51 protein-coding genes and 1 riboswitch (2 of these 52 cut by a window edge) are annotated in these 57,671 nt (G+C 56.1%); of the genes, 31 read left to right on the forward strand and 20 right to left on the reverse strand.

Annotated elements, in window-relative coordinates; all coding sequences use genetic code 11:
- The 5 genes in view from GG681_RS06255 to GG681_RS06275 are tightly spaced (at most 1 nt apart) and all read left to right on the forward strand, a layout consistent with a single transcriptional unit that may run on beyond the window.
- Window positions 1-2,193: the 3' portion of a MupA/Atu3671 family FMN-dependent luciferase-like monooxygenase gene (locus tag GG681_RS06255; protein ID WP_153546244.1), read on the forward strand. It extends 2,361 nt beyond the left edge of the window; 2,193 of the gene's 4,554 nt are visible here — the last part of the coding sequence; its start codon lies beyond the left edge, outside the window; it ends in the stop codon at window positions 2,191-2,193.
- On the forward strand, window positions 2,193-2,891 hold the full coding sequence (locus GG681_RS06260; protein ID WP_328593288.1) for a 4'-phosphopantetheinyl transferase family protein: 699 nt from the start codon (window positions 2,193-2,195) through the stop codon (window positions 2,889-2,891). The genes GG681_RS06255 and GG681_RS06260 overlap by 1 nt, the downstream gene beginning before the upstream one ends.
- Before the next feature lies 1 nt (window position 2,892).
- Window positions 2,893-3,786: a hypothetical protein gene (locus tag GG681_RS06265; protein ID WP_153546248.1), complete on the forward strand. Its 894-nt coding sequence runs from the start codon at window positions 2,893-2,895 to the stop codon at window positions 3,784-3,786.
- Window positions 3,787-6,291: a hypothetical protein gene (locus tag GG681_RS06270; RefSeq protein ID WP_153546250.1), complete on the forward strand. Its 2,505-nt coding sequence runs from the start codon at window positions 3,787-3,789 to the stop codon at window positions 6,289-6,291. It begins immediately after the preceding gene.
- Window positions 6,288-7,118 (forward strand): glycosyltransferase family 2 protein, encoded by an 831-nt coding sequence (locus GG681_RS06275; RefSeq protein WP_153546252.1) that lies wholly within the window; start codon window positions 6,288-6,290, stop codon window positions 7,116-7,118. The genes GG681_RS06270 and GG681_RS06275 overlap by 4 nt, the downstream gene beginning before the upstream one ends.
- A 6-nt stretch (window positions 7,119-7,124) precedes the next feature.
- On the opposite strand, the gene GG681_RS06280 is transcribed toward GG681_RS06275, so the two are convergent.
- Window positions 7,125-8,330: a glycosyltransferase family 4 protein gene (locus GG681_RS06280; protein WP_328593289.1), complete on the reverse strand. Its 1,206-nt coding sequence runs from the start codon at window positions 8,328-8,330 to the stop codon at window positions 7,125-7,127.
- 223 nt (window positions 8,331-8,553) lie between these two features.
- Here GG681_RS06280 and GG681_RS06285 point away from each other — a divergent pair, with 223 nt between their 5' ends.
- Complete coding sequence (locus tag GG681_RS06285) at window positions 8,554-9,921, forward strand: oligosaccharide flippase family protein (RefSeq protein ID WP_235899766.1); 1,368 nt, start codon at window positions 8,554-8,556, stop codon at window positions 9,919-9,921.
- Between the two features lie 5 nt (window positions 9,922-9,926).
- Here the strand turns inward: GG681_RS06285 and GG681_RS06290 are convergent, their stop codons facing one another.
- From GG681_RS06290 to GG681_RS06305, 4 genes are all read right to left on the reverse strand, one after another.
- Window positions 9,927-11,210 carry a GumC family protein gene (locus GG681_RS06290; protein ID WP_194287144.1) on the reverse strand — a complete coding sequence of 428 codons (1,284 nt, stop codon included), beginning with the start codon at window positions 11,208-11,210 and terminating at the stop codon, window positions 9,927-9,929.
- A 112-nt stretch (window positions 11,211-11,322) separates the two neighbouring features.
- Window positions 11,323-12,330, reverse strand: coding sequence for a CpsD/CapB family tyrosine-protein kinase (locus tag GG681_RS06295; protein WP_153546256.1), 1,008 nt, complete (start codon window positions 12,328-12,330; stop codon window positions 11,323-11,325).
- 74 nt (window positions 12,331-12,404) lie between these two features.
- Window positions 12,405-13,187 (reverse strand): sugar transferase, encoded by a 783-nt coding sequence (locus tag GG681_RS06300; protein ID WP_235899768.1) that lies wholly within the window; start codon window positions 13,185-13,187, stop codon window positions 12,405-12,407.
- A 313-nt stretch (window positions 13,188-13,500) separates the two neighbouring features.
- The gene (locus GG681_RS06305; protein ID WP_153546258.1) at window positions 13,501-14,565 is read right to left on the reverse strand and encodes a helix-turn-helix domain-containing protein; all 1,065 of its coding nucleotides are present in this window, start codon (window positions 14,563-14,565) and stop codon (window positions 13,501-13,503) included.
- Between the two features lie 305 nt (window positions 14,566-14,870).
- On the opposite strand from GG681_RS06305, the gene GG681_RS06310 reads away from it, so the two are divergent.
- Window positions 14,871-15,692: a 2-dehydro-3-deoxygalactonokinase gene (locus GG681_RS06310; protein WP_153546260.1), complete on the forward strand. Its 822-nt coding sequence runs from the start codon at window positions 14,871-14,873 to the stop codon at window positions 15,690-15,692.
- On the opposite strand, the gene GG681_RS06315 is transcribed toward GG681_RS06310, so the two are convergent.
- The 10 genes from GG681_RS06315 to miaB form a co-directional block, all read right to left on the reverse strand.
- Window positions 15,689-16,618: a hypothetical protein gene (locus GG681_RS06315; RefSeq protein ID WP_153546262.1), complete on the reverse strand. Its 930-nt coding sequence runs from the start codon at window positions 16,616-16,618 to the stop codon at window positions 15,689-15,691. The genes GG681_RS06310 and GG681_RS06315 overlap by 4 nt on opposite strands.
- 228 nt (window positions 16,619-16,846) lie before the next feature.
- Entirely contained in the window at window positions 16,847-17,965 is a 1,119-nt protein-coding gene (locus GG681_RS06320) for a THUMP domain-containing class I SAM-dependent RNA methyltransferase (RefSeq protein WP_153546264.1), read from the reverse strand.
- Between the two features lie 112 nt (window positions 17,966-18,077).
- The gene (metK, locus tag GG681_RS06325) at window positions 18,078-19,259 is read right to left on the reverse strand and encodes a methionine adenosyltransferase (protein WP_153546266.1); all 1,182 of its coding nucleotides are present in this window, start codon (window positions 19,257-19,259) and stop codon (window positions 18,078-18,080) included.
- 7 nt (window positions 19,260-19,266) lie between these two features.
- Window positions 19,267-19,314, reverse strand: a riboswitch (SAM-SAH riboswitch).
- Window positions 19,315-19,366: 52 nt separating this feature from the next.
- On the reverse strand, window positions 19,367-20,860 hold the full coding sequence (gene lnt, locus GG681_RS06330) for an apolipoprotein N-acyltransferase (protein WP_328593290.1): 1,494 nt from the start codon (window positions 20,858-20,860) through the stop codon (window positions 19,367-19,369).
- An 11-nt stretch (window positions 20,861-20,871) separates the two neighbouring features.
- The gene (locus GG681_RS06335; protein WP_153546268.1) at window positions 20,872-21,777 is read right to left on the reverse strand and encodes a hemolysin family protein; all 906 of its coding nucleotides are present in this window, start codon (window positions 21,775-21,777) and stop codon (window positions 20,872-20,874) included.
- Between the two features lie 44 nt (window positions 21,778-21,821).
- Window positions 21,822-22,328: an rRNA maturation RNase YbeY gene (gene ybeY / locus GG681_RS06340; protein ID WP_328593291.1), complete on the reverse strand. Its 507-nt coding sequence runs from the start codon at window positions 22,326-22,328 to the stop codon at window positions 21,822-21,824.
- A gap of 30 nt (window positions 22,329-22,358) precedes the next feature.
- A complete protein-coding gene (locus GG681_RS06345; protein WP_153546996.1) occupies window positions 22,359-23,390 on the reverse strand; it encodes a PhoH family protein in 1,032 nt (343 codons plus the stop codon).
- Window positions 23,391-23,524: 134 nt separating this feature from the next.
- On the reverse strand, window positions 23,525-23,836 hold the full coding sequence (locus GG681_RS06350; protein ID WP_153546270.1) for a hypothetical protein: 312 nt from the start codon (window positions 23,834-23,836) through the stop codon (window positions 23,525-23,527).
- Window positions 23,837-23,846: 10 nt separating this feature from the next.
- The gene (locus tag GG681_RS06355; RefSeq protein ID WP_408057659.1) at window positions 23,847-24,410 is read right to left on the reverse strand and encodes an OmpA family protein; all 564 of its coding nucleotides are present in this window, start codon (window positions 24,408-24,410) and stop codon (window positions 23,847-23,849) included.
- 262 nt (window positions 24,411-24,672) lie between these two features.
- Window positions 24,673-26,004, reverse strand: a complete 1,332-nt coding sequence (gene miaB / locus GG681_RS06360) for a tRNA (N6-isopentenyl adenosine(37)-C2)-methylthiotransferase MiaB (RefSeq protein WP_153546272.1) — start codon at window positions 26,002-26,004, stop codon at window positions 24,673-24,675.
- A gap of 115 nt (window positions 26,005-26,119) precedes the next feature.
- Between miaB and GG681_RS06365 the strand changes: the two genes are divergently transcribed.
- On the forward strand, window positions 26,120-27,007 hold the full coding sequence (locus tag GG681_RS06365; RefSeq protein ID WP_153546274.1) for a glycosyltransferase family 2 protein: 888 nt from the start codon (window positions 26,120-26,122) through the stop codon (window positions 27,005-27,007).
- A 94-nt stretch (window positions 27,008-27,101) separates the two neighbouring features.
- Here GG681_RS06365 and irrA read toward each other — a convergent pair whose 3' ends face one another.
- Window positions 27,102-27,524, reverse strand: a complete 423-nt coding sequence (gene irrA, locus GG681_RS06370; protein ID WP_153546276.1) for an iron response transcriptional regulator IrrA — start codon at window positions 27,522-27,524, stop codon at window positions 27,102-27,104.
- Window positions 27,525-27,710: 186 nt separating this feature from the next.
- On the opposite strand from irrA, the gene fabA reads away from it, so the two are divergent.
- The 10 genes from fabA to GG681_RS06420 all read left to right on the forward strand — a co-directional run bounded on the left by fabA (window position 27,711) and on the right by GG681_RS06420 (window position 37,036).
- Window positions 27,711-28,220 (forward strand): bifunctional 3-hydroxydecanoyl-ACP dehydratase/trans-2-decenoyl-ACP isomerase, encoded by a 510-nt coding sequence (gene fabA, locus GG681_RS06375; RefSeq protein ID WP_153546278.1) that lies wholly within the window; start codon window positions 27,711-27,713, stop codon window positions 28,218-28,220.
- Window positions 28,221-28,263: 43 nt separating this feature from the next.
- On the forward strand, window positions 28,264-29,493 hold the full coding sequence (gene fabB, locus GG681_RS06380) for a beta-ketoacyl-ACP synthase I (protein WP_153546280.1): 1,230 nt from the start codon (window positions 28,264-28,266) through the stop codon (window positions 29,491-29,493).
- 5 nt (window positions 29,494-29,498) lie between these two features.
- Entirely contained in the window at window positions 29,499-30,290 is a 792-nt protein-coding gene (locus tag GG681_RS06385; protein ID WP_153546282.1) for an enoyl-ACP reductase FabI, read from the forward strand.
- A 151-nt stretch (window positions 30,291-30,441) separates the two neighbouring features.
- Window positions 30,442-31,128, forward strand: coding sequence for a haloacid dehalogenase type II (locus GG681_RS06390; RefSeq protein WP_153546284.1), 687 nt, complete (start codon window positions 30,442-30,444; stop codon window positions 31,126-31,128).
- A complete protein-coding gene (locus tag GG681_RS06395) occupies window positions 31,129-31,956 on the forward strand; it encodes an alpha/beta fold hydrolase (RefSeq protein ID WP_153546287.1) in 828 nt (275 codons plus the stop codon).
- A 1-nt stretch (window position 31,957) separates the two neighbouring features.
- Complete coding sequence (locus tag GG681_RS06400; protein ID WP_153546289.1) at window positions 31,958-32,938, forward strand: threonine ammonia-lyase; 981 nt, start codon at window positions 31,958-31,960, stop codon at window positions 32,936-32,938.
- A gap of 14 nt (window positions 32,939-32,952) precedes the next feature.
- A complete protein-coding gene (locus tag GG681_RS06405; protein ID WP_153546291.1) occupies window positions 32,953-34,170 on the forward strand; it encodes an endonuclease/exonuclease/phosphatase family protein in 1,218 nt (405 codons plus the stop codon).
- A 24-nt stretch (window positions 34,171-34,194) separates the two neighbouring features.
- On the forward strand, window positions 34,195-34,989 hold the full coding sequence (pcaD, locus tag GG681_RS06410) for a 3-oxoadipate enol-lactonase (RefSeq protein WP_153546293.1): 795 nt from the start codon (window positions 34,195-34,197) through the stop codon (window positions 34,987-34,989).
- 24 nt (window positions 34,990-35,013) lie between these two features.
- Window positions 35,014-36,372: a lyase family protein gene (locus GG681_RS06415; protein ID WP_153546295.1), complete on the forward strand. Its 1,359-nt coding sequence runs from the start codon at window positions 35,014-35,016 to the stop codon at window positions 36,370-36,372.
- Between the two features lie 307 nt (window positions 36,373-36,679).
- Window positions 36,680-37,036 (forward strand): ArsR/SmtB family transcription factor, encoded by a 357-nt coding sequence (locus GG681_RS06420; protein WP_235899770.1) that lies wholly within the window; start codon window positions 36,680-36,682, stop codon window positions 37,034-37,036.
- 10 nt (window positions 37,037-37,046) lie between these two features.
- Here the strand turns inward: GG681_RS06420 and GG681_RS06425 are convergent, their stop codons facing one another.
- Both GG681_RS06425 and GG681_RS17675 read right to left on the reverse strand, forming a co-directional pair.
- Entirely contained in the window at window positions 37,047-40,031 is a 2,985-nt protein-coding gene (locus GG681_RS06425) for an ABC transporter transmembrane domain-containing protein (protein ID WP_408057660.1), read from the reverse strand.
- On the reverse strand, window positions 39,928-40,209 hold the full coding sequence (locus GG681_RS17675) for a hypothetical protein (protein ID WP_194287163.1): 282 nt from the start codon (window positions 40,207-40,209) through the stop codon (window positions 39,928-39,930). The genes GG681_RS06425 and GG681_RS17675 overlap by 104 nt, the downstream gene beginning before the upstream one ends.
- A 47-nt stretch (window positions 40,210-40,256) precedes the next feature.
- Between GG681_RS17675 and GG681_RS06430 the strand changes: the two genes are divergently transcribed.
- From GG681_RS06430 to GG681_RS06455, 6 genes are all read left to right on the forward strand, one after another.
- A complete protein-coding gene (locus GG681_RS06430) occupies window positions 40,257-40,634 on the forward strand; it encodes a DUF3307 domain-containing protein (RefSeq protein ID WP_194287147.1) in 378 nt (125 codons plus the stop codon).
- A gap of 349 nt (window positions 40,635-40,983) precedes the next feature.
- Entirely contained in the window at window positions 40,984-42,756 is a 1,773-nt protein-coding gene (locus GG681_RS06435; RefSeq protein ID WP_153546299.1) for an ABC transporter ATP-binding protein, read from the forward strand.
- Complete coding sequence (locus tag GG681_RS06440; RefSeq protein ID WP_153546302.1) at window positions 42,749-44,668, forward strand: ABC transporter substrate-binding protein; 1,920 nt, start codon at window positions 42,749-42,751, stop codon at window positions 44,666-44,668. The genes GG681_RS06435 and GG681_RS06440 overlap by 8 nt, the downstream gene beginning before the upstream one ends.
- A complete protein-coding gene (locus GG681_RS06445; RefSeq protein WP_153546304.1) occupies window positions 44,668-45,696 on the forward strand; it encodes an ABC transporter permease in 1,029 nt (342 codons plus the stop codon). The genes GG681_RS06440 and GG681_RS06445 overlap by 1 nt, the downstream gene beginning before the upstream one ends.
- On the forward strand, window positions 45,693-46,856 hold the full coding sequence (locus tag GG681_RS06450; protein WP_153546306.1) for an ABC transporter permease: 1,164 nt from the start codon (window positions 45,693-45,695) through the stop codon (window positions 46,854-46,856). Before GG681_RS06445 ends, GG681_RS06450 begins: the two co-directional genes overlap by 4 nt.
- Window positions 46,853-48,202: a CoA transferase gene (locus GG681_RS06455; RefSeq protein WP_153546309.1), complete on the forward strand. Its 1,350-nt coding sequence runs from the start codon at window positions 46,853-46,855 to the stop codon at window positions 48,200-48,202. Before GG681_RS06450 ends, GG681_RS06455 begins: the two co-directional genes overlap by 4 nt.
- A gap of 62 nt (window positions 48,203-48,264) precedes the next feature.
- On the opposite strand, the gene GG681_RS06460 is transcribed toward GG681_RS06455, so the two are convergent.
- On the reverse strand, window positions 48,265-50,574 hold the full coding sequence (locus tag GG681_RS06460; protein WP_153546311.1) for a mechanosensitive ion channel family protein: 2,310 nt from the start codon (window positions 50,572-50,574) through the stop codon (window positions 48,265-48,267).
- A gap of 390 nt (window positions 50,575-50,964) precedes the next feature.
- Here GG681_RS06460 and GG681_RS06465 point away from each other — a divergent pair, with 390 nt between their 5' ends.
- From GG681_RS06465 to GG681_RS06495, 7 genes are read left to right on the forward strand one after another with little or no spacing between them, the layout of a single operon-like run.
- The gene (locus tag GG681_RS06465) at window positions 50,965-52,188 is read left to right on the forward strand and encodes a glycosyltransferase family protein (protein ID WP_235899774.1); all 1,224 of its coding nucleotides are present in this window, start codon (window positions 50,965-50,967) and stop codon (window positions 52,186-52,188) included.
- Window positions 52,189-53,427, forward strand: coding sequence for a glycosyltransferase (locus tag GG681_RS06470; RefSeq protein ID WP_153546313.1), 1,239 nt, complete (start codon window positions 52,189-52,191; stop codon window positions 53,425-53,427).
- A gap of 3 nt (window positions 53,428-53,430) precedes the next feature.
- Window positions 53,431-54,516 carry a glycosyltransferase family 4 protein gene (locus GG681_RS06475; RefSeq protein ID WP_153546315.1) on the forward strand — a complete coding sequence of 362 codons (1,086 nt, stop codon included), beginning with the start codon at window positions 53,431-53,433 and terminating at the stop codon, window positions 54,514-54,516.
- The gene (locus tag GG681_RS06480; RefSeq protein ID WP_153546317.1) at window positions 54,513-55,103 is read left to right on the forward strand and encodes a histidine phosphatase family protein; all 591 of its coding nucleotides are present in this window, start codon (window positions 54,513-54,515) and stop codon (window positions 55,101-55,103) included. Before GG681_RS06475 ends, GG681_RS06480 begins: the two co-directional genes overlap by 4 nt.
- A complete protein-coding gene (locus GG681_RS06485) occupies window positions 55,100-56,233 on the forward strand; it encodes a glycosyltransferase family protein (protein ID WP_153546319.1) in 1,134 nt (377 codons plus the stop codon). The genes GG681_RS06480 and GG681_RS06485 overlap by 4 nt, the downstream gene beginning before the upstream one ends.
- On the forward strand, window positions 56,223-56,969 hold the full coding sequence (locus GG681_RS06490; protein WP_153546321.1) for a polysaccharide deacetylase family protein: 747 nt from the start codon (window positions 56,223-56,225) through the stop codon (window positions 56,967-56,969). Before GG681_RS06485 ends, GG681_RS06490 begins: the two co-directional genes overlap by 11 nt.
- Window positions 56,959-57,462 carry a class I SAM-dependent methyltransferase gene (locus tag GG681_RS06495; protein WP_153546323.1) on the forward strand — a complete coding sequence of 168 codons (504 nt, stop codon included), beginning with the start codon at window positions 56,959-56,961 and terminating at the stop codon, window positions 57,460-57,462. Before GG681_RS06490 ends, GG681_RS06495 begins: the two co-directional genes overlap by 11 nt.
- 124 nt (window positions 57,463-57,586) lie before the next feature.
- On the opposite strand, the gene GG681_RS06500 is transcribed toward GG681_RS06495, so the two are convergent.
- A protein-coding gene (locus GG681_RS06500) for an alpha-D-ribose 1-methylphosphonate 5-triphosphate diphosphatase (RefSeq protein ID WP_153546325.1) crosses the window boundary here: on the reverse strand, window positions 57,587-57,671 show its end. It continues 1,058 nt past the right edge of the window; 85 of the gene's 1,143 nt are visible here — the last part of the coding sequence; the start codon falls outside the window, past its right edge; the stop codon is at window positions 57,587-57,589.

A 57,671-nucleotide genomic window follows, 5' to 3' on the forward strand; every position in this document is an offset into this window, starting at 1 on the left:
GACCAGCATGGGTTTAACGCGGTCTGGACGCCGGAACGCCACTTCCACGCCTTTGGCGGCCCCTACCCCAACCCGTCGGTAACCGGCGCGGCCGTGGCAGCGGTCACCCAAAACATCGGTGTGCGCGCGGGATCCTGCGTAGCACCGCTGCATCATCCGGCCCGTATTGCCGAAGAATGGGCGGTCATCGACAATCTCACCAATGGGCGCGCGGGGCTAGGTTTTGCCTCGGGCTGGCAGCCGGATGACTTCATCCTGCGCCCAGAAAACACCCCACCGGCAAATAAGCCCGCGCTGTTTGAAAGCATCGAAACCGTGCGCAAACTGTGGCGCGGTGAAGAAGTGGCCTTTGCGCGCAAAGATGGCAGCAGTCACAACGTGCTGTCGCAACCCCGCCCGGTTTCCAAAGAACTGCCGGTTTGGGTTACAACCGCGGGCAATCCAGACACGTGGCGTGAAGCAGGCAAGATCGGCGCCAATGTGCTGACCCACCTTCTGGGGCAAAGCATCAGCGAGGTCGCCGACAAGATCCGCATCTATCATGATGCACTGCGCGAGGCGGGCCATGATCCGGCGGATTTCAAAGTCACTTTGATGCTGCACACCTATCTTTCTGATACCCGTGAACACGCCCGTGATGTGGCACGTGAGCCGATGAAAGACTACCTGCGCTCTGCCGCCGGGCTGATCAAACAATATGCCTGGGCATTTCCGGCCTTCAAACGCCCGCAAGGGGTCAATAATCCGTTTGAAATGGATCTGGAGAGCCTGTCTGGCGAAGAGCTCGAAGCCATCCTTGATTTTGCGTTTGAACGGTACTTTGAGGACTCGGGCCTTTTCGGCACCATCTCTGATGCCTGTCAGCGTGTGGACGAATTAAAACGCATCGGCGTTGATGAAGTTGCCTGCCTCATTGATTACGGCATCACGCCTGAGGTGGTTTTGGAAGGGTTGAAACCCCTTGCCGAAGTGCTGCGCCTGTCAAATGCGCCGCAGGAACTGACGGCAGATGACTTCTCGCTCGCAGCGCAGATGATCCGTCATGACGTTTCGCATATGCAGTGCACCCCATCCATGGCGCGGATGATCACCATGAACGATGAGGCGCGCATGGCGCTGGGGCGTCTGTCCCATCTTCTGGTGGGTGGTGAGGCATTGCCCGGTGATCTGGTCTCAGTGCTGCGCAACAGCAGCCGCGCGCAGATCCACAATATGTATGGGCCAACAGAAACTACAATCTGGTCAACCGTTCAGACAGTAGATGAAATCCCGGCAGGCGTCGCCGACATCGGCACGCCCATCGCAAATACGGATATTTTGGTGGTGAACGACGCGGGTGATCTGCAACCTATAGGCGCGCCCGGCGAACTTCTGATTGGCGGCGCTGGCGTCACCAATGGCTATTGGCAGCGCAAAGAGCTCACGGCTGAGCGCTTTGTCTCAGTTCCTCAAATTCCTGGCACGTTTTACCGTACCGGCGATCTGGTGCGCTGGCGCAAAGATGGTCGTATCGATTTCCTTGGCCGCACGGACCATCAGGTCAAAATTCGCGGACAACGCATTGAACTTGGTGAGATCGAAGCCGCGCTCGCTGCCTTCCCCGGTGTGGATGCTGCCGTGGTCATGCCGCGCAAGATCGGCGAAGGCGAACGGCTCGTCGGCTATGTCACCGCATCCGCGCCGGTTTCAGAAGCCAAGGTCAAACAGGCGCTGGCCAGCAAACTGGCAGAAGTCATGGTGCCAGCCCATATCGTGACGCTTGATCGTTTCCCGCTGACCCCAAACAAAAAAATCGACCGCAAAGCACTGCCTGATCCCAAACCTGAACGGGCTGTCGCAGCAGATCCGGTCGCCCCAACCGAAGGCGCACAAAGCCAGATTGCTTTGATCTGGTCCAAGATCCTTGGCGTGAACGGTATTGGCGCGCAGGACAACTTCTTTGCGCTTGGCGGCCACTCGCTATTGGCGGTTCAGGCGCACCGCGAAATTCGCGAAAACCTCAGTGCAACAAAACTGTCGATCACCGATATCTTCCGCTTCCCGACATTGATTGGACTTGCAGATCACATTGAAGGTCTGAGCGGCGCAAAACCTGTAGCTGAACCCGTTGTCGACGAAGCAGCAGAAGCCGCGCGGGCGGATACGATGTCGAAACGACGTGCCATGCGTGCAAATCGCCGTACGCGCGCATGATGGCAACAGATCAAAACAATCAGGAGGCGCGGCAATCCCTGCTTGCGCCTCTTTTTGCGGATGATGTTGCGCTCGCGGCAACCGATCCCGCAGTGGATCAGCCCAGCCCATTGCCCGAAGAGCTGAACGGGCTGTCACCGCGCGCAGTGGAAAAACGCCGTCGCGAGTTTGCCGCCGGACGCGCCGTTGCGCGCGCGGCAATGGCACAGCTGGATCATTCCCCTGCCCCGATACTGGTTGGCAAAGACCGTGCACCCGTCTGGCCCAAAGGGCTCATCGGCAGCATCACCCACTGCAAAACCTGTGCAATGGCTGCGGTGTCCACATCAGACAGATATGCGGGGCTTGGACTAGACGTGGAAGAAGACACTCCGCTGAAATCAGAGCTTTGGGATGCGATCTGTTCAAAACGCGAACAGGATTGGATGCGCGCGCACCACAATCCCGCACAAATGGGCAAGCTTATCTTCTCAGCCAAAGAAGCGGCCTATAAATGCCAATATAATGTCAGCCGCCGCTATTTTGGTTTTGAAGGGATGGAATTGGAGTTTGACATGGCAAACCACAGTTTCCGCGCAGAATTCACCGCTGATCAGGTGCCTTTTGTACAAGGAACCTCCCTGTTCGGGCGGTTTGCAATTGGTGCTGGTCTTATCATCACGGCTGTCAGCCTTTCTACGAACTGGCAGGAGGTTTGACATGATGGCGCGACGACATTTTCTAGCGCTTTTGGCGGCATGGCCCTTTGCAGCCAGCGCCAGCCCCTTTGCCGTGCCTGATCTTTCCCCACCTACTGAGCCTTTGCGCGTGTACCATCTGGGGCATTCGCTGGTTGGGCCGATCATGCCACATATGCTGGCGCAGCTCGCACCAGAAGGCCACGGCTGGAACAGCCAGCTTGGCTCGGGCACCTCATTGAAAGAACACTGGGAACCAGATCTGGAAATCCGCGACTTTGAGATTTCCAACACCGCCCCAATGCACCGCCCCGCGCGCGAAGCGATTGGATCCGGCGACTATGACGCGGTTGTGCTGACCGAGATGGTAGAGCTGCGCGATGCCATCAAATATTTTGGATCCGCAAAATACATGCGTCGCTGGGCTACACTGGCTCGCGGTGCCTCTCCCGCTCCGCGGCTCTATCTGTATGAAACTTGGCACAATCTTGATGATCCTGCGGGCTGGCTCGAACGCATTGATCGCGATCTCGACCCATTGTGGCTTGGCCGCGTGCTAGGATCTGACACCCGCCGTAATCCTGACCACCCCGTCTATCTGATCCCTGCAGGCCAAACGATGGCCGCGGTTGTGCGCGCCGCCGAAGCAGGTGAGATTGATGGGATCACGACGCGTCAGGATCTTTTTTCCGATACGATCCATCTCAATGATCTCGGCGCTTATGTGGTGGCTTTGGTGCATTTTTCGACGCTGTATCAGCGCTCGCCACTTGGCTTGCCCCATCAGCTGGCACTGCCTGACGGCACCCCGGCCCAACACCTGAGCGAGGCAGCTGCCGCCCAGATCCAGCAGATCGTCTGGGACATTGTGCAAACCGCGCCACGCACCGGCCTGGCAACAAAAGGCAGCCAATAGATGATCCTGTCAGAGGTTTTGAGCAGCGTTGTATTTGTGGGGCATTCGCTCTTTGGCCATGACAATCCGCAGATGCTGGATCAGCTATTGGATCAAGGCACGCCAGCACGGGTCGAAGCCCAGATCATCAACGGGGCCCCGCTACAATATCATTGGCAACACGCAGCTGAGGCCGAGGGGATCAATGCCCGCAAGCGGCTGATTGACGGTGTCGGTGCGGTCATTGTGACCGAGGCCATCCCGCTTGCGAACCATCTGAAATGGAGCAACACCGCAACGGCTGTCACCCAGTTTTATGAACTGGCGCGCAACGCCAATCCTGATGTTGATTTCTACCTTCAGGAAACCTGGCACAGCCTGAACAGCGGCACAGGGGTTGCTATTGATTTTGACGATGGCATGTCGATCCCCTGGCGCACCCGGCTAAAGCAGGACAAAGCATCCTGGCAAAGCATCGTGGACACCGTGAATGCGCAAACCGGCGGCACGGTTAAATTGCTTGAAGCAGGTCAGGCGCTGGCGCGGCTCGATGATGCCATTCAGGCAGGAACCGTTCCGGGACTAAGTAAGATCCAGGATGTCTTTGCCGATGATATCCACCCGAATTCTATTGGGTTTTATTATCTCAGCCTGTTTCAATATGCTGTTTTAACTGGGGAATCCCCCCAAGGCTTACCGCATCAACTCAAATCGCAATGGGGGGCAGCCTTTGATGCGCCCTCACCCGAACTCGCACAACGGCTACAGGAAATTGCCGAAGGCGCTGCACAAAGCGACAGTGAAACAGCCGCGTTGCCTGCAGATCCAGCCCCGCTGCCAATAGAACCGATTGTTGTGCGTCTCAATCAAAAAGACACGGCATTTTCGACACGCGATGCAGATTTAAGCCAGCCCATGGCCATGAACCTTGCACCCGTTGCGGATTGGTCACCGCAGGCACCGTTTCTTGATCATTTTAAAACCGCGCGCAGCTGGATCGGACATCTTCCCGGTCAATGGGGCGGCGCAACTGAGGCCGATCTGCGCGCCGCAGGCTATCTTGATGAAAACGGCTGGCCCACCGCAATTCCAACAGAGCTGAGCTCAATCGGCACCGTGCTTCTGGCGGATCTGCCACCTGAAGCGCGTTCGCTTGCGGGGCGTTATCGCCTGACGTTTGATGGTGACGGAATTATCGAAGTGTCAGGACGCGTGGAAAACGTGCGTTATGATGAAGGTGAAGTCTGGTTTGATTTCACCCCCGGCCCCGGCATTGTTGACATTCGCATCCAGCGCAATGACCGCCAGAACACCGGAAACTACATCCGCAATATCCAAATCGTGAAGCAGGAACATCTTGAGGCCCATGCTGCGGGTAAGATGTTCAATCCACGCTGGCTTGATCTGCTGGAGGGATTTAAGGCGCTCCGTTTCATGGACTGGATGGAGACCAATGATTCAAAACAGATCGGCTGGGAAGATCGCCCCTTGGCCACCGACTACACCTGGGCGCGCAAAGGCGTTCCAGCCGAAGTTATGCTGCGCCTTGCCAATGAGCTTGGAACAGCGCCGTGGTTCACGCTGCCGCATCAAGCCGATGACAGCTATCTGAGAAATTTTGCCCGGCTGACCCATCAGCAGCTGGACGCAGATCTGCAGCTGTATGTGGAATTCTCAAACGAAGTGTGGAACTGGCAGTTTGAACAGGCCCATTGGGCCGAAGCCCAAGCCCAGGCGCGCTGGGGCAAAGAAAACCTATGGATGCAATTTTACGGCGGGCGCGCTGCTGAGATGGCCGAGATCTGGACAGACGTTTTTGCCGAAGCCCCCGAGGATCGTCTGACAACAGTGATTGCAACCCAAACCGGGTGGCTCGGGCTGGAAGAGCAGCTGCTTGACGCCCCATTGTGGACGGCGGAACACAGCCATGGCAAACCTCCGGCCGCCCATTTTGATGCCTACGCCATCACGGGGTATTTTGGCGGTGTGCTTGGGCGGCAAGACTATGTTGATGTTGTCAGAGCTTGGATCGCTGACAGTCGCGCCCATGCACAAGAACGCGGGCTTGCCAAAGGTCTGCGTGGCATCGCGCTGCGCGATTTCATCGCGCAACATCAATTTGATATCGCAACTGCACAAGCCAACATAGAGCTGCGCGACGGGCTGATTTCTGGCCTCGAAGCAGACACGCTGGCGGATTTCAGCAACCGTATCTTACCCTATCACGCCAAGGTGGCAGAAAAGCATGGTCTTGATCTCATCATGTATGAGGGCGGCAGCCATGTCGTGGGCGTTGGTCCATATGTGGACGATGAAGAACTCACGGCCTTTTTCACCCATTTCAACTACACAGCAGAAATGGGCGAACTGTATCGCCAACTGCTGAAAGACTGGCACGCGGCTGGCGGCGTCTTGTTTGGTGCTTATGCAGATGTATCAGCGCCTGGGAAATGGGGCAGCTGGGGCAGCTTGCGCACGCTCACAGATAAAAACCCGCGCTGGGATGCATTGGAGGCTGCAAAATGAAAACGATGAGCATCCTAATCCCCGCCCACAACGAAGCAGATGAAATCGCACAATGTTTAGACGCGGTGTATCGGTCGAACTTGCCACAAGATTTGCGAGCAGAAGTGCTTGTGCTGGCAAATGGGTGCAGCGATCAAACCGCAAAAATTGCGCGAGAAATTCCGTGCCCTGCGGGCTGGGATCTCAATGTTCTTGAGATAGAAACCGGCGGCAAGCTGAATGCTCTCAACCAAGGGGACCGCGCGGCAGGTGGTGATATCTTGATCTATCTGGATGCAGATGTGCGCATTTCGCCTGACTTACTGGCAGAGCTCGCCACACTTTTGGACCATACCGATCCGCGTTATGCCTCAGGCCGACCAGAGGTATTTTGCAACACTTCCGCCTTTAGCCGAGCTTATGGGCGGCTTTGGGTAAATCTGCCTTTTGTCACCAAAGGCGTGCCGGGCTTTGGCGTCTTTGCCATGAACCGTACTGGACGTGCGCGTTGGGGGGATTGGCCCAGCATCATCGCAGATGATACATTCGCCCGCCTGATGTTTAGCCCCCATGAGCGCCATCTGGCACAGGCAGGCTATCGCTGGCCTCTGGTGTCAGGGCTTGGCAATCTGATCCGTGTTCGCCGCAGGCAAAACGCTGGCGTGGCAGAGATTGAGCAAAAATACCCAGAACTTCTGCAAAACGACGACAAATCTGCGCCGTCTCGTGCTGAGATTGTCTCGCTCGCCGTTAAAAAGCCGCTGGCCTTTCTCGCCTATGCGGCTGTGTCATTGGGTGTAAAAACCCCGCTTTTTCGCAAAGGCGGCTATTGGGCACGCGGGCGCTAAGGCCCGCTAGTTTGCGCAAGCCGACTGGAAATGCTGCAATAGTTTTGCGGCTTCTTGCTCGCTGTCATGGCGCTGAAGGACGCGTGCGCGCCCCGCATCACCCATTTTCTTCAGCTCAGACAACGGCATATCCGCAGCTTTCAAAATCGCGCGCGCAAATTCACTTGGGGAACCCGCAGGCACCATCCAACCGGTTTTCCCCGGAAGCACCAGTTCAGGTGTGCCCGCAATATAGGTCGCAATCACTGGGCGCGCGGCGGCCATGGCCTCCATCACCACCATCGGCAAGCCTTCGGCAAAGGATGGCATCACCAATGCATGGCTGTTGTTCAGCTCGGCGCGCACCCCCGCCTCATCCAACCAACCGGTGAGCGTGACGTTTGCCTCAAGACCATGTTGCTTGATCGCAGCCTCCAAGGCCGGGCGCATTTCCCCATCACCAATCAAGGTGAGATGGACATCAGATCGCACCTGAACCACCTCAGCCAGCGCATGGATCAGATCCATCTGGCCCTTTTGCTCAACAAATCGACCAATCGCCGCGAGCCTCAGCGGGCCATTGGGCAACTCTGCAACCTCGGCAAAGCGCGCGGTTTCAATGCCGCAGTGCACCACATTGATTTTGGACCAGCTGTCAAATTCCGCCCAGCGGCACAGCTGGCTACGGCCAAAACGGCTGATCGCAACGGTAAAGGCGGATTGGTCGACCTTTTCCCCCAATGACAGCTGCTGTGGGCCGTCAAATTCCTCAGGCCCATGCACGGTGAAACTGTAGCTGGGTCCCCCCAAAGCACGGGCGAGCATGGCCACAGCTGTAGCGTTCGTGCCAAAATGCGCATGCATATGATCAATGTCTGCCTGCTGACAGCGCTGTTTAACCCAGGCAGCTTCTGCCAAGTAGATCAGATGTTTGGCCACCCCCACCGATGATCGCCGCCCCATCTTGATCGCCTTCACAAGCGCACGGGCAAATCGTGCTGGTGTCTTCAATTCACGCAAAAGCGCAGCACCCAAAGCTTTGCCACCAGCCGCAAGCACATATTCGGTGTGCTCCTGCTCTTTTAGATCACCTGCATCAACCAATGGAGAAGGGCTTGCGCGCATTGCCAAACGCAGGACCTCACATCCCTGTCGCTCCAGCGCGTGCAGCTCACGGCGGATAAAACTATGAGAGGGCTGCGGATAAGTGTTCAAAACATATGCAATTTTCACAAGGCAAAGCCTTCTATTTATCGTGTTGGCCAGACCCTAAAGTAGCCCCGTTAACAAGGCAAAAGCCTGAAAGCAAAAATGCCAATATGCGTTGATTTTACAGCACTTCCGACACGGATGTGCCCCAATATCCAATTGCAGCGGTGTTGCCGCAGGGCGGAACAGGGTATGAGTTGAAAAACACACGCACATTACGCGGCACTTCGGTAAAAGGGATAGATTGATGGCAGGAGTAACGTCACGGTTACGAAGCGGTGGCCTTATGGCGCGTGCATTGCGATCTGCCTCTTGGATGGTGGTCGGATACGGTGGCAGCCAGGCTTTGCGGCTTGCGTCCAACCTGTTGCTGACACGGATCCTCTTTCCCGAAGCCTTTGGCATGATGGCATTGGTAACAGTTGTAACCACGGGATTGATGCTGTTTTCAGACGTCGGGATCGGCCCGGCCATTTTGCAAAATAAACGCGGCGACGACCCTGAATTTTTGGACACGGCCTGGACCATTCAGGTGATCCGAGGCGGCATCTTATGGGGTATCACTGCGATTCTCGCCTGGCCGGTGGCGCAGTTTTATCAAACCCCCGAGCTGATTTATATTCTGCCGATTGCCGGGATCGCGCTTGCGGTAGAGGGGTTCAAACCAACCCGCATTGAAACAGCCCACCGCCATCTAATGGTCGGTCGCGTCACAATTCTGGAGCTGATTAGCCAGCTCGTGAGCCTGGTAGCTATGGCAATCTTGGCAATCGTGACACAATCGGTGATCGCATTGGTGATCGGCAGCGTATTGCAATCGGTCGTCTACGTTATTGTCACACATATAAATCTGCCCGGACATCGTAACAAATTTCACTGGGACAAAACCGCAGCCCAAGAGTTGATCCGCTTTGGCAAATGGATTTTCCTTTCAACCGCGTTCTGGTTCATCACATCACAGGGCGATCGGGCCATTCTTGGCAAATTCATCCCACTTGAAACACTGGGCATCTACAATATCGCGTTTTTCCTGGCGAGCTTTCCAATGGCGCTTGGCTATGCGGTGAACCAACGCCTGATGATCCCGGTGTATCGAGATGGCGCTGAAAGCGAAGGCCCTGGTTTCAAACGTAAGCAACGCTTGCTGCGTTTGGGCCTTTCCACCGGTCTGCTGCTGCTTTTGTGGACAATGGCTTTGGCCGGCCCTTGGCTGGTGGATCTTCTATACGACGCGCGCTACCAGCTGGCCGGTGCAATCATTGTGCCGCTTTCGCTGAGTTTGGCCCCTGCTGTGATTGCGATGACATATGATCAAGCGGCGCTTGCAGCTGGAGACAGTAAGTTGTTTTTTGCGGTGAGCGCGGTGCGTGCCATCTCTCAAACGGCATTCTTTTTGATCGGTGTACTAAACTGGGGCTTGCCCGGCGGCATCTTGGCCATGGGGGCTGCAATGCTGTTTACCTACCCGTTGATCGTCGCACTGGCGCTCAAACACAAGGTTTGGGATCCGCTGCACGATGTGGCGATGACACTGTGCTGCGTGGCGATCGGCGCCGTCGCGCTGAAACTTCACTGGGTCGCAATCGCCAATATGATCACCGAGTTACAGAACTAAACGATTTAGCTGCGCAGCAAGACCCAGCGGGCGAAGAACCCTCTTTTGCTGTTTTTACGCTTCATCCGTCGAAGGCTGCGCGCATCAGTTTTTAGTTCTGGGATTGAGACAACCGGCATCAAACCTGTTTCCCGTTCCATCTGTTCGGCTGTACGCAGCGTGGGCCGTGCAATTTCGAGCAAGAACGCCACGCCAATAGCGCCGAAAAAGCTCGCAACGGCCCCCATTATGGCAAGCTTCTTGCGCCCGCCATTTACGGGATAATCAGACAGCGCCGCTGCCTCAATAATTGTCAGGCGTTCCGACTGGCTGGAGCTTTCGAGGCGAAAGCCAACCTCAGCTTCACTGCGTCGGTCGATAATGGTGGCAAGTTGCCCCTGTAGCTGTTGCAATTGCCGATCAAGCCCACCGAGCCTGCGTTCCACCTCTGGTGTGGTTGGCAGCGAAAGCTCAAGCTCCTGTTTACGATTGGACAGCAAAAGCACCTGCTCATCCAGGGTGGCCATTTCTTCCTGCAGCTCGGCCAAGCGACGGCGGGCAGTTGCAGGGCGCTCTGTCAGGCCAACCTGATCGGCCGCGCGGCGCAGCGCAATCTCTTCGCGCGCAATTTCAAGCAAGCCTTCGTTGATTTGCGCCAGCTCATCACGGCGCAGTTCAATCACTCCAGGCAGCGACAGGTCGTGTTCAAACCGGTAGGCGCTGACCTCATCTTCCAGGCGGTTCAGCTCTTCTTTGAGCGCGGCTTCTTTTTCGACAAAAAACGCCAGCGTCTCACGCGCCTGATCGATCCGGGATTGCGTGCTCAACTCAATGATGCGTTCAGCAAATTCATTGGCAACCTGCTGCGCAAGTTCAGGCGTGGCCATAGTTGCAGTAATGGTCAAAACCGAAATGGTACCATCATCAGCGAACCCTTCACGCGCAGCAGCCACCCCGGTGATGGAAATGGATTGCCGCATCAAAGATACGATCTCAGTCGGCCGCAACAACGGCGCATCCGCAAACACATCGAATTTCTCAGCAATCTCGAGCAGAGTGTTACGCGCCATCAAGCGCTGCTCAATCAGCTGAATACGCCGCGCAGATGAACCGTCTACAGTTGATTTTGCCAGATCATCGGCGATGGTTGGCTGCGTGACCTGAATGACAACAGAAGAGTCGTAGAAATGTTCTTTCTGCAGCGCGATCCAAACTGCGAAGATACTTCCCAAGATAGTCAGCACAAAGATAAGCCGCAGACGGCGCTGCAACATATCAAAGAAGTCCCGCAGTGAATAAATTGGACCCATTAGGACACTCTAAACTGGAAATTGAAACGACATACGCAATGTACGTGTCGTTCTATAAATTACATTAAACTGGCGAAACTATGACAAATCTGCGTTGGGCGGTAAAAAAGCCTTAACTGATCCGAGCGCGGTTCAAAACAACGCCCAAAAGCTGCGTGTGCCCTGCGAGTACTTTTTCACAAGCAGCAAGGTCTTTTGCTGTGCTTTTTGTTCCATCGGACACCAGCAAAACCCCATCAACCTGCGGCAAGAAGGCCGTCAGATCGTCAAACTCCAACACTGGCGGCAAATCAAACAATGCAACATCCGCACGGGTATCTTCCATCAGATCATCAATGACCTGGGCCGAAGTGGGGTTATGCAACAGCTCTGCAGCGCCGCTTTCAACGTCACTGTTGAAACCAACCGCCAAACCATCGGCAAGACGCACCATCTGGCGCCGTGCAGGGTGGCGCCCAGTAAGAAACCCCTTCATGTCCCCCTGCTCAGGCAGGCCAAACGCCTTGGCGATACCGGGCTTGCGGAAATTCAGATCCATCAACAGCGTTCTGGAATTAGGAATCCGTGCAAGGCTTTGGGCGAGGTTCACCGCTGTCCATGTCGATCCGCAACCGGAGGTCGGTGACGCAACCGCAACCCGGCGCCAGCCCTGCGCACGCAACGTATGCAGCAAACGTGTGCGCAATAGGTCGGTGGCTCTTGCACTCTCACTTTGGCGAAAGCGATCCACAAGCGGCAGACGGCTACGCTTTACAACATCAGGATCAATGCGTTGAACCTGCAGCTGGCTCCACAGCGGTAACGGATGCGCTGGAAGCTGCACATCGCTATCAACGATCAGCTTCGATTGCGGCGCATCAAGCGGCTCCACAATATCATCATCTGCGTCATCATCGACCCAATGCTCCATTGGATCAACCTCGCAGGCGCTTTCAACAGGGGGTTCCTGATCAACAGGAGTGTCCTGATCCACGCTGACATCTTCCGCGCGATTTCGGCGGTGAAAACTCTTTATCTTAGGTGCGTTTGACACAGCTGTGTTCTCCGCGGTCGATTGCGCGCCATGTGGCTTGACGCCAGTTGTCGGTTCAAAGCTGAGCGGATCAGATAGATCTTTCATTTCAAACCTCAGCCTCGTTACCAATTAATTCAAATGGACACAGGGTCGCCATCCGCAAAACCATCCACTTCGCCTCAACAGCCGGTGCCACGCAACACTACACCAATGGTACGGCGCAGTATGGACACATCCTCTTTCAAACTCAGGCGCGCAAGATAGTCGCGATCCATAACCTGACGGGTACAAAACGCGCTTTCGTTGCGCGACGAAACTTGCCACTTTCCGGTTATTCCGGGACGCAACGCAAAATAGGCCTCTGGCTCGCCATACATGTCCAATTGATCCAACATCATTGGACGTGGTCCCACCAAACTCATATCACCGATCAGCACATTCCATAGCTGTGGCAATTCATCAAGCGATGTCACCCGTAAAATCTTCCCAATCTTCGTAATGCGAGGATCGTTTTTTAGCTTTTGTTTCGCTTCCCATTCCGCCCGCATCTCAGGATCTGCATCCAAATAATACTCCAGCAACGTATCAGCATCACGCACCATCGTGCGCAGCTTTAGGATGGAAAACACCTTCCCATCTTGGCCCAAACGCTTCTGGCGATAAAATGGACGCCCGCCTTCGAGCCACAGAGCAGCAGCACAAAGGAGCAAAACCGGAAGCGTGATCGGCAACGCGGCTAAAACCAGCAACACATCAAGAACACGCTTGCCAATCCGCTTGTAAAAACGGGACGTTTCGGCCTGCCCTGCAAGGAGGCCAGCTTCATTAAGGTCGATTGCAACCGCAACCGGCTTTGAGGGCTGGGGCTCGACGTGATCTTTTGGTTGTCCAGCACGCGTGCTGGATGTGCCACTCTCAAACGCGTCCTTCATATCACCCCTACTGACCCCTCGGACAATCATCGCTATGCGTGTGTGATTGCCACATTCCGACTTTTTATGACCTGGCGATGTCTCACAGACCTAAGGTCTGAAACAATGATATTGTTACAACCCAGCCGTGACCAACTCCAACCGCCGATATCTACGATGGCCTTGTTATCTTAAATTTGAGCCGCTTTTTCGCAAAATGACCATAACAGTGAGATTAGCTTAATTAATGGTTAAAGGAACCCACTAAGAGGTTAACAAACCTATCCTAAAGGATAGATTGTTTCCTCACTTTGCGTGATGGTGGTACATGAAGGCGCTCATTCGCACGGAACATTTCCCCGAATTAATCCGGTGAATCGGTCAAAAGATACATTTGACGAAAGGCACCGGGCGTCTGTTGCGTCCACCGTTTGAAGGCATCTAAAAAGCTACTCACGCTTGCATATCCCAAAGCTGCAGCAATGGATTTCAGCTCCAGAGTGCTATCACGCAAGTACCAACGGGCCCATCGGCATCGCATTTCGTCAAGGATCTCAAAAAATCTCAGATCGTTTTTTCCCAACTCCCGCGCCAAGGTACGGCTGCTCATATCAAGTTCTGCGGCAATAAACGCCTGCGACAGATCACTGCGGGTCAGATGGCGATGTATGAGGTGTTCCACCCGGCGTGGAAGGGTGGTGGCTTCGGCGATCAATTCTTTGTGTTTAACGGCAGCAAATTCCGCAATAAGCCGCGCCAAATAAGGATCAGCACTCCGCAATGGGCGATTCAAATCTGATTTGCGAAACTCGATCTCTACAAAAGACGGGGCACTTTCGGATAATTTAACACCCCAGAAAGCCTCCCGCTCTCCGCTTTGTCCATCAAATGATGCCGAAATGCTGTGCGGCAGTAATAGGCCACCACCGTCGAGACTGTTTCGCGCGGCTTTAAAAACCAGCGTAACCAGAAACTCCAAATACTGATGATGCCCAAGCGAAGCGGGCTCCAAGATCTGCCAGCGCATTCGCCCATCCTGCGTCAGCGCAATGTCGATGGCTTCTGAATACAAAGGCATGTTGCGTGTAAATGAGTGCAAAAATGCAGACAGGGTCTCGCTGGATTGCGCCGCATAGGCAACAAGCCCCATGGACCGAAAATCGCGTCTCTGCCCCATATGAAACCCAAACAAAGGATCGCTGCACAGATGAGACGCGCGTTCAAATACTGCTGCAGTATCGCGAAAGCTCAGCTCGAACTGCGCTGCTTCTGGCAGCTCATCATAAAACGGCAGCAACGGATTAATCGCAACGCCCTTGTCTCGGAGTGCGATCAAGACATCATATGTCAGCCAGGCCGGGTTCTTGCGCGGCATGCTGTGTGCTTGAAAATAGTCGGCCTTTCCAGAATTTCGCTGATCCGGTGCCATTGGCAGCCCTCCACATCTAAACGAAAATTACGAAACAAATGTCAGACGTTCTGTTTCCATGTCTGGCCAGTTCATGTGACCTGCGCATGTGCACCCGTTCTGGATGTGCTGCCAGCTTAGAAGAGAGGGCGTTGAAACCACGCGACGCATCGGGCTAGCTTGTGACCCACTCGGTGAAAGTCCTAACCCTAGGTATGTAGGAACTAGTCACACTTGGTCTGGTATGGAGTGGGTTCAAAGACAGTTTACCACACACCACCGTAAATGTATGAGCTGCAGAACGGATCGAACACAGGTCGAAACAGATGAATGACTCAACCAGCACTTGGATCGCAGCACTTGCGCAGGAAGATCAGATGATCCTCTGGCACCAGCAAGGTGATCTCACTCTGGAAAAATGCAGCCTGCCGCTGCAAAGCCCGGCATCTGCACAAGACCTCGACGTGGCCCTGCAGCAAACGGGCTGGTCTCCCGCTCCGGTCTATGGCTGTGGTTTCAGTGGCGTCAGCAATAATGCAGCGCCTCTGTCTGTACAAAAGCTCGCATTTCAGGAATTCAGCGGGCGTTTTGCCCCGCTCAAACTTATGCAAGACGTCAGACAGGCGCAGCCATTGGGCTATGTAAATGCCGCGGCGGTGCAAGTGTCTGGATTTCTGTCAAAATTCCCCGATTGGGATGGCGTGATCTGCGTGGCGCAAGACTTCAGCGCTTGGCTGCAAATCAGCGCTTCTGAAATCGTGAGCTTTCAAAGCAGCTTGACGCCGCAGCTGGCACGGCAGCAAGGCTATGGTGATGCCATAGCACCCGAGGAGATCGCAGTTAGCGTTGGTGACAGCCTGTCTCGCCCCGAGGCACTGGCCACTCAACTCAGCACGCTCCGATGGGGACATCGCGACGGCAGCGTTTTGACACCAAATGCCGCCGGGCGGTGTTGGGGACATCTGATCGGGGCAGAACTTGCCGCGACACGCCCGTATTGGTTGGGCCAGAACGTTGCACTAATATGCGAGCCTCATCTGCGCCCGGTCTACCAAACCGCTTTTGAAAGCCAGTATTTGCCTGCGGTGTTTGAAAACAGCGACGACATGACGCTTGCGGGCCTGAACAGTCTGCGTGCGACCAGCTAGAGCTCAATTGCTGCAATAACCCGTGCGGTCTGCTCAAAATTAGGCACCAAAGCGCGGGTTAGCTTGTTTCGCTCCGCAAAAAACGCACCAACGGCGCAGAGCTGCTTTGCATATGCCGGCGAAATCCCCGGATGCTCCTTGCGCCGCCCTTCATTTTCGCAGTCCCAACCATTTTCCTGTGCTTCCCGGATAATGAGATTAAACCGCAATGCGCAATGCATCGTGGTGTAGACAGATAGGAAGTCCAGAAAATCGGGCAAAGCGAGGCCATATGATTTGTCGAAGGTCTCTTTGGTCACTGCAATCATATGTCGTGGATCCAGAACCCAGCTCTCGTCACCAAAGAGCCAGGCAAAATCTTCTGCCCCGTGACGTGCGCCCGAAAGCTCAAACCCGTGCCAGCGCAGAAAACCATCGTCGCAAACAACCGCATATTGTGGACGGCAGTTCCATTTAACAAAGTTGTGGCCCACGCCCTGCAAAAACTCTGCCACCGCATGGTAGTTAAAGGAATCCGGTATGCCGAGGGAAAACAATTGGAGCGTATCCACTGAGGAAACAAGATTGTTCAACCAATCCTGGGATTGCCCGATCACCGGCACAAGATTGACCAACCCCGACTGTCGCGCCGCAGATTGATACCTGAAGATCGCCGCGCAAGCCTCTGCCGTTAGTTCGACCTGATCTTCAAGGCAGTGGTCACCAATTAGCCCATGCAGCCGATTAGCCCCAAGATCAGATTGAAACAGCACACCGTCCAACACACCAAGATACTGCGGAACATCATCGCAGATCGGTGAAAGATGCTGCAAAATCATGGCTTCCAGGTTGGTCCGCCGAAAGCTCTTGCGCTGGGTGGCAATCACCGTCTCGCCGTCAAAGCAAATACGATAAGAAGAAAAGGCCGTCCCTTCCAGCTGGATCACCTCCCTGGGCTCCCTGCCAAAATGAGAGACAGCAGCACCCACAATCAGCCTTTCACGGCTCGCCTGATCTCCGTCCATTGCGCACTTGCCCCCTGCGTTTCATAGAAAACCTCAGCTGTCGCTGGAGGATCTTTTTACAGGTGAATTCTGAATATATTGACAGCGCAACATTCCATTCGCACGAGTGCGTTTGATTTTACGTAGATTTATTGTGGCGTATTGCTGCAGCTAGCTAAGCGGGGCTGTCTTATACAGACGCACCTTCAGCCCGCCATGCGCAACAGGCGCACCAAGCGGCAAAAACGGCAGTTTGGTTGCCTTCGCAAGGCCAGCGTCACTGGTCACGATACCAACCCGCCAACCTTTGAACCGAGTTCTGAGCACATCACCCAGGCTTTGATGCAAAGCAAACAATAGCTTCTTATTGCCGATCCGCGCACCATAAGGGGGGTTAATAATCACAAGCCCGGGCTGGCCTTCGGGACGTTCAAGGTCGCTCACGGCGCGCTGCTGAAAGCTGCAAAGCGCTGCGACCCCTGCCCGTTCAGCATTTTGGGACGACATTTCAACCGCGCCTGTATTTCTGTCCGAACCATAAAACATCAGTTCTGGCGTTTTATGATCGCTTTGCGCGCGCAGCTCGTCCCAAGCCACAGCGTCAAAATTGGCTAGCTGCTCAAACGCAAAACTGCGGCTGCGCCCCGGCAAAACACCAGAGGCGATTTCAGCCGCTTCCAACACAAAGGTGCCAGAGCCGCACATCGGATCAAGCACGGGCTCTTCGCCGCGGTAGCCACAATCGCGCAGAAACATTGCCGCCATGCTTTCACGCATTGGGGCCTTGCCCACCGCGGCTTTGTGGCCACGTTTGTGCAGCGCCTCTCCCGACGTATCGATACTAAACATGCAATTGTTGTCGTCGATACGCAGCTTCAGCGTGATAGGCGCATCCTCAGAAATGATGATGCCGTGGCTTTCGCTCAGGGCGCGTTCAATACGCTGGCTGGCTGCGCCCGCATGGTAGATCTTTGATTTTTTGTTGGTGCTGGTTTCGACCTTCACCGGCACATCCGGCCGCAGAATCTCGGCCCAGGGAAACTTGCGCGCGCGCTTGTCCAGCTGCGCCAGATGAAACGCACGAAAGCCGCCGATACGGGCAAGCACTCTGGTGGCACCGCGCAGTTGCAAATTCGCGCGCCACACCTCTTGCCAGCCACCGCGCAGGCTCACCCCGCCGGGGATGGTCTGCTCCACCATAAATCCGCGCTCTTTCGCCTCTGCGGCCAAAAGATGTTCAAGCCCTGGTGGGACGGTGAGGAAAATTTCAAAGTCTGCTGTCGAATCCATGTGCCGTGCTTACCTGCAATGGCGCAGATCCGCGACGAGAAAGTCGCGCGCGCCCTGCAACAAAAAAAGGCGGGCCTATGCAGCCCGCCCTTCGACATTGATCAATCTGCGATCAGACGGCTTTTTTCAAAACCTCAACCAGATCGGTTTTTTCCCAGCTGAAGCCGCCATCCGCATCCGGGGTGCGGCCAAAGTGGCCATAGGCCGCAGTGCGCTGGTAAATTGGCTTGTTGAGCTGCAGATGGGTGCGAATGCCGCGCGGTGTCAGATCAATCACCTGCGGGATTGCCGCTTCAATTGCAGCGGCATCCACAGAACCGGTGCCATGCAGATCCGCGTAGATTGACAGCGGTGCGGCCACACCAATTGCATAAGAAAGCTGAATGGTGCAGCGCTCTGCCATACCTGCAGCGACCACGTTTTTCGCCAGATAGCGCGCAACATAAGCGGCAGAACGGTCAACCTTGGTTGGGTCTTTGCCTGAGAATGCACCGCCACCGTGCGGCGCAGCCCCACCATAGGTATCCACAATGATCTTACGCCCGGTGAGGCCAGCATCGCCATCAGGGCCACCAATGACAAACTTGCCGGTTGGGTTCACGTGCCAGATGGTTTCATCTGTCAGCCAACCCTCGGGCAGGACTTCGTGGAAGTAAGGCTCAACAATGGCACGGATGTCACCAGAGCTGAGTGTTTCATCCAAGTGCTGGGTCGACAGAACCAGCGAACTGACACCAACAGGTTTTCCATCACGATAGCTCACGGAGAGCTGGGATTTCGCATCTGGCCCCAGCGTAGGTTCGGTGCCGTTTTTACGCACTTCGGCAAGGCGACGCAGGATCGCGTGCGAATACTGAATCGGTGCGGGCATCAGCGCTTCGGTCTCATTGGTGGCATAGCCAAACATGATACCCTGATCACCTGCGCCCTCATCCTTGTCGGCAGAGGCATCTACACCCTGCGCAATATGAGCAGATTGCTCATGCAGCAGATTGGTGATTTCAACAGTCTCGTGGTGGAATTTATCCTGCTCATAGCCGATGTCTTTGATGCAGGAGCGGGCAATCTCGTCGATTTTGCCCATATAGTCGTGCAGCTTATCCTGGTCGGACAGGCCCACCTCCCCCCCGATCACCACACGATTGGTGGTGGCAAAGGTCTCTGCAGCAACGCGCGCTTCTGGCTCTTCTGCAAGAAAGGCATCGAGGACCGCATCGGAAATCCGGTCACAGACCTTATCCGGGTGGCCTTCGGAAACCGATTCCGAGGTGAATGTGTAATTCTTACGTGTCATTGGGAGGTGCTCCATTGTGATTGCCTGCCACGCCAGGAAGCCGTTGTGGTAGGATGTCCTTCGCATAGGCCGTGTGCCATTTCAGGTCAATCTCTAAGGCATGGAGATTAACCAACTGTGTTCAGCAACTGTTTTTTTCTTTGCCGTAACGCGGGCACCAGCACCATGACCAAACTGAGCAAAAACCACGGCAGATCACCCGTTTTGCTGTAAAAGGTAGCAGCAAGCGGCGCGGGCAGATCCACATCGAGATACCCCGCCTGCCCCAAAGGGATACTGCCACCCGGGACAATGCGACCGTAGGGATCAATCATTGCCGACACACCGGTGTTTGCCACGCGGACCATTGGCAGCCCCTGCTCAGCTGCACGCATCTGCGCCTGAATGAGATGCTGCTGCGGCCCGGAATATGTGCCAAACCAAGCATCGTTGGTGACCAGCACCAGAAAATCGGGTCGCTCAGCTCGGGTATTGATATCGTGCGGGAATACGCCTTCGTAACAAATCAGCGGCAAAAACCGTCCAACCGGCGACGGCAAAATTTCCTGCGACGGCCCGGCCGTGTAGCCCGTTCCTGCCCGCGACGCGAGGCCGTAAATGCCCAGACGCGCAACCAGATCCGGAAACGGCATATATTCACCAAAAGGAACCAGATGCACCTTATCGTATATCTGGTTTGGCTGCCCCTGCGCATCGAGCAGCACTGCGGAGTTGAAATACTCCCCCGCTTCTTCGCGCTGGATCCCCAGCAGGATCGGCACCCCATTGGCGGCTTGCGAGATCACACCCAATGTCGCCGCTGCATCGTTCAAAAGCTGAGGCACGGCGGTTTCTGGCCAAACGATCAGATCTGGCGCGGGCTCACTCGCAGAATATTCAACCTGCCTGCGCACAAAATCCCAGCGTTTATCTGGGTCCCATTTCTCGTCCTGCGGCGCATTTGGTTGCACCAAACGCACGCTGTGCTTGGTATAGGCAACAGCGTGATCTTCCGGTAATGGCTCCAATGCCGCGTAGATCGCGACCAAGTAAGCCACCAGCGGAGCGGCAGGCCAGACCCTGCGAAGCCGCAACAGCGCCAGAGGAACAAACATCACCAGCTTGAGCATGGCAAACCCCTGTGGCCCAAGCCACGGCAGCACAGAAAATGTCCAAGGTCCAACGCCAAGCTGCGCCAGCGCCGCCCAAGGAAACCCCGTCAAGGCATAGGCGCGCAGAAATTCCATCACAGACCAAAAGCCAATCAGCGCAAGAAGGCGCCAATTGCCTGCTGAAAACCGTTGCGCCAGCGCAAATGCAGCCCCCCAAAACAGCGCCAGCCCGCCGGACAGCAAAACAAGCGCAAAGGGAGCCATCCAGCCATAGAGTTCTGCATCAACCTGAAAAGGTTCAACAATCCACGAAAGCCCAAAGGCAAAATAGGCCGCACCAAATCCCCAACCCAGCCACCAAGCCTGTTTGACAGACTGCACACGCAGGAAAATCGCGGAGATCCCGGTCAATGCAATGGGAGTGACAAGCTGCCAGCTATGAGGCGCAAGCCCCCGCGACATCAGCGCGCCAAAACACAGCGCGAGCAGGACCAGCCCAAAGCGTTGCACAACAGGCCACCCTATTCCGCAGCCGAGGGCAAACGTACCCGTAGCCGTTTGATGCGACGGGGGTCGGCGTCCATGACCTCAAACTCGATGCCTTCGGGATGCACGATCACCTCGCCACGGGCAGGAACCCGCCCCGAGAGCATAAAGACCAATCCACCCAAAGTATCGATTTCTTCCTCATCCACATCTTCATGCGCGGTCAATGAGCGCCCGAGTTCAGTTTCAAATTCTGGCAGTGGCGTGCGCGCCTGGGCGACATAGCAGCCGCTTTTCTCCTGGAACCAGGTCTGCAGCTCATCGCTGTCGTGTTCATCTTCGATCTCACCAACAACCTGTTCGATGAGATCTTCGATGGTTACTAGGCCGTCCACACCGCCATATTCATCAATCACCAGCGCCATATGACGCCGCTCGGCCTGCATTTTGGAAAGCAAAATACCAATGGGCATCGATGGCGGTACAAACAGCAAAGGCCGCAGCATAGCCGCAAGATCAAACTCAGCCTCACCGCCGTTAAAGCCGTGGGTCAGGGCAAAATCCTTAAGGTGGGCCATGCCAACCGGCGTATCCAACGTGCCCTCATAGACGGGAATGCGGGTCAACCCGCTGTCCCGAAACACCTGCACCAATTCATCTTTGGAAATCTGCGCAGAGACGGCTACGATTTCGGCAGCTGGGGTGGCAACATCTTCAACCCGCAGGCGACGCAGGTTGATCATGCCATGGGCTTTGGGGGTTGGGGCCTGATCAACCCCATTCAGCTCTGGTGTTTTTGTTGCATCTGGATTCGCAAATGCCCCAAGAAAACGGCTCAGTAGCCCAGAGTTAGACGGCATCTCCAAATCGGAACTGCCTTCTTTGTTCATGTTCTGCAGCGCGCTTTGCGCCGCGTTAGAACTGCCTTCGATATCGCCCATCTATCCTATCCGTTAAAATCCCAACCCTGATCGCGGGTCGGAGATCATTCCTCGTCGATTACATATGGGTTGGAGATACCCAGTTTGCCAAGTATCTCGGCCTCCAAAGTTTCCATCAAAGTGGCATCTGCATCACGGATGTGATCATAGCCCAAAAGATGCAACGTTCCATGAACAACCAAATGCCTGACATGATCAGCCATAGGTTTGCCTGCCGCAAGCGCCTCTTTTTGGCAGGTATCAAAAGAAATCGCGATATCACCCAGGGCGATCTCCCCGGTAAAATCAGCTTCTGGCAGCAAAGGCTCACCACCCGCTTCTTCGGCGGCAAGGTCCTCATTCGGCCAGCTCAAGACATTGGTTGCTTTGTCTTTTTCACGAAACTCAGCGTTCAATTCAGCAATACGTGCATCATTGCAGGCCAGCAGCGCCATCTCGCAATCTTCCACTTCTAATGAGAAATGTGAAAGCGCGGCGCTTACCGCTTCATCCGCGAGCTCTTGCAAATGGACCTCAGCCCAGCGTTCGTCTTCGATTTCTATGTCCAGCACGCGGAACTCCTCATTCACCAAAGAAAGGGCTCACCCTTTTTTCTGTTCTTCGGCTTCATAGGCTTCGATGATCGCGGCTACCAGCGGGTGACGTACGACATCGCGTGATGTGAAATAATTAAAGCTGATTTTGGGGATCAGCTTCAGCAGGCGCTCAGCGTCAGCAAGGCCAGATTGCACCCCACGCGGCAAATCCACCTGGCTGCGATCCCCCGTGATCACCATCCTAGAGCCTTCACCCAGGCGGGTCAGGAACATCTTCATCTGCATGCTGGTTGCGTTTTGCGCTTCGTCCAACACCACAAAGGCATTGGCAAGCGTCCGCCCGCGCATAAAGGCCAGTGGCGCAATCTCGATGCGTTTTTCTTCAATCAGCTTCGCCAGTTGTTTGCCGGGCAGGAAATCATTCAGCGCATCATAAAGCGGCTGCATATAGGGGTCGACTTTGTCTTTCATGTCGCCCGGAAGATAGCCGAGCTTTTCACCGGCCTCGACCGCAGGGCGGCTCAGAATGATCCGGTCCACATGGCCGGTGATGAACATCGACACGCCAACCGCCACGGCCAGATAGGTTTTACCCGTACCAGCAGGACCAATGCCGAAGGCCAGCTCATGGGCAAACAAGGATTGCACATAGGCTTTTTGCGCATCGGTGCGCGGCTCAACCAGCTTTTTGCGGGTTTTGATTTCAACAGATCCACCAGTGAACATCTCCAACTGGTCGTTGGATTGTTCAGCAGCTTCGGGGGCATTGCCCATGCGCAATTCACGATCCACATCCGCAACCTCAACGCTGCGCCCGGTTTCAAGCCGATCATAAAGCGCGCTGAGCACGGCCGCTGCCTGCTCCCGCATTGCATCCTCTCCCATGACCGAGAGCTGATTGCCCCGGCGCACGATCTGAACGCTTAATTTCTGTTCGATTTCAGCCAGATGTCGATCGTATTCGCCACAAAGGTCGATCAACAGTCGATTATCAGGGAATTCCAGCAGTACTTCGTGGGAAGTAGTGGGAGTGTCTTCGAGAGAATTCGGGGCACCAAGGGCCAAGCGGGTCTCCATAAGTCTGGCGTTACTCACTAGAGTGTGCCCGCCCAGCGCGCGACACGCAAGCACCCATCACCAGATTTCATGGAAGTGAAACAAATAGGCCGCCCCAACGGCGGCCTTTTGCGCATCCTACGATGTCTTGATCTTTAGAGCGGATCGGCAATCCGCGACCCTGATTTGAACGGCCCGGTTGCAACATTGCGCGGCAGTTCGCTGTTGCAGACGGGTTTGCCATCAGGCGTTCTGCGCAGATCTGCATAACCTTCAACGCCGTCGTCAATAATCCAGTGTTCACAGCCGGTTGGGTCAACCCAGATACCTGCTGTGAGGTTCGACAGATCTTTGCGATCGGTGCCCCGGTCGCGGGTCTTATCTGCCCCAACAACACCATGGCCCGCAGAACAGGCTGCAGTCATGCCAGCCACCGCCACCAGGGCAAGAATTTTGCTCACTTTCATCTCAGACCCCTTAACGCAGGCAATAAATTTCGACACGACGGTTTTCAGCCATATTGGCCGCGCTATTGTTGGGCTTACGTGGATCACGTTCGCCGTAGGCACGTACATCAAACAGGCGCGCACCAACCGATTTGGCCACGCCCGCAACCGCATTGGCGCGACGATGTGACAAAGCGATATTGTATTCGTCAGAGGCACGGCTATCGGTGTGGCCCGCAACAACAAAGCCACGGAAGCTGCCTTTTTTGGAGTTGAAAAACTCCTGCAGGCGCTTGCGACCTGCGGCATTAATGTAATGTTTGTCAGTTGCAAAGAACTGATCAGTTGGCATCATCCCACACAGCTCACCGCGACGGCATACTGGTTTGCCATCAGGGGTTACATGCGGTGTCATAAATCCTTCGGCACCATCATCCATAACCCAGTGCTCACAGCCGTCGGGATCTACCCAGATGGTGGGAACATAGCGTTCACCAAGAATGGTGCGCGTCTGCGCTGCAACGCTGGTCACACCCAGAGCAACAGTGACTGCTCCAACTGCACAAACCGCGGATAGTTTTTTTACTGTCTTAATCAACACGACCCGAATTCCTTCGCTCCGTTTCCTCAACAAGGCCGCCACGCAAACCTGTTATTAAAACAGTGTCAGGCCCAATTCAGAGCCAGCATAGCAACGTCCCACTTATTTATCGTGGTGTATTCAAAGCACTTTCAAATAAGTTAAAGCAGAATTGGAGACACTAAAACAATTTTAGCGAAATTGTTGCCGCAACCGATGCAATTGAGACTCACTTCCGTGCCCCATTCAATGAAATGAGACACAGAATTAGCCGAATTTATTCGCTGATTAATTCACCCGCGAGCGAATTGGTCACCGAGGATACGATCCGAACGCGGGCCAGGGTCCCGATCTCGAGATGATCACTATTGGCAACGTGCACCGAGTGCAGGTATTCGGATTTTCCGACCATCTGCCCCGGCAAACGGCCTTCTTTTTCAAACAGAACGCCAACTTCACGACCAACCATACTGTCTTGAATTTCGCGCTGCTGTTTTGTCAGAAGCGCTTGTAGCCGCCGCAGACGATCATCCGCTTCAGCTGGATCAACCTGTGCACGTTCTGCCGCGGGTGTACCTGGACGTGTGGAGTATTTGAACGAATAGGCCGTGCCGTAACGCACTTCTTCCACCAGATCCAAAGTCGCCTGGAAATCTTCCTCGGTCTCTTCCGGGAAGCCAACGATAAAATCCCCCGAAAGCAACAGATCCGGCCGCGCCGCGCGGATGCGCTCCACCACGCGCAGATAGCTTTCGGCGGTGTGGCTGCGATTCATCCGCTTCAAGATTCGATCCGATCCCGCCTGCACCGGCAAATGCAGATACGGCATCAGCTTCTTGCAGTTCCCATGCGCCTCGATCAGGTCGTCCTGCATGTCGTTTGGATGGCTTGTGGTAAAGCGAATACGCTCCAAGCCATCAACCTTGTCGAGCTCCCAGATCAGCTGTGCCAGCGTCCAGTCGTTTCCGTCCAAACCTTCGCCGTGATAGGCATTCACGTTCTGCCCAAGCAAAGTGATCTCGCGCACTCCACGTTCAACCAGATCTTGGGTTTCACGCAGAATGCGATCCACCGGACGCGACACCTCAGCTCCGCGCGTGTAAGGCACAACGCAAAAGGCGCAGAATTTATCGCAGCCTTCCTGAACGGTCAGAAACGCGGACGGCCCACGCTTTGCCTTGGGGCGGCGCTTGAGCTTTTCAAACTTATCTTCTTCGGGGAAGTCTGTGTCGAGCACCTTGGTGCCCTGCCCGGCCTTTGCTTCCATTTCGGGCAGCCGGTGATAGCTTTGCGGCCCCACAACCAGATCCACCAAAGGCTGGCGACGCATGATTTCCTGACCTTCAGCTTGCGCAACACAGCCCGCCACCCCGATCTTCAAATCGGGTTTCTTTGTTTTCAGGCCCTTAAATCGCCCAAGCTCGGAATAGACTTTCTCAGCCGCTTTTTCCCGGATGTGGCAGGTGTTGAGCAGGATCATATCCGCATCATCGGCGCTCTTTGTCTCAACATAACCCTGTTCGCCAAGCGCCTCTGACATGCGTTCACTGTCATAAACGTTCATCTGGCAGCCGTAGGTTTTAATAAACAGCTTCTTTGGCGCGGTCATTACAGTGAGCCTTCCGATTGGGTGAGATCAGCGGCGCCATGTATAGCGAAACCGCGCGACTTGCAATGTAGCTGCAATTAACCGATTTTACATCAAAAGGCCAGAAAGGTGGCATATGTCGGGCAGCATTACCAAGACGCGTCATTTCACATTCGAAGAGTTCATCAACCAGGCTGCGGATCTCGGCAAAGGTCCGGCTGCGCTGATCTTTGTTGAAGATGAAGTTGAGATCGCCAGCACCCTGCGCCATCATCTGAACTGCGGCTTCAAATCGGTGACTGTGTTTATGCCAGACGCCTTTGACCTGCCGCATGAGTTGTCCGAAAAGGTGCGGCGCGTCACCTTTGACTGCCTGAAAAAAGACGCGGTGACATCAGCGGTTACTCACATCAGCACCAAGGCTCCCGCTGGATGCTGGCTTTATTACTGCTACAACGCCGAATATCTATTCTATCCCTTCTGCGAGAGCCGCAGTATCGGCGAAATGCTCGCCTTTCACAGCGAAGAGCGCCGCGATGCAATGCTGTGCTATGTCGTCGATCTATACGCCAATAATCTCAGCCAGGCCCCAGATGCGGTCTCTGTGGAGCAGGCCCATCTGGACAAATCCGGCTATTACGCACAGGCACGCAGTCATCCGCAAACTGGCCACCCAAAAGAACGGCAGCTTGATTTTTTTGGCGGCCTGCGCTGGCGCTATGAAGAACACATTCCCGCAGACAAGCGAAAGATCGACAGGATCGCCCTGTTCAAGGCGCGGCCGGATCTGACTCTAAACAGCGATCACACGTTCAATGATGAAGAATACAATACCTACGCCTGCCCCTGGCACCACAATCTGACGGCGTCGATCTGTTCATTTCGCACCGCCAAAGCACTGCGGCGCAATCCAGGTTCACGGTTTGAGATCAACAGCTTTCACTGGCACAATTCAGTTCCGTTTGACTGGAATTCGCAGCAGCTTCTGGATCTGGGCCTGATTGAGCCCGGTCAGTGGTTTTAAACATCAGCTGACGCCGCGTAAAACAGCAGCGCAAAATAAAGGCCGCCATCAGATCCGATGCGGCCCATTTCACAATACAGCGCCTTGCAACAACTCAACCCGTTTTTTTACGCAGCCGGATCACCACATCCACTGATGCAATTTCAAACCCTTCGGGTGCGTCGGGCAGTTGCTGGATCACCAGATCCTCGGACGGCGCATCAGACAGGCGCCCTTCGTTTTCATGATAGAAATGCGGGTGATCATGGGTATTGGTGTCAAAATAGCTTTTTGAGCCATCAACCGTAATTTCCTGCAACACGCCTGCCTCACAAAATGCGCGCAGCGTATTGTAGACAGTTGCCAATGAAACCGCCGCACCCTGTGTTTTTGCCGATTCAAACAGGCTCTCGGCGGTCACATGGCGGTGATTGCCATCTCCAACCAATAGCTCTGCCAAGGCAACCCGTTGCCGTGTTGGACGCAATCCGGCTGAAGACAGCCAGTGGGTCGCCCTCTCTGCGCTGATTGGCGTCATGTTGGCTCCTGGTACTTGTTGCTGATCGTAAATATAAGGCCAATCCGGCGGAGAATTCAAATGAAATTCACTCGCAACTGAGTGTTAAACCTCCCATGTTCCCCCTTGCGCGCTCTTGCAGGACCCGCCGGGCCGATGTTACAGGAGGCTAACTATAGATATGTACCAGGCAGGAGAAGCGCCAGTATGGCCGAATACCCCAACAGCTTTGACAAGGAAGATCTGCTAAAATGTGCCCGTGGCGAACTTTTTGGTCCCGGCAATGCGCAGCTTCCCGCACCTCCAATGCTGATGATGGACCGTATCACCGAAATCAGCGGTGATGGCGGGGCCCACGGCAAAGGTCACGTTGTTGCGGAGTTCGACATCACCCCCGACCTCTGGTTCTTTGACTGCCACTTCCCCGGCAATCCAATCATGCCTGGCTGTCTTGGCCTTGATGGCCTGTGGCAGCTGACCGGTTTCAACCTGGGCTGGCGTGGCTGGCTGGGCCGTGGCTATGCGCTTGGTGTTGGCGAAGTGAAGCTCACCGGCATGGTGCGCCCTGATCGCAAAATGCTGACCTATAAGATTGATTTCACCAAAGCCTTGCAAACCCGTCGTCTGACAATGGGTGTTGCAGATGGTATCGTAGAGGCCGATGGTGAAGTGATTTATCAGGTCAAAGATATGAAAGTTGCATTGTCCGAGAGCTGATTTCAGCCCGAACATCCGCACATTTGGAACAGGAGTACGCAGCATGCGTCGTGTTGTCGTCACCGGTCTCGGGATCGTCTCATCGATCGGGAACAATGCCGAAGAGGTTCTCGCCTCACTCAAAGCTGGTAAATCCGGCATCGAGGCCAGCCCCGAAATGGTCGAACATGGCTTTCGCAGCCAAGTTGCAGGCACATTGAAGCTGGACATCAAGGAACTGGTCGACAAGCGCACGCTGCGCTTCATGGGCCCCGGTGCTGCTTATGCACATATCGCGATGGAGCAAGCCATCGCAGATTCGGGTCTCAGCGAAGATAAGGTTGTGAATGAACGCACCGGTCTGGTTGCAGGCTCTGGCGGCCCGTCCACATCCGCAATGCTCGCAGCACACCAGGTTGTGGCCAAAACCGGCGCAACCAAACGCATTGGCCCCTTTGCGGTGCCAAAATGCATGTCTTCGACCATTTCAGCGAACCTCGCAACTGCCTTTAAAATCAAAGGCATCAACTACTCGATCACCTCGGCATGCTCTACCTCGCTGCATTGCATTGGCAACGCAGCTGAGCAGATCATGATGGGCAAACAGGATGTGATGTTTGCAGGCGGTGGCGAAGAGCTCGACTGGACCCTGTCTTGCCTGTTTGATGCGATGGGTGCGATGTCGTCGAAGAAAAACGACGACCCCACCAAAGCGTCACGCGCCTTTGACCAAGATCGCGATGGTTTTGTGATTTCGGGCGGCGGCGGCATTGTGGTTCTGGAAGATCTGGAACATGCAGTAGCACGCGGTGCCAAGATCTATGCCGAAGTCACCGGTTTTGCAGCGACTTCTGACGGCCACGATATGGTTGCCCCTTCCGGCGAAGGTGGCGAACGCGCGATGCGTCTGGCACTGTCCACCCTGCCCGAAGGCCGCAAGGTGGATTACATCAACGCACATGGCACCTCCACTCCGGTGGGTGACGTGGGCGAAGTCGAAGCCGCGCGTCGCGTCTTTGGCGAAGGAAGCGTTCCGCCGATTTCATCAACCAAATCCATGACCGGCCACGCACAGGGTGCTGCTGGTGCGCTTGAGGCGATTTTCTGCCTCTTGATGCTGGAACATGATTTCATCACCCCATCGATCAACGTTGAAACTTTGGCCGAGGGCATCCTGCCCGGCGAAGTAGCAACCGATCTGGTGGAAAATGCAGGGCTTGATTCGGTGATGACCAACAGCTTCGGCTTTGGTGGCACCAACGGCTCTATGGTATTGAGCAAGTTTAAAGGATAACTTCGATGTCTGGAGTTCTTCAAGGCAAGCGCGGCCTCATCATGGGTGTGGCCAACGACCGTTCCATCGCATGGGGCATTGCCAAAGCGATGCATGCAGCGGGCGCAGAGCTTGCCTTTACCTATCAGGGCGAAGCCTTTGGCAGTCGTCTGAAACCACTGGCCGAAAGTGTTGGCAGTGATTTCATGGTGGATGTGGATGTCACCGATGATGCGTCATTGGACAAAGCATTTGCTGAATTGGGTGAGCGCTGGCCCAGCATCGATTTTGTGGTGCACGCAATCGCCTATTCCGACAAATCGGAACTGACCGGCCGTTTCCTGGATACAAGCCGCGCCAATTTCAAGAACTCAATGGATATTTCGGCCTACTCCCTCATTGAGGTGGCCCGCCGTGCCTATCCGCTGATGAAAGACAATGGCGGCACTTTGCTGACGCTGACCTATCTCGGCTCCAACCGGGTTGTACCAAACTACAACGTCATGGGTGTGGCCAAAGCCGCGCTGGAATCGGCAACGCGCTATCTGGCAAATGATCTTGGCCCCGAGGGTATTCGCGTCAATGCAATCTCCCCCGGCCCAATGAAAACGCTCGCGGGTGCTGCCATTGGTGGCGCGCGTCGGACGTTCAAACACACCGATCAAAACGCTCCGATGCGTTCAAACGCGACATTGGATGCGGTTGGCGGCACGGCTGTCTATCTGGCCTCTGACGCGGGCAGCTGCACCACGGGTGAAATTGTCCGGGTTGATGGCGGTTTTCATGTTCTGGGCATGCCACAGCAAGACAACCTCTGATTTCAGAGACACAAGACACGCAAAGGCGCTCCAATGGGGCGCCTTTTTTGTTTGCGGCAGTTGTATCACACACAATTGTTCACTTCCCCAGCTCTTCGTTCCTTCCTAAACTGGCTGTGATCCGCGCACCAAAGGAGCCAAAGAGACACTCATGGCGATAACCACCTGCGTATTTGATGCCTATGGAACCCTGTTTGACGTCAGCTCAGCTGCACGCCGCGCCGCGCAAGAGCCCGCGTTCCCGCACCTGCAAGACCACTGGGCAAACGTCGCCGAACATTGGCGGCAGAAACAGCTACAGTACACTTGGCTGCGTGCCATCACCGACGCCCACAGTGATTTCTGGGAGGTCACGCAAAACAGCCTCGACTGGGCCCTTGAGGCCAACGGGCTTGCCGGCGACCAACATCTGCGCGACCGTCTGCTGGATCTTTTTTGGGAACTTCAGGCCTTTCCCGAGGTCCCCGAAGTGTTAAGCACGCTCAAAGCCAAAGGCATGAACGTTGCAATCCTATCAAACGGCTCCCCCAAGATGTTAGACGGCGCGGTACAATCTGCAGGGATCGCAGACAGTCTTGACGATGTCCTTTCTGTCGAAAGCGTGGGCGTGTTCAAACCACATGCGCGTGTCTATGACCTTGTTGGCAAACGCTTTGACTGCCCGCCCGAGGACGTGCTGTTTGTCTCTTCCAACGGTTGGGACGCCGCCGCGGCTGCGGGATATGGTTTCAAAACCGCCTGGGCCAATCGCGCGTCTGAACCGGTGGATCGCCTGCCCTGGCAGCCGGATTACAGCCTCAATGACCTTCACCCCATTCCAGATCTGATTGAATCTTAAATGCCATTTTTCAAAACCCGTGACGGGCTTTCGCTTCACTATACAGACACCGGCACTGGCCTGCCGCTGATCTGCCTGCCTGGCCTCACCCGCTGTGGGCGCGATTTTCGGTATCTTGCGCCACACGTCAGCGACCTGCGATTGATCACCCTTGATTTTCGCGGACGCGGACAATCGGAATATGCCGCTGATTTCATGACATATTCAGTCCTGCAAGAAACCGAAGATGTGATTGATCTGCTCGACCATCTCAACCTTGCACAGGCTGCAATCCTTGGCACCTCACGCGGTGGTATGGTTGCGATGACGCTTGCTGCATTGCATAAAACCCGCCTCAGTGCTGTGATCCTGAACGATGTTGGCCCGGAAATTCCCACAACCGGCCTTGCGCGTATCATGGAATATGTTGGCCATCGCCCCGCGGCCAAGACATTTGAACGCGCCGCCGCACAATTGCAGGCCGCGATGCAAGACGCCTTTCCAACGGTTCCAGCAGAACGCTGGTTCGAAGAGGTGAGCACCTTTTATCAAGACAGCAACGGACGGCTCGAGCTGCGCTATGACCCAAAACTGCGCGACGCTTTGATTGCACAGGCCGCAGAAGGGCCAATCCCCGATCTCTGGCCGCTCTACAATTGTCTGGCTGAAATTCCACTTGGGGTGATCCGGGGCGCAAATTCCGACATTTTGATGCAAGACACTTTCCAGAAGATGCAAACCACCCTGCCCCATGCCGCAGCTGTCGAAATCGCCGATCGCGGCCACGTCCCGTTTCTCGACGAGCCTGAGGCGCTGGCGCTTATTCGCATGACCCTGGAAAGGATCTGACATGGCCACGCTTGCCAAAATCGAAGCCGCTGCAGAACGCCTCAAGGGGCACGCGCGCAAAACTCCACTGCTCTCTTCCCCGTTTTTGGATGAGATCGCAGGACGACGCGTATTTGTGAAACCCGAGTGCCTGCAACACACTGGATCGTTTAAATTTCGCGGTGGCTGGGCCGCTGTTTCAGCCCTCTCAGAGGCGGAACAGAAACGTGGAGTAATCGCCTTTTCCAGTGGCAACCATGCGCAGGGCATTGCCGCTGCCGCAAAGGCCCATGATGCACCCGCAGTTATCATTATGCCCAAAGATGCCCCTGCGCTAAAGATCAACAACACCCGCGCGCTTGGCGCAGAGGTTGTGCTCTATGACCGGGTGGGGGGTGAAAGCCGCGAAGCCCTTGGCGCTGAAATCGCCGAAGCACGCGGGCTGAGCCTCATCCCCCCATTTGAACACCCGGAGGTAATCGCGGGCCACGGCACCGTGGGCCTTGAGATCGCAGAACAGGCCCGTGAACATGACATTTCAGGAGCGGATGTTGTGGTCTGCTGCGGCGGCGGCGGGCTTGCATCGGGAATTGCCCTTGCGCTGGAAGATCGCGCCCCCGACATGCAGCTGCGCACAGCAGAGCCTACAGGGTTTGATGACGTGGCACGTTCATTGGCAGCCAATGAAATACTATCAAACCCGCACACCACCGGGTCGATTTGCGACGCTATACTGACACCTCAGCCGGGCGATAGTCCCTTTGCTATCTTGAACCGTCTCGCAGGCAGCGGGCTGGTGGTTGATGATACAGATGCCTTGCGTGCGATGGCTCAGGCATTCTTGCGGCTAAAACTGGTCACTGAACCCGGCGGCGCGGTTTCATTGGCCGCAGCCTTGTTTCAGCCCGAAGCGTTTGACACCGATTCCGTGATCGCAGTTGTCACTGGCGGAAATGTGGACCCCGCCACATTCCAACACGCGCTTAGCCACGCGGAAACCTGAACAAAGGTAGACAGATGACAGCTTTCACCCTCGCCTCGTTCAACGTCAAAAACCTGATTGGGCCCGATCAGGAATACTACAAGTTCCAAAGCTACACCCCCGAGGAATTTGCCTGGAAGGTCGACTGGCTTGCGGATCAGGTGTTGAGCCTGGACGCCGATATTGTTGGTTTTCAGGAAATCTTTGAAGAATCTGCCCTGCAAGACGTGATCAACGAGGCTGATCAACGCGGCATTGCCGCCAATGCCGCGACCATTCCCGATCCAAGCAAACGCTATCACCGCCGCGCAATTTTCCGCAAAATCGCCTACACGCCCTATACCGACGCAAGCCTTGCCTTTGCCCCCAACGTAAAAGACACGGGCAAACCCGGCGCGCGTCGCCCTGGCGTTGCGATCCTGTCGCGCTTTGGATTTGCACAGCCTCCAGAGGTGATCCAGGTGCTGGATACCCCGCTTGAAATCCCGCTGACCGCATTAACCGGTGATAGCGCCGCCGCAGGTAGTTACCGGGTTGAAAGCCTGTCGCGCCCGATCTTAAAAGCGCGCATCCCGGTTGGGGATCAGATCATCACCGTGTTTAACTGCCATCTAAAATCCAAACTGGGTGAATTTATCAAACCAGATGGTAAGGATTATGCGCCCGAGGCGGATCTAACCGCCTATGATGCCCCCGGTCGCGCCCTAGGGGCGCTACGCGCAGCGCTGCGCCGTATGGCCGAAGCCTATGTTTTGCGCAGCCTGATTGTGGAAGAGCTCGCCAAGGGTCACCCCGTAATGGCAATGGGGGATTTCAACGACGGCGAACATGCGGTCAGCAGCGAAATCATCAGCGGTGAAACCCCGTTTCGCAATTACGCCTGGATGCTGCGCCATGATGCGCGCCACCGCAATGACCGCTACAGCGATGATGAAAACACGCAGATCCGTGAAAACATTGACGCCTTGCGCCTGCGTTCGGCCGAAAACATGTTCCTGCGCAAATCTCTGCGCGATGTGGTCTATACAACCGCCTTTGGCGGTGTGCATGAAAGCATCGATCAGATCTATATGTCCCGCCACTTTGATCCCAGCTGGACCGGTTCTGTTGGGGAAATGCAATATTACACCGTGCTCAATGACCACCTGACCGATGGCAGCCACCCCGAAGCACCTTATAACAAACTCGCCTCTGATCACGGGCAGATCATGGCGCATATGGTCTTGAACTCTGACCTGTCTCAGCGCAGGTAGGGCGCAATACAAGGAAGGGCCGCCATGCCAATCGCAACGCTGAGAGACGTCGAGCTGAACTATAAAATCGAGGGACCAGAAGATGGTGATCCGGTGGTTTTCTTGCATGCGCTTGGCACCAATCTCAGCATCTGGGACGCCGTGATTGAACGCCTGCCGGAAAATATCCGTGCCATTCGATTTGATCTGCGCGGCCACGGGCAATCGTCCTGCCCGCCTGCACCCTATTCGATGGGCGCTTTGGTACGCGACACCGAAAGCCTGCTTGATCAGCTCAAGATCCGCAACTGCGTTATGGTCGGCCTGTCAATCGGCGGCATGATTGCACAGGGATTGGCGGTCAAACGGCTCGATCAGATCCGCGCGCTGGTGCTGAGCAACACAGCTGCCAAGATCGCCACGCCAAAACAATGGCAGGAACGCATAGACGCAGTTGAACAAAACGGCCTGGCGACACAGATCGCGCCAACGCTGGATCGCTGGCTCTGGCGCGGGCATCGCCAATCAGAGATTGCCGAAAACCTTGGTGAGATGCTGAAAAACACAACCGATGTTGGTTTTATGGGCTGTTGCCAGGCCATCGCGGGCACCGATTTTTACACCCCCACCAGCAGCCTGCGCCTGCCCACATTGGGCATAGCGGGCACCGAAGATGGATCAACTCCGGCAGATCTGGTGAAAGAGACCGTTGATCTGATCCCCGGAAGTGAATTCAAAGTGATCCGTAAATCCGGCCATATGAGCTGCGTTGAACAACCCGACGCCTTTGCTGAAGCTCTGGTGGCGTTTTTGAACAAGATCGGGCATAGCAAAGCCTGACCACCCCAATTCAAAGGACATCCCATGGCCGCTTCGCTCTTTGAAAGCCAGCTTTACAGTGGCGCGTTTCACACCGCAGAGGTGGGGCGCCTGTTTTCAGACAGCGCCGAAGTGCGGGCGATGCTGCTGGTAGAAGGTGCTTTGGCCAAAGCCCAGGGCGCGCTCGGGATTATTCCAGAAGACAGCGCCGCGGCCATTCAACGTGCAGTTATGGAAGTGGCCATTGACCCCGGTGCCCTGCGTGCAGAAACAGCCAGCAACGGCGTGCCGGTGCCTGCATTGGTATCGGCCTTTCGTCAGGAAATGAATGCGCCAGAACATGCTCAATATGTGCATTGGGGCGCCACCTCGCAGGACATTATGGATACCGCGTTGATGCTGCGCCTGCGCCAGGTGCTGTCTCATGTGGAAAAGAAGCTGCTCGAAATCCTGAAACATCTGGAGAAACTGGCGACTGATCACGCCGATTTACCGATGGCCGCGCGTAGCTTTGGTCTGCATGCGGCCCCGACCAGCTTTGGGGCGGTTGTTGCCTCCTGGGGGACACCACTGCTGAACCTCCTCAATGAGCTGGCGGATCTGCGTTCTTCTTCACTTTTGGTGTCGCTCTCTGGCTCTGTTGGCACCGGAAATTCCTTTGGCACTGAGGCCGCAGATCTGCGCGCGGAATTTGCCAAGGGGCTTGCGCTAACTGATCCCGGTTGCAGCTGGCACACAGATCGCACCCCAATTCTTAAACTGCTGGATTGGCTGCACCGTGGCACGCTTGCGCTTGGTAAAATCGGCCAGGACTGTCTTGGCATGACCCAAAGCGGCATTCAGGAAATCAAAATACACGCTCATGGTGCATCCTCGACACTGCCACACAAACAAAACCCTGTATCGCCCGCGATATTGGTCGCGCTCGCCCGTCACTCCAGCACGCTGCTGGCAGGGCTGCAAACGGGAGCACTACATCAGTTTCAGCGCGATCCTGCGGCTTGGTTTCTTGAATGGCTCACGCTACCACAAGTTGCGCTAACCGCCGCCAACGCCTGTGAAACCGCTCTGAAGATTGGTGAAAATATCGTGCCCTCGCAGGACAACATGCGCGCACATATTGAAGGGCAATCAGATCTCATCCATGCGGAAGCGCTGGTTTTTTTACTGGCTGAAACGCTCACACGCCCAGAGGCACAAGCGCGTGTGAAACAAATGTGTTCCGAGGCCGTCGCTTCAGCGTCATCCCTGCAGATCGTGGCGCAAACACACTTCCCAGAACTTGATCTTAGCAAGGCCTTCGACCCCAGGTTAAACCTTGGTCAAGCGCCGCAGGACGCGCGCCATTTTGCACAACGCATCCAAGACCTAGCAACAGAGCACCCGCAGCCCACGACAAGATAACAATCTGCGAAAAGTACTATTTATGTTTGCAAACTCAACATTTTCTGGCCACTAGATTAAGAAAAACGAATAAGTTAATTCCGTTTACGATAACAACGCCTCAAATAAAAAACTTGCTGCTTTTTGACGCGGGTCGAAAGTAAAATTGACGCTTCACCCACATTAAATTATATAAATTCAAATAGATACATAAAATTTATGCAGATTTCGCCGGAATTGAAACTTTGAGGTAAAAGGCTGGCATAAGATCAACTTTTTATGCATTATTGCGTGCAGAGACCCCTCACGAGCAAAAAACTTTACGATTATGAATATCTCGACCACAAATTCCGCCACGTCTCCCGAAGACATGTCCTACAGCGCAGCAACAGCAGCGGCTTTTCTCAAAGCTCTTGCCCATGAAGGGCGGCTCATGATCCTGTGCCATCTGGTCAACGGGGAGCGTTCCGTGGGCGAATTGGAAGACCTCTTGGGGTTGCGTCAGGCCGCCGTCAGCCAGATGCTGGCGCGCCTGCGCGACGAAGGCATGGTCCACACCCGTCGCGCTGGTAAAACCGTTTTCTACAGCCTGAAAGATCGCAATGCAGAACGCGTCCTCGTTTTGCTGCATGAAATGTTCTGCGCTACAGAAGACAGCGAGCGCGAAATTTCTCCGGTTGCCTGAACACCGCTGCTCAGCTTGGTGCGTAACCCGCAACAACCTGCAATAGTTTAAAGGCTGTGGACGCGTCGTTTTCGACCACAGCCATGAACTCTTCTTCCCCGATCCGCAGACAGGTCAGATCCGTCTTGGCCACCATCGTCAACGCGCGCGGCTCACGGCGGATCAAGCCCAGCTCTCCAACCAGACGGCCAGGACCAAAAGAGACAACAAACCGATCCTCTTGATCCGGCTGCGGCGCATAGAAATCGGCCTCGCCTTCAAGGATCATATAGGCACCGTCCGTAGCAGGTTCATCCTTGCGAAACACAACATCCCCGGAATTCGCAGTAAACCAACGCGCGCCAAAGGCCAAAAGCCGCAACTGGCGTCGGTTCAATCCGGAAAACAGCTCTGTCTGCTCCAATGCGCGCAGTTTGCGGGCCAGATCGGCACTTGCGGCCCCATCCTCTACAACTTCACGCTCCGGCTCGTCGCTCAGCATCCGTCCCTGTCGCACCTCGTAATAGGTGTCAAATACGTTGGGGTTTTCAAACGCAGGCGATAGATAGACCATCGTGGTTGAAGGCAGCAGTCGGCGCAGATTCTTGTGAACTGCGACCCTAGTTTCAAGATCATAGCTGGCCAGTGCATCATCCAGGATCAAGATGTCCGGCTTTTTGACGGTTGCACGCGAAAAGGCCAGCGGCTCGGCAAAACTGGCAGGAAGCCCCTGCCCCCCCACTGCGATCGGCAGATCAAAAATCAGCTGCACAACAAGGTCGCGCAGGCCATTCTCGATCAACAGTTCAGACACCAGCTTGCGCACTTCTTCGCCCTTGGGGCCAGCACCATCGTGGATTTTGCCATAAATCGCGTTTTCAAGCACTGTCAGGCCGGGAGCAAACCGATCCTGCGCCAAAGGAGTAAAACTCCCCGCAAGCGCCGCGCGCATATCCTCACCGTGGTTCCGGCGGAACCGCAGGATACGTTGTTTCATCTCATCGCCAAACGCCGGGCCGATTTTATCCGCCGAGATATGGAACGGCACGATCATCAGCGGTGCCAGCTCCATCCCATCCAAGACGGCAACGCCATTCTTGCGGATCTGTTCACTGAGCGAGAGCGCCGTTTCATAGGTCTCGCGGGCAAGGCCAAGTTTTCTGAACAGCGGGTGATCTGCACCATCAAGCCCAAAGGTCTGGCGCAGCATCTCAACAACGTCCTGGGTCAAAGACATCAGATCATCTGCAAGCCCCAAGGCTTCCAACCGATCAAGAAAAACCTGTTCGCTCTGCAAACGCGCCTCAGTAAACGGCTCGCGCGTGGTGGCAAACAGCAGGTTCTCCGCCACAGGCATCGCAGGGTTGTAGGTGTCCGGCTCAAAGAAATAAACGCTTTCATCCAGCCCTGCGTCAGTGATCGCGGCCCGCACCTGCGCACGCACATCCACCAGCCGCCGTGCAAGCGTGCTGTGGCCTTCACAATCAAAACGTTGCTCAACCCCACGGCGGAACAGCGCGGTTTGTGAGCCGATCCCCTCCACCAGCTGCAGCCACCACTGGCGCAGTTCGGTTTCATCAGACAGGCCCGCAATTCCCGGATCCAACCAGGATGTATCAAATGGATCCGCGCTATTGCCCGCTTTCACCGCATCCTGATTACGCCGCAGATCCCGCGCCACGCCTTGCGGGCGGGGGCGCATCGGCATCATCACATTGTCACCAAAGGTACCCTGAAACAGCACGGGCCTTGATGTGGCATGGCCAATCCGCGCAGCAACCACCGCCTGATGCAGCCCACGCAGATCCTGCCCGGCAATCTCGACCCGCCCGGCCGTTGGCAGGATCTCTCGCGTTAGCAATTGCGCGATCGCGCGGCGGTCTTCCTCGGAGGGGGCGGCAATCCCAACGACCTGCCCTTGCGGAAAGACCGCATTCAGCTCCTCAAGAACCAGATTGCCATCCGCATCACGGACGCTCACATCCTGTAGCTTAACATCACCGCTCAGATGGGAGATCTTCTCGGGCTCGCCCTCCATCAGGCTGGCCTCGACCATGCCCGAGGGCGCAAAGCGCTCACGAATGACGTCCCAACGCAGCGACATATCCTGGGTCTGATTATAATAGGCCAGCAGCTCTTTCCACGGCGAAGCCAGATCCTTGTAGGCGGCAAGCGCTGCAACCAATGCCCCAAGAGAGACCTTACCCTCAAGCACCAGAAGCCCGCCAACAGAATAGAAAAAGAACGGTGTCAGATTGGTGATGAAGTTATTGAGAAACTTCATGAAGAACTTTTTCTTGTAGATCTCAAGGCGCAGATCATAAAGCCGCCCGAGCCGATCAGTGACCACCGCCAAACGGTAGCGCCAGCCACCATTGATCCGCAACGTCGACGCCCCCGCCGCGCTTTCGCCGATTTCGGCTGCCAGCGCACGGACCTGATGGATGCGTTTTTTGTTCAATTGATTGATGCGGCGCTGCAACAGCGGAATCAACCAGCCCTGCAACGGAATGAGCGCCACCGCTGCCAGACCAAACCACAGGCTCTGCGCAAACAGGAAATACAAGATCGTCAGCATCTGCCCGGCCTGCAGCACCGGCTGGCTGATCGCATCCCCCATCAAACCGCCCATCGGTTCGCTTTCGGATGTGACCATCGACACCAGTTCACCCTGGCTCACCCGTTCAAAATAGGGCTGCGGAAAGCGCAGAACCCGTGCAATCAGATCAAACCGGAACCGGCGCAGCATCCGCTCAGAGAGAATACCCTTCATCGTATTGATGCGCATCTTGAGCAGACCGTGACACAGGACCGACAGCAAAAATGCGCCACACAGCAGCCATAGGAAATGCAGTTGTGACAGCGGATACCCCATCACATCAATCACACTGTTTTGTGCCCCGATGGCATCGTTAATGATGCGCTTGGGCAACTCCAGCGTCAGATAAAGCAAAGGAAACAAACAGGAGGTAACCGCCAGCAACACCAGCTGGTCGCGCTTGGAGTTTTTCCAAATGAACCGAAAAAGAGAGCGTTCTATAGCTTTTTCTCCAAGCCGCCGGTGTTGCTGCACCAGATTTAACCTCGCAAGGTGCCCGCGCCAAGAGCACGACACGAAAGATGAGGATTACGTGATTAAACTGTTTGCGCAAACTGCAGTATTTGCCAAAGCTGGCAAAATACGTAAAGTCCATTCAGACGTGCTGCTCGCCAAAAGGACACCCTCTTGTCAGACCATACTATGTCTCTGCTACTTTTGCTTCTCCTATTGCAGGTGAAACATATGTTTGCGGACTTTTTCTTGCAGACACCTCGCATGCTGTCAGGACGTGGCGTGTATCTCCATGTTGGGCGCGCGCAACACGCAGGCGTCCATATCGTTGGCACCGCCCTGGTCTTGGCGGTACTGTCTGCGCCTTGGGGTTTTCTGATTGCTGTCTGTATCCTTGAATGGATCGTGCATTTTCACATTGATTACGGCAAAGCCTGCTACAGCGAACGCAAGGCCCTGACGCCAACCCAGGCTTTGTTCTGGTGGGCAATGGGTGCAGATCAGGCGCTGCATCAAATCACCTATCTGTTGTTGGGCTGGGGCTGGTGTGCCTTTGTGCTGAGCTAACGCCCCCAGCACAAAGCTACATTTCAACTACACTTTAAAATACCTTTTAAATCACGCATGAGTTGCACTAACATGCATCTCAGCAACTATGACATTCAAGATGCGGCCAATCCACGCTGCAGCTGCGACAAAACTGTTGAAAATATGTACTAATAACTTAACGCTAAGCAGTGATCATAGCCTGGACTGCATCAGGATTTGCTTATCTCCGCTGGAGCTGAGCCAACAACCAGCGCTGGATATAAACCATAAGGTGTGGAAAGCACCCAGTACACGATAGGGTAAAAATGTCAGTGAACTCCATCGCACGTTACGTCTCGTGCCCTCGGCGTTATAGGTCTGTGCCTCAATGACACCTTTGCTCTCGGTTGAAAATCTCTCCATTTCCTTTGGAGGCGCGCCTCCCGTTGTTGACGATGTCAGCTTTGCCATAAACGCCGGAGAGACGCTTGCCCTCGTGGGCGAAAGCGGATCAGGCAAGACCCTGACCTGCCGCGCTGCATTGCGCATTCTGCCCCGTGCCGCCACGCTGTCTTCGGGGCGTATCCTGCTCAACTCCGATGGAAAACAGCTCGATCTCGCCCAGCTCAGTGATCGCAAGATGCGTGACATTCGTGGCAATCAGGTGTCGATGGTATTCCAAGAGCCGATGCGCTCCCTGTCGCCGCTGCACCGCATTGGCAATCAGGTCAGCGAGGTTTTACACCTTCATGGCACCGCCAAGGGTAAAGCCGCGCAGAAACAGGTGCTTGAAGTGTTTGAACAGGTCGGCTTCCCCGATCCCGAGCGCACCTTTCGCTCCTACCCGTTTGAACTTTCTGGCGGTATGCGCCAGCGCGCGATGATTGCGATGGCCGTGGTTGCCCGCCCCAAACTCATGATCGCGGATGAGCCCACAACCGCGCTGGATGTAACCACGCAGGCGCAGGTGCTTGGCCTGATGAAAGACCTGCAGCGCCAGACCGGCATGGCCTTGATCCTTGTGACACATGATCTGGGCGTAGTGGCCAATATGGCTGAAAAGGTTGTGGTGATGCACAAGGGCAAGGTGATGGAGGCCGGTGCAGCAAAACCGCTGCTGCAAGCGCCCAAACATGCCTATACCAAGGCGTTGATCCATGCGGCACCTTGTATACCCGACCATCCCTGCCCGGTACCGCCGCCCGCGCGAGATGATCTCATTCTTGATATGCGCGCCGTCAGCAAAACTTATCGCCTGCGCGCAGGCAAAGCCTGGGCTCCGGCGCAAATGGTGCATGCCTGCCGCGGCATTGATCTTTCGCTGCCGCGTGGCAAAACCCTTGCGATTGTGGGCGAAAGCGGCTCTGGCAAAACCACAGCCGCCCGCATTGCCCTGGGTGCCGAGCAACCCGATGTCGGCGGCGAGGTTCTTTTCCGGGCAACACCCGATGAGGCGCCGATTTCGGTCCACGATATGGATGCCAACACCCGGCTCAAGTTTCAGCACCGGGCGCAGATGGTGTTTCAAGATCCCTATTCTTCGCTCAGCCCTCGCATGCGCATTCAGGACACATTGACCGAACCCTTGGAAATCCACGGCATCGGCACCAAGGCCGAGCGCCGCGCCAAAGCCAAGGAAATGTTGCGTCTGGTGGGGCTAAGCCCAGAAATGCTGTTGCGTTATCCACATGCCTTTTCAGGCGGTCAACGCCAACGTCTTTCGATCGCGCGCGCATTGATGCTCGATCCGGCGCTGCTTGTCTGTGATGAGCCGACCTCGGCGTTGGATGTCTCCGTGCAGGAGCAGATCCTCAACCTGCTCGAAGAGATCCGCGAAAAGCGCAATCTGTCTTATCTTTTCATCAGTCACGATCTAGCCGTAGTGGCGCGCATCGCTGATGAAGTTGCAGTAATGCGACGTGGATTGGTGGTCGAACAGGCCCCACCCGCGACATTATTTTACAATCCTCAACATCCCTACACCAAGGCGCTAATTGCCGCCCAGCCAGAACCCGATATTGCCAGACCGATCAATCTGAAGCTGGTTGCACAAGGCGCAGGCCGCGCGCAGGACTGGCCTGAACCCTATCGGTTCACAGGTTTTGATGCACCGCCCTTGGTCCAGGTCGAAGACGGACATAAGGTGAGGTTTCATGCTTAAGGCCTTACAAATTCTTCTGTTTACTGCCACAAGCACGGCATTGCTGGCGCATCCGGGCCAAGCCCAACCAACTTTTCAAGAAAGCAGTTTCTGGCTTTCCGAGGTTGAGGCAAAACACCTGCCCCCGGTGACAGAACGCCTGCCTGAAACGCCGCTGGTTGTGGATCTTGCAGCCAAAGGGCGCACGTTTGGCGAATATGGCGGCACCCTCAACACAATGATCAGCCGCTCCAAGGATATCCGCCAGATGGTGGTCTATGGCTATGCGCGGCTTGTGGGATATGATCACAGCTACAATCTCACGCCTGATTTGCTGCTGGCGGTAGACAATGAGAACAATCGCAAATTCACCCTACGTCTGCGCCCCGGTCACAAATGGTCAGACGGCAGCCCGTTCACAGCAGAAGATTTCCGCTACTGGTGGGATGATGTTGCCAACAACCCACTGCTAAGCCCGGCAGGTCCACCAGATTTTCTACGTGTGGATGGCCTTCTTCCCACTGTCAGCTTTCCCGATGACACCACGGTCATCTATGAATGGTCGGTTCCCAATCCAAATTTTCTGCAGGAACTAGCCAAAGCGCGCCCCCCTTTCATCTATCGCCCATCGAAATACCTGAAACGGTTTCATGCTGATTTCACCTCAGCCGAAGCCCTACAGGAAGAAGTCTCCTACGCTCGGGTCAAATCATGGGCCGCGCTGCACAACAAGCTCGACAATATGTATAAGTTCGACAACCACGAGCTTCCGACGCTGCAGCCCTGGATGAACGCAACATCCGGCAAAAAGATCCGCCATCAATTCGTGCGCAACCCCTATTATCACCGGGTCGACAGCCGCGGCATGCAGCTGCCCTATATCGACACGGTAGAGATGGAGATCGTTTCTGGCGGGCTGATCGCCGCCAAATCAAATGCAGGCGAAGCAGACCTGCAAGCGCGTGGGCTTGATTTCCGCGATATTCCAATCCTGCGCAAAGGCGAAAACGAAGGCGGCAACTACCGCGCCGTTCTGTGGAAAAGCGGCACCGCGTCACAAATTGCCATCTACCCCAATCTCAATGTGGCTGATCCGGTCTGGCGCGCGGTGCTGCGCGATGTGCGGGTGCGCCGGGCGCTGTCGCTGGCGATCAACAGACGGGCGATCAACAAAGCGCTCTATTTCAAACTGGGCACCCCCGGCGCAATGACCGTGTTGGAACAAAGCCCGTTTTTCAAAGAGCAGCTGCGCAGCGCCTGGGCTGAATTTGACCCGGATCTGGCCAATGCGCTCCTTGATGAAGCAGGGCTTGGCAAAAAAGACGCCTATGGTATTCGCTACCTGCCAGATGGGCGCCAGATGCAGCTGGTGGTGGAAACCGCAGGCGAACGCCAAGAGGTGGAAAACGCGCTGCAAATCATCACGGATGACTGGAATGACATCGGGGTAAAACTGATCCTGCGCCCGCTGGACCGCGATATCCTGCGCAACCGGGTGTTTTCCGGCACCACTATGGCCTCGGTCTGGTATGGCTGGGACAATGGCATTCCAGGGCCACAGACTTCCCCGATCTATCTGGCCCCAACAGATCAGACCTTTTTGGCCTGGCCCAAATGGGGGCAGTATTTCCAGACCAGCGGCCAGGTTGGCCAGGCTCCGGATCAGCCCGAGGCGCAGCGGTTGTTGGTGCTGATGCAGCAGTGGAACAATGCCACCACTGAAACCGAACGCAGCACAATCTGGCGCGAGATGCTGCAGATTCACGCGAAACAAGTCTATGGCATTGGCCTTGTGTCAGGTGCGCCGCAGCCCGTCGTGATCAATCGCAAGCTGCGAAACATACCTGAGCATGCCATTTGGGCCTGGGATCCCGGCGCGCATTTTGGTGTGCACCGCATGGATGAGTTCTTTTTTGAAGGTGGCGACGGCTGATGCAAATTTTGCGCTACGCACTCTATCGGTTCGCCACCATGCTGCTCACATTGTGGGTGGTGTCGATCCTGATCTTTATCATCATCAACCTGCCCCCTGGCGACTACCTGTCCAACCAGATTGCGGAACTGCAGGCTTCTGGTCAGTCATCGGGCGTCGCCAAGGCCGAATTTCTGCGCAAGGAATATGCGCTCGACCGTCCCCTATGGCAGCAATATCTGATCTGGGCTGGCTTCATGCCCGGGCCACATGGGTTTTCGGGGCTCATTCAGGGCAATTTTGGCTGGTCCTTTGAATTTGACGCGCCCGTTGCGGAAATTGTTGGTGACAGTCTGTGGATGACCGTGATGGTCAATCTCGCTGCGGTGCTGTTTGTCTATCTGGTTGCGCTGCCGCTTGGGGTTCTGGCGGCGGCGCGCGCGCGCAGCTGGGTCGATTACACCTCTGCTTTTGTCGGCTATCTTGGCCTTGCGACACCGAACTTCCTTTTGGCGCTGATCCTGTTTTATTACGGCCATAAACACCTGGACCTGCCAATTGGCGGCCTGATGGATCCGATCTACCAAGATGCGCCAATGTCGTGGGACAAGGTGAAATCAATCCTGTTGCATCTGATCGTACCCACATTTGTCATCGGCACCTCGGGTGCATCGGCCATGATGCAGCGCCTGCGCGCCAATATGCTGGATGAGCTTGGCAAACCCTATGTGGAAACCGCCACCGCCAAAGGCATGCCGCCGCGCCGTATGTTGATGAAATACCCGCTTCGGGTGGCTTTTAACCCGTTTGTCGCCGACATCGGCAACCTCTTGCCCTCGATGGTCTCCGGATCGGTACTGGTATCGGTTGTATTGGGGCTGCAGACCATTGGCCCTGATCTGCTGCAGGCGCTGAAATCACAAGATATGTTCCTCTCGGCCTTTGTCTTGATGTTTGTGGCGCTGCTGACATTGATCGGCACCATGGTTTCCGATGTTTTGCTGGTGCTGCTTGATCCACGCATTCGCTATGAGGGGCGCAAATCATGACCCAGATGCGCGATGATCACTACGTCAGCGATGCTCCTTATGAGCCAGACCTCACCGAGATAGAGCGCACAGACCTAGATGCCCCCAACTGGCTGCTGGTCTGGCGTAAATTCCGCACCCACCGCCTTGGCCTGATCTCTGGCGCGTTTTTGCTGTTTTGCTATCTGAGCCTGCCTTTCATTGGCTTTATCGCGCCCTACAGCCCAAATGAACGCCACTCGGAACATCTGTATTCGCCCCCACAAGGCGTGCATTTCTTCCACGACGGGCAGTTTCTTGGCCCCTTTGTCTATCCGATGACCTCTGAGGCCAATCTGGAGACCTTCCAATGGGAGTTCATTCCGGATCTGGAGAACCCGCGCAAGCTGCGGTTTCTCTGCGAAGGTGCAAGCTATAAGATCGCCGGGCTGATCCCTGCCGACACCCATCTGTTTTGCCCACCCGAGGTCTATGACGAAGAGGTTGTGCCCTTCTTTTTGCTGGGCTCTGACCGATTGGGGCGCGATGTGTTCAGCCGCATCCTTTATGGCGCGCAGCTGTCGCTGACCGTGGGGTTGATCGGCATCACCGTGTCCTTTGTGCTGGGAATTTTCTTTGGCTCACTTGCAGGTTATTTCGGCGGCCCCTTGGACTGGAGCATCAACCGCCTGATTGAGGTTCTGCGCTCCCTGCCTGAGCTGCCGCTTTGGCTCGCGCTCTCTGCTGCGGTGCCTTCCTACTGGTCGCCGGTTTCGGTGTTTTTTGTCATCTCGATCATCTTGGGACTGCTGGATTGGCCCGGCCTTGCCCGTTCGGTACGGGCCAAATTCCTGTCGCTGCGCGAGGAAGAATATGTCCGCGCCGCAGAAATGATGGGGGCAAGCTCTGGCCGGGTGATCCGCAAACACCTGCTGCCCAATTTCATCAGCCATCTGATTGCCTCGGCCGCGCTGTCGATCCCGGCCATGATCCTTGGCGAAACCGCATTGTCGTACCTTGGCCTTGGCCTGCGTGCGCCTGCGGTCAGCTGGGGGGTGATGCTCAATGATGCACAAAACCTTGCCAGTATCGAAATCTATCCCTGGACCGCAATTCCGATGCTGCCCATTGTAATTGTGGTTTTGGCGTTTAACTTTCTTGGCGATGGCCTGCGCGACAGTTTGGACCCGTATCAGCAATGACTTTGATCACCGCCCTCCCCGATTTAGACCAGCTTCAAATCAGGGGGCGCGGCAATGCTGCCAGCGCTTTTGCGGTCAGCGATCTTGCCTGCCTCTCCATTGGTGCGGTTGGGCTGGAACTGGCTGCGCTTTTGCAAAGGCTTGGCGCAAAACCCGCACCCGTCACAGTGGATCGCCCGCTGGCCAACCATTGGTTCAAATACAGTTTCCGCCCCTCTGGCTGGGAACTTCCCAATCCCTGGGATGACATCGCTGGTATCTATCAAAGCAAAGATGGCTGGATCCGGCTGCACACAAACCTCCCCCACCACAAACAGGCCGCCCTTTTGGTGCTTGGCTGCGCGGCCAGCAAAGCTGCGGTCAGCGCTGCAGTCGCCACATGGGATGCGGATAGGCTGGAAGCGGAAATCCACGCTGCAGGCGGGGTTGCCGCCACCTTGCGCAGCAGTGCTGAGTGGCTCAACCACCCACAGGGTCACGCACTTGCGCAAGAGCCGCTCATTGCATGGCAGAACCCACGCAAGATCACCCTGCGCACCCGCCCTGAGGCGACGCCAGTTCAACCCTTAAAAGGGCTGCGCGTTCTTGATCTCACACGGGTTCTGGCAGGACCTGTTGCCAGCCGCACTTTGGCAGGCCTTGGCGCAGAGGTGCTGCGCATTGATCCACCGGGTTGGGATGAGCCGGGCGTCTTGCAAGATATTGCCCTTGGCAAACGGATGGCCACGCTGGATCTGAAATCCATTGCGGGTCGTGACAGGCTCGCAGAGCTGATGGAACATGCGGATGTGGTGGTTCATGGCTATCGCCCCGGCGCGCTGGATGGATTGGGGTTTGACCTTCAGACCCGTGACACACACGCAGCAAACCGGATTGAGGTCACATTAAACGCCTATGGCTGGAGCGGCCCCTGGGCGCAGCGGCGCGGGTTTGACAGTCTGGTCCAGCTGAGCACAGGCATTGCCGAAGCGGGCCAACGCTGGGCCAAAACAGACACGCCGCATCCGCTGCCCTATCAGGCGCTGGATCATGCAACCGGCTTTCTGATGGCCGCGGCCGTTCTTTCGGCGCTCAACACAGCGGCCAAGGGCCTGCCCGTTGCAAATGCACATCTGTCGCTTGCACGCACGGCGCTGTCATTGCAGCAGCTGCCGGTGAACAGTGACCAGGCACCGCTGGCCGCACCAGACGACGCCGATTTCAGCACCACCCTGGAACAAAGCGCGTGGGGGCCGGGCCACCGGTTGAAATCCCCCCTCTTTGTTGGGGAAACCTCGCTCCAATGGGCGCGCCCAGCGCGACAATCCGGCAGCGATGCACCAAAATGGCAGCCCGAACTACGCTGATCGAGCCAAACCGATGTGCCCCCCCCGCCACGTTGCCATGGCAAGGGTAAGCATAGGGCGGGTTATTCCTCCCGGTCTGCCCCGCCGTTTACATCCAACAGCTCTTCATCCACGGCGGCCTGCACTGCGCCCACCGCCGCCTGTTTGCGCTGTTCATCACTCATGTTCTCCGCTTGATCCGGTGCCAAACGCACGGTGACCTCACGATGAGCAAAGCGGATGCCTTCGCGTTCAAACAATTCGCGGATCTCATGGAACACACGTTTGCGGATGACCCATTGATCGCCGGGTTTTGTCATGAATTTCACCCGGATGATCATGGCAGAATCCTGCATTTCGATCACACCCTGCGATTTCAGCGGCTGAATGAAATTCTCACCGATCTCAGGATCTTCCAGCAACCTTAGCCCCAGCTTCTTGATCAGTTTGCGCACTTTTTCCACGTCGGTGTCATAGGTCACGCGCAAGGGCAGTTTCATCATCACCCAATCGCGGGAATAGTTGGACAGCACCTTGATTTCGCCAAACGGAATAGTATGCAGCGCCCCCAGATGGTGACGCAGCTGGAACGAACGCACCGAGATCTTTTCGACTGTGCCCTTCACATCACCAATGTCGATGTATTCGCCTTTGCGAAACGCATCATCCAGCAGGTAAAACGCGCCCGAAAAGATGTCGCGCACCAAGGTCTGTGCGCCAAATCCAACCGCCAGACCAACCACGCCAGCGCCCGCAAACAAGGGGCTTACGTTGATGCCAAGTTCCAGCAGGATAATGAGGATGATCGACACCACCACCACAGCAAGGATCGCGCCTCGAAACAGCGGCAAAAGCGTGGCGAGACGGCTGGCCCCACCCGCGCCGCCTTCATCACCCAGCTCACCTTGCGGCATATCACTGGTCTCTTCTTCGATCTTGCTGTCGATCCAGATGCGGAACAGATGGTAGATGATATAGCCAATAAAAAGGATCACCACGACATCCAGCGCATTGCTCGCCATCGCACCAGACAGCCAGCTGCGATCCGGGCTCCAGACAAAGATCAGCGCAATGATACCAACAACCAGCGCCAGCAGCCCGGCCACCCGGCGCGCAAGGTCTTCAAAGGTTGCGATCGGATGGCGCGGTGGCAGCATCTCTTCATCGCAATCCTCGGGGTCCCCATCCTCATCGTCCATCATTGGCGGCATTTTCAGGGCGCGGCGTTCGAAATAGCGCTCAATGCCATAGTTGATCGCACCATAGACCACCAGCATCGACACCAGCACCATATAGGTGCCCGCCATCAGTGGGATTGACACATGGTGTTCAAGCACCAGATCCCCCGCCAGTTCAAACCAGCCAAAGACCATATAGGCCATCACAACCGGCGCCCAGGCGCGCGACAGCAAGCGCACCATCCAGGAACACTCCATCGCAGCCTTGCCCGCGCGGATTGCGTTGGTAATTGCCCGCCGGTTGACCAGCACCATCACCAGATTGCCCAGCGTCCCCACCAGTGCCAATATTCCATAGCTCAGCGCGTAGACATTGTAGTTCAGGCCAAAATCACCAACCCAGGTGGCAAACATCACGGTGCAGATGTCATAGGTAGCCAGCGCCGACGCCCAGTAATAAAGCCGCGTCGCATCGCGGTCAGACAGGATTGGAATGCGGTACTGGCTGAGAAATGGTGACAACACCATGCGCCACAGATCCGAGGCGGTGCGCGATAGGAAAAACGCAGTAAAAATGGCAATCACTGTGAATTGGATCGATTGATCCTCGGAACGGCCAAAAAAGGTCAGCGCAATCAGCTCAGCAAAGATCATTGCAAAGATCGTGCCAACAACGCCTGCAAAAAAGCGCATCACCAGAAAGGGCATTTTCTCCACATAGCCCTTTGGCAGCTCTTTTACGCGCGAGACCACAAACTTCCTGGCAAAGCGCTTGCCGTAAATCTCGGTCGACAGCCACCGCCCGACCAGCAACAGCACAACCAGCGCGCCCAGCACCTCAACGTATTTCATGATACGCCCATCGGGGCTGGTTTCACGCAGGATGTAGCGGAATTCAAACAGCGAATAAGGCAGGGCTTCTAGGCGGCTGGCAAGCGCCAGGCGAAACCCGTCCAATTTGGTCTGGGTCTGCATCAGCGCCGAAGGACCATCGCTGGCCATCACCGGCCCGTCGTCTTTGGCGGCCTCAGCCCCCATCATACGTCCCGACGGGTCAATCACTATAACGCCAACACCGCTTTCAACGGCCTGCTCGATCGCCTGGGTCAGCTCACTTTCATCAGCTGTGCTACCAGAAAAAATTTGCGCCTGCGCTGCACACGTCAGACACAGAACACACAAAAGCGCTGAAAACACCCGAAACACGCCGTCCATTGCACCCCCAAAGGATATTCGAACCAGAATTTTTCCCATATTAGGCAGCAGGCGATGCAAACGCTATTGCCCAATTGCTTGCCGATTGGATCTATTCTTTGTCTGATTGCATCACATCCCTATAATCGCTATGGATTTTCGGAAGAAAAGGCGTGTAACTGCTTAGAGGTACAGCGCGCAAACGCAGACGTAACGAGCCCCGGGAAACGCGACGCAAAAACGTGCCTTGCCCGGACAATAGGTAGAATAAGCGCATCACGCGCGCACAGCGGGATTGAGACAGTAGATGGCCCATAAGCGGGATTATCACGCGGATGTTTCAACACAGGTCAGACCCTCAACAGACCATCATTCGCTATCGCTGGTTCTTCTTGGTATAAGGACAGCGCAATGACGCCAGGACGCTCCTCGCAGCCCCCAGCCGAAAGCCAGCCCCGCGGCCCGCGGGTGATGCTTTATAGTCACGACACCTTTGGCCTGGGCCACCTCCGGCGCTCGCGCGCATTGGCCGAAGCCATCACCGCCGCCAATCCCAATGCTTCTGCCCTGATCCTGACGGGATCCCCCGTGGCCGGGCGTTTTACCTTTCCGACCCGCGTGGATCACTTGCGCCTGCCCGGTGTGATCAAACGCTCTGATGGCAGCTATGCCTCGCGCACCATGGGTATGGATATCGAAGAGACCACTCAGCTGCGGGCAAACCTTATTCTTTCAACGGTTGAAAGCTACGCACCTGACGTCCTGATCGTTGACAAGGAACCCTGCGGCTTTCGCGGTGAGCTGTTGCCAAGCCTGGAAAAACTACGTGCCGAAGGTCATACCAAACTGGTTCTGGGCCTGCGCGACGTGCTGGATGAGCCCGAAGTTCTCGCGACCGAGTGGGCGCGCAAAGACGCCATCCGCGCAACAGAGTCCTTTTATGATGAAATCTGGGTCTATGGCCCGCGCTCAATCTATGATCCAACGCAGGGCTTGCCGCTCAGCACGGCCACCCATGACCGTATGCATTGGACCGGCTATCTGCGCCGCGACCTTGGCGAGGTCGGCCCACCACCGGAACAGCCCTATGTGCTGATCACCCCCGGCGGCGGTGGCGATGGGGCCACAATGGTGGACCTTGTGCTGACAGCCTATGAACGGGATCCCAAACTCAGCCCGCGCGCCATTTTGGTCTACGGGCCGTTTCTATCGGGCGATACCCGCGAAGAGTTCGAAAACCGAGTTGCGCGTCTGAATGGGCGTGTGACCGCCGTGGGGTTTGAAAGCCAGATCGAAACCCTGTTTGCAGGTGCGCAGGGCGTTGTCTGCATGGGCGGCTACAATACGTTCTGCGAGGTGCTCTCGTTTGACAAACCGGCAGTCATTGTGCCGCGCACCACGCCGCGCTTGGAACAATGGATCCGCGCCAGCCGCGCCGCAGAGCTTGGCCTTGTCTCCATGCTGGATGAAACCAAAAACGGCCTGACCCCAGCTGCCATGATCGACGCCATTCACGCGCTTGAAATCCAATCACCCCCCTCGGCCGCAGGCCATTGCGAGGGGCTCTTGGATGGGCTTGAATATGTCACCACCCGCATCACCTCTCTTTTGAATACCAGCGCCAAAGGCACCTGAATGTCGTCTTCTTCTCCTCTTGCCATCCTGGTCAAAGGCTGGCCGCGTCTGTCGGAAACCTTTATCGCTCAGGAACTTGTTGCCCTCGAAGAGCTTGGGGTTGATTTTGAGATCTGGTCGCTGCGCCACCCCACCGACATCAAACGCCACCCGCTGCATGACCGCCTGCAGGCCAAGGTGAACTACCTGCCGGAATATCTGTACCAAGAACCAGAACGGGTCTGGGCCGCGCGTGACATCGCGCAGAAACTGCCCGGATACAGCGAGGCCTATAAAATCTGGCGCGCGGATCTGCGCCGTGATCCAACCACCAACCGCATCCGCCGCTTTGGTCAGGCCTGTGTGCTGGCGGCTGAAATGCCCGATGCAGTACTAGGCATGTATTCGCACTTCTTGCACACACCATCTTCTGTCGCCCGCTACGCCGCCATTATGCGCGGTATGCCCTGGAGCTTTGCGGCCCACGCCAAAGACATCTGGACCTCACCGGATTGGGAAATCTCGGAAAAACTCTCCTCGGAGCATCACGGCGCGCACTTTGGCGCCACCTGCACCGCATTTGGTGCAAAACACCTGCAGGAAATGTCGAGCGGTACCCCCGTGGATCTGATCTACCACGGGCTTGATCTCACCCGCTTTCCCAAACCACCTGAACGCACCTGGCGCGCGGCAAATGATCCGCTGAAAATGATGTCGGTTGGCCGTTTGGTGGAAAAGAAGGGCTTTGACAATCTGATTGCTGCACTGGCGCTGTTGCCTGCTGATCTTGATTGGCATTTCACCCATATCGGCGGCGGCGCCTTGGGGGAAAAACTACAGGCGCAGGCGACTGAGGCTGGCATCGCAGATCGCATCACCTGGCGTGGCCCCTGCGATCAGCCCGAGGTGATTGAAGAAATGCGCGCAAGCGATCTTTTTGTTCTGCCCAGCCGCGTTGCAGCAGATGGGGACCGCGACGGCTTGCCCAATGTGTTGATGGAGGCGGCATCGCAACGGCTGCCGATCCTGTCGACGCCTGTGTCGGCGATCCCTGAATTCATCGACAGCGGCACCCATGGTATCCTCAGCTCGGATGTGCCCGGTGATCTGGCGCAAGCGATCAGCGAAATTGCCGCCACACCGACAGAAACCGCAGAACGCGCCGAGGCCGCACTTGCGCGCTTGCGCCATGATTTTGGCATGATGCCCGGCATCATCCGACTGAAAGCGCATATCGATGCCATGCTCAAAGGTGACTAAGCCATGCCTGCACGCCCCAGGGTCGCGTTTTACGCGCCCCTGAAATCGCCGCATCACCCCACCCCCTCCGGGGATCGCGCTATTGCACGCAACCTGATGGAGATGCTGCGTATCGCAGGCTTTGACGTCACATTGGTCAGCGAACTGTGCACCCGCGACAAACACGGCGAAGTGGCGGCGCAAAACGCGCTGATGACGCAGGCACAAAAAGAAGTTCAGTATCTTTCAACCGAGCTGCCCCGTTTCGATATTTGGCTGACCTATCACAACTACTACAAAGCGCCTGATCTCTTGGGACCGGTGCTCAGCCAGCTGCGCGGTGCGCCCTACGTGCAGATCGAAAGCACGCGCGCGAACAAACGTCTTGATGGTCCCTGGGATCAGTTTGCGCGTGCAGCCCACGCTGCCGCAGACGCAGCGGATCTGATCCTGTCTTTTACCAAACGCGACCAAGAAACCCTGATCCGCGATCGCGCGGGCACGCAGCGTCTAGAACTTTTTGCACCGTTTCTGCCTCTTACTGACCTGCCAGCAACCTCGTCCCAATCGGGCCCCTTTCTGACGGTCGCAATGATGCGCGCAGGTGACAAACTTGCGTCTTACCAGCTACTTGCAGCGGCGCTGCAACAGGTCACAGGGCATTGGCAGCTCGACATCATCGGTGATGGCCCCGCCCGCTCTGAGGTGGAAGAAGCCTTTGAACCGGTGAAAGATCACATCACCTTCCACGGTCAGAAAACCCCGGCTGAGATTGCTGGTTTTCTGGCAAAGGCACGCGGCTTCCTCTGGCCCGGCATCAACGAGGCCTTTGGCATGGTCTACCTCGAAGCGCAGGCCGCAGGCGTGCCAGTGGTCGCACAGGACCGCCCTGGCCTGCGGGAAATCCTAGCACCTGCAGAACGCAGCGCCGCCCCCGCTCCTGATGACGGTGCCTCAGCTTTTGCCGCTGCGATTGACGCACTCAATCGTGATGGTGCCAAAACGCGCAGCACGGCCTGCCAGAACTATATAAAACAAAACCACCTGCTGCCCGCCGCAGCCAAACGTTTCAAAACCCTGATCACCCCCTTGCTGGAGCGCAGCCCATGATCCGCCTTGCCCTTTTGCGCCACGGCCATACCCCCTGGAACCGCGCAGGCCGCATACAGGGCCGCAGCGATATTGCGCTGGATGAAGACGCCCGATCCGAGCTTGCCGCGCAAACCCTGCCTGCGCCGTGGGATCACGCGCATCTGGTGTCGAGCCCGCTGGTACGCGCCCGCGAAACCGCTGAACTCGTTGCAGGCCGTGCCCCCACACCAGACGCTGCGCTGATGGAGATGAACTGGGGCGATTGGGAAGGCCAGCAGGGCCGCGACCTATTGGCAGATCCCAACAGCGGCTATCGCAATCTCGAAGACTGGGGCTGGGATTACCGACCGCCAAATGGCGAAACTCCAGCTGAAATCTGGCAGCGCCTAAAGCCCTGGATCGACGCCTTGCCCAAAGGCGACACCGTTGCAATCTGCCATATCGGCATCATGCGGGTCATTCTGGCACGCGCCTATGGCTGGGGTTTCACTGGCCCTGCGCCCTTTGCGGTGAAACGAAACCGTCTGTTTGTGGTCGAAATTAACCACAGCACCCTCACCCCATGGCCCGATCCCGTACGGCTGCTGAAAGGTGACAACACATGAAGGTTCAGATCGTTGTCACCCATCTGCTCGGCACCGGCCATCTTGCCCGTGCGCGCACTTTGGGGCGCGCTTTTCAAGATGCGGGCCATCAGGTGCAAATCGTTTCCGGCGGAATGAAAGCCCCGCAGCTTGCGATGGACGATCTCGCCCTGGTGCAACTGCCGCCTCTGCGCTCAGACGGGGTGAATTTCTCCCGCCTTTTGACCCAAACAAACGACGTGGCAGATGACACCTACCTGACGGCCAGACGCGACGCTTTGGTGCGCGCTTTTACGGAGTTCAAACCAGACGTCCTGATCACCGAACTTTACCCTTTTGGCCGCCGCAGCCTGCGCCATGAATTTGGCACGCTGCTTGAAACGGCCAAGGCAGCGGCCAAACCGCCGCTGATCTTGGCCTCGATCCGCGACATCCTTGCGCCACCTTCAAAACCCAAGAAGTCCGAACACGCAGAGGCCATGATTGATGCGTTTTACGATGGGGTTTTGGTGCATTCACTAGAAGCGACCACGCCGCTCAGCATCAGTTGGCCGGTATCAGAACAGCTTGCAGCCAAACTCCACTACACCGGCTATGTCGCGGCCCCTGCCCCAACACCAATACCCGCTGGCACCGGCGAAATCCTTGTCAGCGCCGGGGGCGGCGCGGTGGGCGACGATCTTTTTCGCACGGCCTGTGAAGCCGCAAAACACACGCCGGATCTTACATGGAGACTATTGGTTGGAGGCACGCCAGACCGTATCACCGCGTTGAAATCGCTCAACTCTCCGGCCATTATTGAACCCGCACGCCCAGATTTTCGCCAGATGCTTGCGGGGGCCGCCGCCTCCATCAGCATGTGCGGTTACAACACTGCATTGGATGTGTTGCAAACCGGCGTGCCCGCGGTGTTTGTCCCCTTTGATGCGGGCAATGAGGTCGAACAGGGGCTGCGCGCCGCCGCGCTCTCCCAGCTCAACGCCATTTCTGTGGTGAAAAACAGCAATCTGACCGCCGAAAGCCTGCTCAACGCCGTTACCCAGATCCGTTCCGCCCCCAAACGCGCCGCAATGAATGAGGGGTTTAACGGCGCTGAAGAGGCGGTGCGCATCACCTGCGCCCTCCTGAAGGACAGCCAACATGCGCATTGATTGGTCACCACTTGAAAGAGAGCTGCAAATCTGGCGCGATGAGGGGCTGACACTGCCGATCTGGTGGCGCGATGATGATGCCATTGCCCCCACGCGGGCGCTTGAACAGCTCAGCACGCTGTCACAGGATCTTGGCCTGCCGGTCCATCTTGCGATCATTCCCAAAGACGCGACACAGGCATTGGCTAACAATCTTCAGAGCTGTTTCATCCCTGTTGTGCACGGCTGGGCGCATCTGTCTCACGCGCCTCATGGGAAAAAGAAAGCGGAATTTGGCGCAGGCCGCAGCGATGCCCTGCAGGACGCGCAACAAGGGCTTCAGCGGCTGAAAACGCTCTTTGGCGCGCGGCTATGCCCGATGTTTGTGCCACCCTGGAACCGGATTGGCGCTGATGTGACCGCGGGTCTCGCGGGTCTCGGCTATCGCGCGCTTTCGACCTTTACCCCGCGCAGCGCAGCATGTGCCGCACCGGGCCTTTTACAGATCAACACCCATCTAGATCCGATCGCCTGGCGTGGCAGCCGTTCTCTTGTGCTGCCTGAAACTTTGATCACCCAGCTCTGCGTCCAGCTGAAAGACCGCCGCGAAGGGCGCAGCGACGCAACTGAGCCTTACGGAATTTTGACCCATCATCTGGTGCATGATGATGCAATCTGGAATTTCACCCACAGCCTGCTGGCCCGCCTCCTTGAGGGGCCCAGCCATATCTGGAGCCACGACGAAGATGACGCATGATGCAAAACCCGGTCGCAGCCGCCTCGACAGTGTGATCCGCCGCCTGAGTGCGCAGCGCGACGGCCTCGCCTGGGCCAGTGCTGAGATCGCAGAAATCAAAGGTGATGTGCTGGAAATTGGTCTCGGCAATGGGCGCAGCTATGATCACCTGCGCCATTTGATGCCCGAACGCCGCATCTGGGTGATCGACCGCCAGCTGGCCTGCCACCCGGCCTGCGTACCACCCGAGGCGGATTTCCTGCAAGGGGATGCAGATGCCATGCTCTTGGAACTTACCAACCGTAAGGCGCCGATTGCATTGGCCCACTACGATCTTGGCACCGGGCATGATGCACGCGATCACGAAATCGCGGCCGAGCTCTCCAAACTCATTGCGCCCTTGATGGTGCCCGGTGGCATGATCCTGTCAGATCAGCCATTGATTGGCTTTGAACAGCTCCCCGAACCGGCAGACATCCCCGAGGGCCGCTACATGTTCTACCGCAGCGCATAACACGCAACAAATTGGCCAAGAGGTGTTTCGCGCCTCCGGCGCGACCCGCGCCGCACCAAAGGTGCGGCGCCAGGCCCAAGGTTTAACCATCGCTCAGATGGTTCAAAGCGCGGGAGAGCCTTGCTTATGCAACCCGCTCGGCACGCGACCAGACGCCCCGCAATGCAGGCGCACCACCGCGCATCCGGAAACGGATGAGATCGCCACGT

The organism is Tritonibacter aquimaris, from assembly GCF_009617595.1.
GTDB classification, from domain to species: Bacteria; Pseudomonadota; Alphaproteobacteria; order Rhodobacterales; family Rhodobacteraceae; genus Epibacterium; species Epibacterium aquimaris.

Coding starts and splice junctions, on each gene's coding strand:
- GG681_RS06260 (WP_328593288.1), top strand. CDS start 2,193: ATGGCAACAGATCAAAACAATCAGGAGGCGCGGCAATCCCTGCTTGCG.
- GG681_RS06265 (WP_153546248.1), top strand. CDS start 2,893: ATGATGGCGCGACGACATTTTCTAGCGCTTTTGGCGGCATGGCCCTTT.
- GG681_RS06270 (WP_153546250.1), top strand. CDS start 3,787: ATGATCCTGTCAGAGGTTTTGAGCAGCGTTGTATTTGTGGGGCATTCG.
- GG681_RS06275 (WP_153546252.1), top strand. CDS start 6,288: ATGAAAACGATGAGCATCCTAATCCCCGCCCACAACGAAGCAGATGAA.
- GG681_RS06285 (WP_235899766.1), top strand. CDS start 8,554: ATGGCAGGAGTAACGTCACGGTTACGAAGCGGTGGCCTTATGGCGCGT.
- GG681_RS06290 (WP_194287144.1), bottom strand. CDS start 11,210: ATGGGTCCAATTTATTCACTGCGGGACTTCTTTGATATGTTGCAGCGC.
- GG681_RS06295 (WP_153546256.1), bottom strand. CDS start 12,330: ATGAAAGATCTATCTGATCCGCTCAGCTTTGAACCGACAACTGGCGTC.
- GG681_RS06300 (WP_235899768.1), bottom strand. CDS start 13,187: ATGATTGTCCGAGGGGTCAGTAGGGGTGATATGAAGGACGCGTTTGAG.
- GG681_RS06305 (WP_153546258.1), bottom strand. CDS start 14,565: ATGGCACCGGATCAGCGAAATTCTGGAAAGGCCGACTATTTTCAAGCA.
- GG681_RS06310 (WP_153546260.1), top strand. CDS start 14,871: ATGAATGACTCAACCAGCACTTGGATCGCAGCACTTGCGCAGGAAGAT.
- GG681_RS06320 (WP_153546264.1), bottom strand. CDS start 17,965: ATGGATTCGACAGCAGACTTTGAAATTTTCCTCACCGTCCCACCAGGG.
- metK (WP_153546266.1), bottom strand. CDS start 19,259: ATGACACGTAAGAATTACACATTCACCTCGGAATCGGTTTCCGAAGGC.
- GG681_RS06335 (WP_153546268.1), bottom strand. CDS start 21,777: ATGGGCGATATCGAAGGCAGTTCTAACGCGGCGCAAAGCGCGCTGCAG.
- GG681_RS06345 (WP_153546996.1), bottom strand. CDS start 23,390: ATGGAGACCCGCTTGGCCCTTGGTGCCCCGAATTCTCTCGAAGACACT.
- GG681_RS06350 (WP_153546270.1), bottom strand. CDS start 23,836: ATGAAAGTGAGCAAAATTCTTGCCCTGGTGGCGGTGGCTGGCATGACT.
- miaB (WP_153546272.1), bottom strand. CDS start 26,004: ATGACCGCGCCAAAGAAGCTGTTTATTAAAACCTACGGCTGCCAGATG.
- GG681_RS06365 (WP_153546274.1), top strand. CDS start 26,120: ATGTCGGGCAGCATTACCAAGACGCGTCATTTCACATTCGAAGAGTTC.
- irrA (WP_153546276.1), bottom strand. CDS start 27,524: ATGACGCCAATCAGCGCAGAGAGGGCGACCCACTGGCTGTCTTCAGCC.
- fabA (WP_153546278.1), top strand. CDS start 27,711: ATGGCCGAATACCCCAACAGCTTTGACAAGGAAGATCTGCTAAAATGT.
- fabB (WP_153546280.1), top strand. CDS start 28,264: ATGCGTCGTGTTGTCGTCACCGGTCTCGGGATCGTCTCATCGATCGGG.
- GG681_RS06385 (WP_153546282.1), top strand. CDS start 29,499: ATGTCTGGAGTTCTTCAAGGCAAGCGCGGCCTCATCATGGGTGTGGCC.
- GG681_RS06390 (WP_153546284.1), top strand. CDS start 30,442: ATGGCGATAACCACCTGCGTATTTGATGCCTATGGAACCCTGTTTGAC.
- GG681_RS06395 (WP_153546287.1), top strand. CDS start 31,129: ATGCCATTTTTCAAAACCCGTGACGGGCTTTCGCTTCACTATACAGAC.
- GG681_RS06400 (WP_153546289.1), top strand. CDS start 31,958: ATGGCCACGCTTGCCAAAATCGAAGCCGCTGCAGAACGCCTCAAGGGG.
- GG681_RS06405 (WP_153546291.1), top strand. CDS start 32,953: ATGACAGCTTTCACCCTCGCCTCGTTCAACGTCAAAAACCTGATTGGG.
- pcaD (WP_153546293.1), top strand. CDS start 34,195: ATGCCAATCGCAACGCTGAGAGACGTCGAGCTGAACTATAAAATCGAG.
- GG681_RS06415 (WP_153546295.1), top strand. CDS start 35,014: ATGGCCGCTTCGCTCTTTGAAAGCCAGCTTTACAGTGGCGCGTTTCAC.
- GG681_RS06420 (WP_235899770.1), top strand. CDS start 36,680: ATGAATATCTCGACCACAAATTCCGCCACGTCTCCCGAAGACATGTCC.
- GG681_RS17675 (WP_194287163.1), bottom strand. CDS start 40,209: ATGGACTTTACGTATTTTGCCAGCTTTGGCAAATACTGCAGTTTGCGC.
- GG681_RS06430 (WP_194287147.1), top strand. CDS start 40,257: ATGTCTCTGCTACTTTTGCTTCTCCTATTGCAGGTGAAACATATGTTT.
- GG681_RS06435 (WP_153546299.1), top strand. CDS start 40,984: ATGACACCTTTGCTCTCGGTTGAAAATCTCTCCATTTCCTTTGGAGGC.
- GG681_RS06440 (WP_153546302.1), top strand. CDS start 42,749: ATGCTTAAGGCCTTACAAATTCTTCTGTTTACTGCCACAAGCACGGCA.
- GG681_RS06445 (WP_153546304.1), top strand. CDS start 44,668: ATGCAAATTTTGCGCTACGCACTCTATCGGTTCGCCACCATGCTGCTC.
- GG681_RS06450 (WP_153546306.1), top strand. CDS start 45,693: ATGACCCAGATGCGCGATGATCACTACGTCAGCGATGCTCCTTATGAG.
- GG681_RS06455 (WP_153546309.1), top strand. CDS start 46,853: ATGACTTTGATCACCGCCCTCCCCGATTTAGACCAGCTTCAAATCAGG.
- GG681_RS06460 (WP_153546311.1), bottom strand. CDS start 50,574: ATGGACGGCGTGTTTCGGGTGTTTTCAGCGCTTTTGTGTGTTCTGTGT.
- GG681_RS06465 (WP_235899774.1), top strand. CDS start 50,965: ATGACGCCAGGACGCTCCTCGCAGCCCCCAGCCGAAAGCCAGCCCCGC.
- GG681_RS06470 (WP_153546313.1), top strand. CDS start 52,189: ATGTCGTCTTCTTCTCCTCTTGCCATCCTGGTCAAAGGCTGGCCGCGT.
- GG681_RS06475 (WP_153546315.1), top strand. CDS start 53,431: ATGCCTGCACGCCCCAGGGTCGCGTTTTACGCGCCCCTGAAATCGCCG.
- GG681_RS06480 (WP_153546317.1), top strand. CDS start 54,513: ATGATCCGCCTTGCCCTTTTGCGCCACGGCCATACCCCCTGGAACCGC.
- GG681_RS06485 (WP_153546319.1), top strand. CDS start 55,100: ATGAAGGTTCAGATCGTTGTCACCCATCTGCTCGGCACCGGCCATCTT.
- GG681_RS06490 (WP_153546321.1), top strand. CDS start 56,223: ATGCGCATTGATTGGTCACCACTTGAAAGAGAGCTGCAAATCTGGCGC.
- GG681_RS06495 (WP_153546323.1), top strand. CDS start 56,959: ATGACGCATGATGCAAAACCCGGTCGCAGCCGCCTCGACAGTGTGATC.